Here is a 57,671-nt window from a genome sequence, read left to right as displayed (position 1 = left end):
CGGCGTGTGCCTTCAATAAATTCTACTGCGTAGTTGTCGTGCTCTTCTATACCGGTGGCTACGGCAAATATATTAGGATCGAATATAATATCCTCTGGTGGAAAACCAATGTCTTCTACTAATATTTTGTAGCTGCGGGCACATATTTCATATTTGCGGTCTGCTGTATCAGCTTGTCCGTCAGTATCAAACGCCATTACAACGGCAGCTGCACCAAAGCGTTTTATTATTTTAGCTTGGCGAATAAACGGCTCTTCGCCCTCTTTTAGCGATATAGAGTTAACAATGGCCTTACCTTGAATACACTTTAAGCCTGCTTCTATTACTTCCCATTTAGAGGAGTCGACCATAATGGGTACGCGTGAAATATCAGGCTCTGAGGCTATTAAGTTTAAAAACTTAACCATCGCGGCTTTTGAGTCCAACATGGCTTCGTCCATGTTTATATCAATAACCTGTGCGCCATTTTCTACTTGTTCGCGGGCCACTGTTAGCGCAGCTTCAAAGTCTTCTTCCATGATTAAACGTTTAAACATGGCAGAACCGGTTACATTGGTACGTTCGCCGACATTAGTAAATACTGCTATTTGTTGGGTCATGTTGGCTCCTTAATTTAAGTTACAGGCTTCAAGGCCTGATAAACGCATGCGTACTTCAAGCTCTGGCAGTTGGCGTGGTTTAACGCCTGCTAAACCTTTTGCAAAAGCACGAATATGCGCAGGCGTGGTGCCACAACATCCACCTACTATATTAATAAAGCCCGATTTACCCCAATCGATAATTTCGGCTGCCATTTCAGGCGCTTCTAAGTCGTATTCACCAAACTCATTAGGCAAGCCCGCATTAGGGTGTACCGATGTAAAGGTTTCGCACACGCGCGAAAGCTCTTCTACATATTGGCGCAGTAAATCAGGGCCAAGCGCGCAGTTTAAACCAATCGAAATAGGCTTAATATGGCGAATAGAGTTATAAAATGCTTCGGTTGTTTGCCCAGAAAGCGTACGGCCAGAAGCGTCAGTAATAGTGCCCGAGATCATAACTGGTAATGTGCGCCCTGCTTGCTCAAAGGCTTCTTCTACACCAAACGAGGCGGCTTTTGCATTAAGCGTGTCGAATATAGTTTCGATTAGTATTAAATCGGCGCCGCCTTCCATTAATGCAAGGGTAGACTCTACATACGCAGTAACTAGCTTATCAAAGGTGACATTTCGGTAACCCGGGTCGTTTACGTCTGGCGAAATTGAACACGTTTTAGATGTCGGCCCTAAAACACCGGCTACATAGCGCGGCTTTTCTGGCGTTTTAGCCGTAAATTCATCGCAAATTGCGCGTGCTAATTTAGCCGACTCTACGTTTATTTCACGGCTTAGGTTTGCCATGTCGTAATCTTCCATCGAAATAGTGGTCGAGTTAAACGTGTTGGTTTCGATAATATCGGCGCCCGCTGATAAAAAGCCACGATGAATATCAGTGATTAAGTCGGGCTTGGTTAGGCTTAATAAATCGTTATTGCCTTTAATCAATACATGCCAGTCTTTAAAACGCTCTCCGCGATAGTCTTCTTCTTCTAGCTTATGATCTTGGATCATGGTGCCCATAGCGCCATCTAAAATTAAAATGCGTTCTTTTAATGCGGCACTTATTTCGGCTTGCTTATTATTTGTAGGCGCGTTATTCGGCATAGTTGTTAGTCCTCACGTCTTGGCTAACTAAATTAATATCATACGGTGTGGTTTGGTACACGTAGTAATTTAACCAGTTCGAAAAAAGTAAAAAAGCATGGCTTTGCCACGTTTTTGAAGGTTGTTTGGTTGCATCGTCATCCGGAAAGTAATTTTCGGGCTTTGGTGCATTAGGGCTTTTTTTACAATCGCGCTCGTATTCTGCTTTTAGCGAGTCGGCGTCGTACTCTGGGTGGCCGGTTATAAACACTTGGCTACCCGATTTGTTTTTAAGTAAGTAAGCCCCTACTCGCTCAGAACCTGCCAGTACAACGAGTTCTTCACAGGCGTTTATTTTATTTATATCAATATGGCCGTAGCGTGAGTGCGGTACTAAAAAGGTATCGTCGAATCCGCGAGTCAGTGCACCGTGATCAAAATAACACTGGTGAGTAAATACGCCACACAGTTTATCGTCTTTTAAATCACGCTTTAAATTGTAACGATGATATAACGCTGCATGCGCTGCCCAACACGAAAACAACGTAGAGGTAACGTGTTGCTCAGCCCAATCAATAATGACCTTTAGCTCATCCCAATACGCTACATCATCGTATTCTAAATGTGCAAGTGGCGCACCGGTTACTATTAATGCATCGTAATTGTTGTCTTTAACCTCAGAAAAATAACGGTAAAAGGTATCAAGGTGCTCTTCTGAATTGCTGCTACTGCGGTGAGTGTCGAGGCGCAGTAGTTCTACGTTTACTTGCAAAGGCGAATTGGCAAGTAAGCGAATAAACTGAACTTCGGTTTCTACTTTATTAGGCATTAAGTTTAAAATAGCCAAACGCATTGGGCGTATTTCTTGCGTTTTTGCACGACTTTTTGGCATTACAAATACGTTTTCTTGACGTAAACGTGCAATTGCCGGCAACTCGTCTTTTACTGTAATTGGCATACTTTACTCCTGCTCATAAAAACCGAAGCTTAATTATGAACTGAAAGTAAAAAATATCAACCTCTAGATGTATAGATGTCCAAATGAAATTTATTCATGGTTTTTTTAAGACTTACTAAAAGCTATAGATGAGGGGCAGTGCATTTATATTGAAGTACTTTGTTTTAGTGAATTGAAACAGCGCTACTAAAATCAGTAGCGCTATTATAATTAAAAACGATAATTTACAGATAAATTAAGAGCGTAAATATCGCCTTCATTTGTATCAAAATATTGGTATTCAGCACTTACTTGCCAGCGTTGAGCTAGCCTAAAGTCAACGCCAGTTCCGTACGTTACGCCGCCTTCGTCGTAGTTTTGCTCAGTAATTAGCGTAGAATTTGTATCTGTACCAGTTATTGATTCTGCAAGGTTTTTTAAGTCACCTTCATTGTAACTTAATTTATTTCTACCATAGCCACCAAATAAAAACACATCAGCTCGAGATGAAATTGGATAATTAGCTTTTACAAATATACTTGTTTGCAAATCAAGGCTTGAATCGATTTCGCTCTTAATGAATTCTGAACTAAGCGAGCCGTCCTGTGGGTTCTGAGTGTAAACAATTCCGTTTAGAGGTGTTGACTCATCATTTAACCCAAACCCTATACGCCCTTCTAATGCAAAGTAACGCGAAAACTGATATCCAAACCGGCCATAAAGCGTTGTAAACTGTATGCTATCACTCTCGTATACATCAATTTGCGTAGACCCTATCCCTATTCCTTGGTAATAACCATTTACGTGGAGTATGTCTGCTTGGCTCGAAAATGAGTATAAACCTAAAAGTAATGCCCCTAACTTTGTGACTATTTTCATGTTCATTCCTTTAAACCTTTGTAATATTTAATAATGTGATGTTGAACAACAAACTAAGTGTGGCCTGCCTATATAACTTGCTTATACTTTACAGTTTGTAAATATACTGTACCACTTTTGTTAAAAATGGAATGTATTTGAACAATATAAAACAATAGATTACAGAATTTTACACAATAGAAATCCTGTAATAGTAGTGTTTTTAACGAGCAATCAAAACAAAGTACCGCTTAGGTAAGTGTATTGTTCTATACAGCATTCGTTGACTGTTTCACCCGTCAGCCACTACAATACAACATTGAAATTTTTATTATTATTTGAAGGCTTTCCTCCATGGTTTTACCTGATAAATTTATATTCTCGATGAGTCGAGTATCTAAGGTTGTGCCACCTAAGCGCACTATCTTAAAAGATATTTCGTTGCACTTTTTTCCTGGCGCTAAAATTGGTGTGCTTGGTTTAAACGGTTCTGGTAAATCTACGTTACTGCGTATTATGGCCGGTGTTGACCAAGATTTTGAAGGTGATGCACATCCTCAGCCTGGTACTAAAATTGGTTATTTACCGCAAGAACCTATTTTAGACGAAAGTAAAACAGTACGTGAAACTGTTGAAGAAGCTGTTGGCGAAGTTAAACACGCACTTAAACGTCTTGACGAAGTGTATAACGAATACGCCATGGAAGACGCTGACTTTGACGCACTTGCAAAAGAGCAAGGCGAGCTTGAAGCTGTTATTCAGGCGCACGATGGTCATAACATCGACAACGTTTTAGAACGTGCAGCTGATGCACTTCGCCTGCCAGAGTGGGATGCTAAAATTGAGCACCTTTCAGGTGGTGAGCGCCGCCGTGTTGCTATTTGTCGTTTGTTACTAGAAAAGCCAGATATGCTTATTCTTGATGAGCCAACTAACCACTTAGATGCTGAGTCGGTTGCATGGCTAGAGCGCTTCTTACATGACTACGAAGGCACTGTAGTGGCAGTAACGCATGACCGCTACTTCCTTGATAATGTAGCTGGCTGGATACTAGAGCTTGACCGTGGTGAAGGTATTCCATGGGAAGGTAACTACTCTTCTTGGCTTGAACAAAAAGATGCGCGCTTACAGCAAGAACAAAAATCTGAAAAAGCTCGTCAAAAATCAATTGCGCAAGAACTTGAATGGGTTCGTTCAAACCCTAAAGGTCGTCAAGCTAAGTCAAAAGCACGTATGGCTCAGTTTACTGAAATGCAGCAGTCTGATTACCAAAAACGTAACGAAACTAACGAGATGTTTATTCCACCTGGCCCGCGTTTAGGTGACCAAGTACTTGAAGTAACTAATCTTCGTAAGAGTTTTGGCGATCGAGTTTTAATTGATGACTTAAGCTTTAGCATGCCAAAAGGTGCCATTGTGGGCATTATTGGCGCGAATGGCGCGGGTAAATCAACGCTGTTTAAAATGATAAGCGGTGAGCAAACGCAAGACAGCGGTAGCATCAGCGTTGGCGAAACAGTACACCTAGCTACTGTTGATCAGTTCCGCGACGGTATGGACGAAAGCAAAACTGTTTTCCAAGAAATATCAGACGGACAAGACGTACTGAAAATTGGTAACTTTGAGTTCCCAAGCCGAGCATATGTAAGTCGCTTTAACTTTAAAGGTAACGATCAGCAAAAGTTTGTTAAAGACCTATCAGGTGGTGAGCGTAACCGCTTACACCTTGCTAAGTTATTAAAAGCTGGCGGCAATGTGTTACTACTCGATGAGCCAACCAATGACTTGGACGTTGAAACACTACGTGCACTGGAGAACGCTATTTTAGAGTTCCCAGGTTGTGTAATGTGTATCTCGCATGACCGTTGGTTCCTTGACCGTATTGCTACACATATTTTAGATTACCGGGATGAAGGTCAAATTAACTTCTTTGATGGTAACTACACTGAATATGAAGAGTGGCTTAAAAAGACCCTAGGCGCTGAGGCAACTCAACCTAAACGTATTAAATACAAAAAAATTGGCTAAAAATATTGGTTAATTTTATGTTTGTATAACTTAAGCCCTGCACTTTGCAGGGCTTTTTTATGCCACCAGCATTACAAGAGCACATCCTGCTAGCATGTAGAGAATTACCCGCTATGCTTAATTTATTATAAAAAACAGTAAGGCTAAATTAGGTTATGCAAAATCGTCGACAGTTTTCTCGTGTGCTATTTTCAACTAACGCTCTGTTATGTTTTGATAGCCAACAGTATCCGTGTAAATTACTCGATCTATCGTTACATGGCGCGTTGGTTACTAATTGTGATGCATTTATTGGCAGCCACAATACGCAAGCAATACTGCGTTTTACATTGCCTCAAAGCGATATAGAAATAAAAATGGAAGTAGTGATTTGCCATATTGAAGCCGATCATATTGGTTTAAAATGCCATCACATTGATATAGACAGTATTACTTATTTAAAGCGTTTAATAGAGCTAAACTTAGCCGATGATGAGCTACTGCATCGCGAATTAGCGTCACTTATTAATGACTCACAATAGACTCATTCTCTTAAGTTGATTACCATAGCGCAAACTTTATAAAGCTTGTAAATATGCGCTTAAATCCTCATTTACCTTTGGTATACCATCCTAACTACTCATTTAGCTTTGATCCTAGGCATCGCTTTGTAATGAGTAAATTTGCACATTTATATCAACATGTTGCAGAGCTTGGTTTAATCGGCAGTAACCTAGTTGAGCCAATATTAGGCACGCCAGAGCCCCTTGAGCTTGTGCATTGCGATAATTATATCCAAGATTTATGGCACAACCGCTTAGATGAAAAAGCAATGCGTCGCATTGGTCTACCTTGGTCACAAGAGCTTATGGCACGTACATTTACAGCCCCTCAAGGAACGCTACAGACAGCCCGCTTAGCACTTGAACACGGTATAGCGTGTCATCTTGCCGGTGGTACACATCACGCACATAATGACTTTGGTTCAGGTTTTTGTATGGTTAACGATTTGGCCTTTACCACGCAAACTTTAATTGAATCGGGTGAGGTAACTAACGTACTTATTTTTGATTTAGACGTGCACCAAGGTGATGGCACAGCCGCAATGTTACAGCATCAACCCTATGCGTATACCTGCTCTATCCATTGCGAAAAAAACTTCCCCTTTAGAAAGTCCGCTAGCGATTTAGACATTGGCCTGGCAAATAATATGAAGGACGACGAATACCTTGCCATAGTTGACGAAACACTAAGTTATTTACTTAAAGAGCTAAACCCAAGTTTAGTACTTTACGATGCTGGCGTTGATATTTGGCAAGGTGATGGCTTGGGTAAGTTAGATATTAGCTGGGATGGCATAGCTAAACGTGACCATTTAGTGCTAAAACGCTGCCTTGAACACAATACACCTGTAGCTACTGTGATAGGCGGAGGTTACGATAGAGATCACCTACGCCTCGCTAAACGCCACGCTATTGTTGTTGAACAAGCTGCTGGCTTTTAGTTTGAAAGAAAAATGTTAAATTATCGTTCTTGTTTAATATGTAAAATAAAAAAGAGCATATTATGAAACAGCTATTTATTAACATCACGCTAATTTTATTAAGCTTTACAGCTTACGCACAAGATACAAGCTCAGAAGCAACATATCCTAAATTGCCTACATTAAATTTACAAATGGCTGATGGGTCGCCGCTCAACACTCAAGATTTATTAGGTCAACCTTACGTTTTACACTTTTGGGCAACGTGGTGTCCGTACTGTAAAAAGCTACAGCCAGCACTTCAAAAAATTGATGATATGGGCTTAAAAGTTATTGCCGTGAGCTTTAAAGAAGATGACGATGCTACTCCCGCTAAAGCGCTTAGCGATAGAGGTTATACTTTTAAAACAGCCGTAAAAGCCGATGCAATAGCACAGCAATTAGGTATACGAGGCACTCCTACTACATTGTTTGTAAATAAAAAAGGCAATGTAATTTGGCTAACTAATACGTCAAACCCAGAAGATCCAAATCTTCATTTATATGCACGAACATTGTTGCACTCCATAGACATGGCAACTGAGTAACTTATTGCGCTTTTAACTGATTAGGTGTTAAGCCTGTCCAGCGCTTAAAGGCGCGCCGAAAGTTAGGTATATCGTAAAAAGCTAAATGCTCAGCGACTTGTTCGTTATGTTTAGCGCACAGAGTAAGTAGGTAAATAGCTTTGTGCTTATTTTGCTCATCTATTAACGCTGAAAAGCGTACCCCATTGAGTTTGAGTCTGCGCTTAAATGTAGCTGAGCTCATAGCAAAGTGCTTTGCGGTACACTCTAAATTAGCACTTGGATAAGAGTATAAGTATCTGCAGACGGCTTCAATAAAAGTCATGCTAACTACGCTTTTATTATGTAGCTGCGACTGCGCTTGCATAAATCGTAATTGACTCGCATGCGGGTTTTTAGCCCTTAACATGGTTTTATTTAATACCCAGCGAGTACATGGCTTATCAAAACTTACCTTTAGCCCTAAATTTTGCTCGTATTCTTGAATATGCCGAGGGCGTTTAAAAGCAAAGTCGAACTGACAATGCGGGTAACTTTCGCTCACTCGTTTAAGTAAACTATAAAATGCAGTGCTGTATATCTCTAGCACATAGTGGTAAAGGCTTTCATCAAGCCCATGTGCTGGCTGAATGTAAATATAAACATTATCGTTTTTAATATACGTTTGGCTAAACAGCAAAGGCGCTAATTGCATTCTTAAAAGTGATAATTGCTTTAATACTTGAGCTAAATTATCGCTATATATCAATGCCTGAGCTTCGGCTCGAGTGTCGTTAATAAGTTGGCTACCGAGTAAAAAACTACTGTCAGTACTTTTCATCAACAACTTAAATTGAGCTAATAAACGCACCTGCTGAGACACACTAAATGTATGCTGAAAATTAAGTAAGTCTTGTTCAAAAATACCGGTACCGCGTAGCAACTTATGTAAATTTATGTTTCGGCTTTGAGCAAGCTCTACAGCTGACGTAATAAGCCCTTGAGCGCTTAAATATTTATCGTCTTGGCTAACAAACGTGTGCACGGTGCGCTACTTTTTGTTGATGCTTTTTTTGTTGTAATTGACTATGCAGTTGGCTTGTTAGTTTATCTGTACTGCTATGCTTATTACCTTGTATTAAGGCGGTAGTGACATATTGAAACTTTGCTTTTTTAGATGCTTCAACTTTAAATGCACAATGCTTTAGAGCTCCTTTAATTTGTGCCATTAGCTCTTTAGCTTGCTGCTCTGTAGTAGCTGGCATTAGTACCATAAAGCAATCTCCTGCGTAGCGGCACACTACATCACTTAGTCGGCAATTCATTAACAATAGCTCGCTAATTTCACGCAGTAACCGGTCGCCCTCACTAAAGCCAAACTCACTATTAAAATGCGAAAAATCACGAATATCAATCGCGCCAAGCCAGAGTGGTTGTTTGCTCGTAAGTTGCTCTTTAATTGCAGAATCTAGGTACTGCGCCTTATAAAGACCTGTAACTGAGCACACCTTATCGTGCTCACGTAAATGCGCTTCACGGCGGCGTAGCTGACGATTTAATACGTACTGCTCTTGATGCCAATAATACAAACCCACACTCGTTAACAACATGCCTAAAGGGGCTGGCAGAGATTCAATCCAACTGAGCCATTGATGGGCGGGATGCATTAGCCATTCATCAAGTAAATCTAGGGTTGCCGAGAACATAAATAGCCCAACACCTATCACTAAGTAAGTGGTTACTTTACTCGGTGGTCTTGAAATTAATAACGCGGCAATCCATACAAGGGTCATTAATACAATACCGCCCTCCCCCATAATATCGAGCCACTGAATACTGGCGTAAGTTTTTAATACACCTAAATAACTACTTAAAAACACAGCACTAAAAAACATCGCAATAATAGCGTTTATTAATAATCGGTGGCTGATAAAGGGGTTAAATCGCATGTGCGGTATCTCGTTTATAAATGAGTTTTAAAGTTAGTTCATACAAGTTTGTGTTAGCAGGGTCATATTAGCTCAGCTATATGACAACGAGATGATACCTACTTTTAAAATAGCCCTGCACGGTACATAACACCTGACTTTTCAAGGAGTGATAAAAGCTCAATACGTTCTACATATTGCTCAAATACCTCTAAATACATGTATTAAACCTAAACCCTGTCACATTTACGTAATCAAATATCTTTAGCTTGCTCGCCATACCAAGAAGCAACCCAGCAATAACCAAGAGCAAATACAATGAAAGACTTTAAAATAAAAGCACTGGTAGCCGCATTAGCCTTATGTAATTTGACGGCTTATGCAGAAGATGATGCAAAAGAAACCACAAAAAAAGATATCGAAGTTTCTGACAAAATTGTTGTATATGGTGAAATTGGCTACAGAAACCGTTCAGACGAACTCGCACCAACCTTGGAGTATTCACAAGAGTACTTTCAACGTTTTGAACCTTTAACCGCAGGCGATGCATTAAAACGAGTACCCAGTGTTACATTTTTATCGGATGTACTTGAATCGGATGGTGCACGTATGCGGGGGTTAAGCCCTGCCTATACAAAGGTGCTTATAAACGGTGAAGAAGTACCTGGCGCAGGTGCCGACCGTTCATTTTTTGTTGACCGAATTCCGGCTGAGTTAATTGAACGCGTTGAAATTATTCGCTCATCAAGTGCTAACCGCTCAGCCGATGCTATTGCGGGCACATTAAATATTGTATTGCGCGATGGTTACAGTTTAGATGGCGGTTACTTGCGTGCTGGTGGCTTGCTTTATGACGATGGTGAATTTAAAGAAAGCTTGGCTGCTGTGTACGGTACTGAATTTGCGGGTGGACGTTTATTACTTGGTGCAAATTTACAAGGCAGATATAACCCAAAACAAAAAAGCAGCCTGCGCTACGGTGATAGCCCAGAAAACAATATAAATTTTCAAACAGAAGAATTTGATAACCGCGAAGACCAATCTGACACTCGCGATGGCGACGACACGTCACTTAACTCCAGCTACGAAATTGTTTTTGACGACGATAGTCAGTTTAATATTAGCGCTATGTGGGTTGATACAGAGCGTACTGAGGATGAACGTTCATTTGAATACAACGACCCAACTGCAACCAATAACGATATTGTAAATGGCGGTAACTTAGAAACAGATAATGCGAATGTTAAATATATTGACCAAACTAATTACAACATCAATACCGCTTATGAATTTCCACTACTAAGCGGCACAAGTAAGTTTAAATTTGGCTTTGCTCGGTTTGAAGAGTCTGTTTATGAGGAAGAAGTCGAATTAGATACGTCTGAGCTACCAATGGTATTTGAAGAAGAGCAAACTAAAAGTGAAATAGATGATAAAGAATGGACTCTACAATGGCAACACAGCCAACCTTGGGGTGACAGCAAAGAAATTCAGTTTGGTGCATTTTTACAAAATAAAAAACGCGACAGTGAAATTTTAGAATCGCAAAACGAATTAGAACTTGCACTTACCAGTTGGGATCAATACGCAGCAACACCTTTAACGCTTGCTGCATTTAATAGCGAGTACGAAGCGGTTACTGGTGGTGTAAATACTTTAGAAGAAGATCGCTTTGACTTATTTGCTCTTATTAAGCACAAAGACGATTTATTTGCTTGGGAGCTGGGCGTTCGCTGGGAGTCTACCGATTCTAAAATTAATGATAAAACAATTGGTGTAACCGAAGATAATAATTACGACTTTATCCTCCCCTCAGCACATTTTCGTTTTAACGTGAGTGAAAATGGACGCGTTAGCGCCTCTGTTGCGCGTAGTTTACGACGCCCCGAGTTTGATTTTTTAACACCGGCACTTATCGAAAAAGAACTTGGCGATAACGACCAACTAGGTAACCCTGAATTAAAACCAGAATCTGCTTGGGGTATGGACTTAGGCTACGAGTATCGTTTAGGGAAAAGCGGTGTTGTCGGTATTAATTTATTTTATCGCAAAGTAAATGACTTAATAGAAATTGCCAACACAGAACAAGAAGGCTCTGAAGGCGACGGTACGTTTGTACTGCAACCACGCAACACAGGCGATGGTAATGTAAAAGGAGTTGAACTTGATTTATCGACACCACTTGGCGCATTTAGCATGCCTAATACGGGTGTATTTTTAAATTACTCATGGCTCGATAGTGAAGTAACCGACTTTTTTGGAACTCGCAAATTTAACGACCAATCAGACTACGTTTATAACGTTGGGTTTATTCAAGACTTACCCGAACTTAAAGCTGCATTTGGCGCAACTTACCGCAAGCAAGGTGATGCCTATGGACGCATTGTAGGTGAAGAAATAACTACATCTTACAGTGCCGATTTTGAAGTATTTATAGAAAAACGTTGGGAAGATGTAACACTGCGCTTGGTAGGTTCAAACCTACTTGATGCAAGTAAAGACGAAACCTTTAATAAATTTGATACCGTTGATGATCAATTTAGTAGAAGCTTTGATGAGTACGAAATTGAATCTGAAGAAGCGGGTCCGGTTTATCAACTTATGCTGCGTTACGCGTTTTAAATAAGTTTATGAGGTAGCGCTAATCACTTTATTTAGCGCTACCAACATGGGAGAACAATAATGATAAAAAAAACATTACTGCTAATAACACTTGGTCTATGCAGTATACAAAGCGTATTGGCAAACGTAACGTACACCGACGCATTATACGAGCAACAAAAAATTGCAAACTTGACTGCGCTGCCTAAGAGCTTAAATTTTACGGTTATTGGTGATTGGGGTCATAACGGGCACTTTTATCAAAAAGACGTATCGCACCAGTTAGAAATAGCGATGTTTCAAACGGATGGTGATTTTACTATTTCAACGGGCGATAACTTTTATCCCAATGGGGTAGCAAGTGTTAACGACCCGCTTTGGCAAAGTGCCTATGAAGATATTTACCATGGTCCACATACATTCGAGCCTTGGTATGTAGTACTGGGTAATCATGATTATTTAGGTAATGCGCAAGCACAACTTGATTACAGTAAAAAAAGTCAGCGCTGGAATTTACCTGCACGCTATTACAGCAAAACCTTTACTTTAAAAGGTGGCGAGCAGATATTAATGGTGTTTTTAGACACTAATACTTTAAACCCTGAATACAAAACACGCGAAAAATACAAAGCAACTCAAGGGCAAAACAGCCAAGCGCAATTAACATGGTTAAATAGCCAACTCTCAAATAGCCAAGCTCGATGGAAGATAGTGGTTGGTCATCACCCACTTTATAGCAGTGGAAAACGTTATGGACTTACTGAAGGTTTACGTAATTTACTCGAGCCCATATTTGAGCAAAATGGTGTGCAAGCATACATAGCAGGACACGAACATGACCTGCAACATAACCAAATAGATGGCAGTAAACTCGACCACTTTGTATCTGGTGGTGGTAGCGAAGCGCGTTACGTAAAACAACGTGAATTTACGCGTTTTGCAGAAGCTACTCCAGGATTTTTGAGCTTTTCGATTAACAATGAAGCACTAAAAGCAACGGCTATTAACTATAAAGGCGAAGTGCGTTACAGCACTCAAAAGCGCTTTGACCAATAAAAGGTTACAACATGAAATTTAAATTAAAAACATCTCTTAGCTTAATTGTAAGTAGCTTAGTGCTTAGCACATTAAGTGCATGTAGCAATAGTAACGTGGCTACAAATACGGCAGTAAAAAACACACCTGATAAAGTAGTCATTAATAGTACTAAATTTGGTCCAACAGATAACATGCAAGGCTCACAAGCGGCATGGTTAAATAATAACAATTGGTTGCTAGCAAGCGAAAGCAAAGGCTTAGTGTTAGTTGAAAGTGAAACGCAACAAAGCCGCATTATAAAAAAAGGTAACTTTGAAGCGCTTGCTGTCACTAAGCTAACAGCACACTCATTTTTGGTTGCAACTATTGATAACAATCAAGATAACGTTGTTATATTTAAGCTTGAGCACACTCAAAGTGGCTGGAATACAATTGAACTAACCCGCATTAACCCACCACAAGCACAACCCGATACGGTGTGTTTATTTGCTAATAAAGCGAGTGAATCAATATCGGTATTTGTACCTGATGTACGCGGGCTAATTACCGAAACTATTATTTTTGATACAGCGAATAATAAAGCGGTTAACGTAAATGTACGTGAATTTTCTGGCGTTAGTGAGGCGTCGGGTTGTGCTGTAAGTACAACAACAAATACCTTATATGTAAGTGAAAGCGAAGTAGGCATTTGGGCAATAAACGCGAACGCGGAATCGCAAGCAGATAAAAAACCGATTGCTTTAGTCGCCCCCTTTGGAAAGTTACACAGTGAACTAGGAGCTATTTCAGCTTCGCAAGATGGTATTATCTGGTTTACTAGTACCAAAAACAATACTGTGTATGCTTATGATCCAATTAGTAAAATGCTTAATAACTGGATGTTAAATGGTGACTTGAGCTTGGAATCGGTAGCGGTAAATTACACAAGTAACAACGCGGCAACGGCAGTGCTGTATAACGACGAAACAGGCGCTTATATTAAAAGTACATTACCTGTAACACCTATCAAAAAACCATTAAAAACCAACACTCAATCAATCACTCAAATAAAGGCAAGTGCACAAACGGCCCCCGTTCAAGCATTTGGTGATGCAGCAGACGATCCGGCAATTTGGGTTAACCCTAAAGATGCAGCAAACAGCTTAATTTTAGGCACCGATAAACGCCGTGGACTAATGGTATACAGCCTAAATGGCAAGCTTGAACAGTCACTTGAAGTTGGTCGTTTAAATAACGTAGACCTGCGACAAAATAGCACGATTAAAAACAGTACCAATACATTAATAACTGCTAGTAACCGAACGCTTAACGGTATTAGTCTATTTACAGTACAAGCTAATAATAGTGTGAAGTACATTGCTGATATTCCTACCAATCTTGATGAAATTTATGGCTTATGTATGTACTCGTCAAATACGGGGAACTATGTATTTGTAAATGATAAATCGGGGCTGTATCAGCAATATAAAATCAGTGAGGATAACGAAAAAATAACAGGCAAACTTGTTCGCGAGTTTAACCTACCAAGCCAACCAGAAGGCTGTAGTGCAGATGATGAACTGGGACAATTATTTGTAGGCGAAGAAGATGCCGGTATTTGGTTTATAGGTGCAGAGCCAACGGCAGGCAGTACACCGGTTATGCTGCAAGGTATAAATGAGCAACTTGTTGATGATGTTGAAGGTATGGAAATTTACCACAGCGACAAAACACGTTATTTAGTTATTTCCAGCCAAGGTGATAACAGCTACGTACTGTATAAAATAAATAATGATACTGCGGGCATTAAAACACCTAGCTTAGAGTTTACGGGTAAGTTTAATGTAATAAGTGATTTGGTTAATGGTATTGATGGCTCATCAGAAACCGACGGGTTAACAGTAACATCTAAGTCCCTACCGGGTTATCCTGAAGGTATTTTAGTTGTACAAGATGGTTATAATCGTATGCCACAGCAACCTCAAAACTTTAAAATAATAGATTGGCGAGAAGTAAAAAAAGCAATTAAATAGTGCTTATTTTAATGTCGCTTTAAGATTACCTGAAATTGTATAAAAGGCTCATTTGAGCCTTTTATACAATGCTTGGCATTTAAGTATTAAGTGTAATTAACTCAATGTAATATATTTTTTATACTACAATTTAAGCTCATAAATTAATTGAGATTATAATGCGCCTACTACTTACTTTATTACTAGTTACTTTAAGTGGCTTTGCCGCAGCTGAAGAAGAAAAAGCAGAACTTCCACCGGTAGACCCCGCTTACAATGCTGAGCATCCTATGGCTTTGGTTAATCAAGGCTCATCTATAATTGCGATTAACTTACCTAGTTATAATTCTCCAGATGATGTGCAAGTTGTTTATAAAATAGGAAACCCCGATGTCGCACTCTTAAACTTTGTTAGAAATGCTGAACTAATCACGGTTAAGCCACAAGCGTTTAATATTCAACATTTAATGCGTGGTGAAGAAATTACGATTATTGCCGACATTTACGAGGGTGATTATCAACAAGGTGGTAGTTTAATTTACTCAAAAAAAGAGCTTGAACTGAGTAAGCAACTGTATGCCAGAGATCTAAAAGATTTAAGTGAATCATCGCAATGGCAATACTACGACATGATTAATCTGGGCGGGAGTGAGCGTATTTATATTCATAAAATTCAACAAGCGCCGAGCTATAACCATCTTATTTTTGTTGATTTAGTTAATGCATGTATGCAAAAGCTTCGTACCTCAAAACGTGTCCCAGCTGAAAATGAGCTTACCTATAAATTTATTAACTGCGGCACCCTTAAACCACTTTATTACAATGCTGATGATTTTAGAAAGTAAAAGGGCGAGAGTACTGATGTTCAATTATTTTAATATTTAGGCATAAAAAAAGGCCCTTTCGAGCCTTTGGATTAACTTTGGAATAGTTAAAAATTTTTAAATTAGGTAAGCGTTAATAGCTGTGGAGCAACACTATGATAATCAACAGCCATAGCAATACTTAACGCTGTAATATTAATAATTGAAAATGCGAACACTTTACGTGCCCAGCTACTCATATCAATATTACGACGATAACCACGTAGCGCCATTAGCAACCACCAAAAGCTGGTAATACAAGCAACAGCCATAAAAGCAGCACCTGTGTAGCCAGTAATTGGCAGTAACATCACAACTAGGGCATATACAGCAATGTAAAGTACGATATGGCGTTTTGCTTTGTCGATACCTTGCGCTACTGGTAATACAGGAATACCTGCAGCTTGATAATCTTTAAAGCGAAAAATAGCAATAGCGTAAGAGTGCGGCATTTGCCACAAGCTAAACATGACTAGCAGTATTAATGCGCCCATATCGAACTGCCCTGTTACGGCGCAGTAACCTACTACTGGCGGTACAGCGCCAGAAAGGCTGCCTACAAAAGTGCCATATACTGAGTTGCGTTTCATGTAGAGGCTATAAACCCCTACATAAATTACGTAGCCAAAGGCTGCAAAAAATACCGCGGCTTGAGTGGTGTAGGCGATAAGTAAACCAAAGCCCACAACACCCAATAAAATACCGTGACTAAGTGCAGCAAAGGCCGACATTTCGCCCGTTACTGTAACCCGCGTACGAGTACGCGCCATGGCCACATCTATGTCTCTATCTATAACATTATTGATAGCGCAACCTGATGCAACCACTAGCGACAAACCAATTAATGTGGCAATCATTAACCATGGGTCTATATCACCGCGCGAAGCAAGTAAAAACCCGCCCGCTACGCTGATCAAATTGCCCATAATAATACCCGGCTTTGTCACTGATAAATAACGACGAAACATCTTCAACTCCTAGTACATCATCATTGCGTTAGATTCATAAATGATCCAAACAGATAACCCAACAACCATTACGATGATCAGAGCACTGAATAGGAATGTGAAAGTACTTGCACGGCCATCTTCGGTGGTAAAATTAAGGTGTAAAAAGTATTTTAAATGCACCCAAATTTGTACGATTGCTAAAGTAACAATGCTCCAAAGCGTTGTTGCTTTTGAAAAGTCACCTTCCATTACCATGTAAAACGGTATAGCAGTTAAAATTACCGATAGCACAAAGCCAATTAAGTAAGTTTTAACACTGCCATGAGATTCATCATGATGATCACTTTGCGTTTGCTTTAACGCATGCGTTTCGCTGTGGCTCATTACATTGCTCCCATTAAATAAACAACGGTAAATACACAAATCCAAACAATGTCTAAGAAGTGCCAAAATAGGCTTAAGCAGCTTAAACGCGTTACGGTTGCTTTACCTAAGCCGCGTTTAGCAACTTCAATCATCATTATGGTCATCCAAATTAGACCCGCAGTTACATGTAAACCATGTAGGCCAACTAATGAGAAAAACGATGTTAAAAAGGCACTTTGTTGTGGGCCATTGCCATGCACAATTAGGTGATGAAATTCGTATACTTCCATACCAATAAACACAGCACCCAAACAAAACGTAACAAATAACCAAGTCAGTGTTAGTGCTTTTTTTTGCCCTTGAGCGGCAATCATGGCAAAACCAAAGGTAATACTACTAATAAGTAGTGCAGCAGTTTCTACTGCTACAAAGTCGAGCTCAAAAATATCTTTACCCGATACACCGCCGGCAGTGTTCATAAACAGCACTGCGTAGGTGGCAAAAAACGAGGCAAATAATAGGCAATCGGTCATTAGGTATAACCAAAAGCCAAATATCGTGTCACCCGAAGTATCGTGATGATCATGCGCGTGGGCATGATCATCGTGTGATACAGAGTCTAAATTTGCTGATTCTAAATTTGCAGAAAGTGTACTCACGCTTTTAGCTCCTTAATGCCACTTGAATTATATGCAGCTTCAGTGCGTGCAATTTCATCAGGTTGTATATAGTAATCTACATCGCTGGTGTAACAACGTTTGATAAATATGGCAATTCCGCCTACTAGCCCAACAACAGCTAACCACCAAATATGCCAAATCATTGCAAAACAAAATACTGTTAAACTTGCTGCCATTAACACGCCAGCTGATGTGTTTTTAGGCATATGAATAGGGCTGTAGTTTGCTTTATCTTGATATGCTTGACCTTTTTCTTTCATATCGGTCCATGCATCAATATCATCAATATGTGGAATTGTTGCAAAGTTATAAATTTGCGGAGGTGAACTTGTAGCCCACTCAAGTGTGTGGCCGTTCCACGGATCGCCTGTTGTATCGTCAAGCGCTTCACGGTCTCTAAAGCTCACATATAATTGAATTACCTGGCTGATAATACCAAACATAATAATTACAGCACCGCCTGCGGCAATGTATAACCATATGTTCCAATCTGGGTTGTTAGTGTGGTTTAAGCGACGTGTCATACCTAAGAAACCAAGTACGTACAGCGGCATAAATGCTACGAAGAAACCAATAATCCAACACCAAAATGATGCTTTGCCCCATTTTTCATTAAGTTTAAAGCCCATTGCTTTAGGGAACCAAAATACAAAACCGGCCAGGTAACCAAACACAGCACCACCAATAATTGTGTTATGAAAATGTGCAATTAAGAATAAGCTGTTATGCAGTACATAATCGGCGCCAGGAATAGCAAGTAATACACCGGTCATACCGCCTACGGTAAAGGTAACCATAAAGCCAAGTGTCCAAAGTACCGGTACGCTAATACGTAAACGACCTCGGTAAATGGTAAATAACCAGTTAAATAACTTAACCCCAGTTGGTACGGCAATAACCATGGTCATTACCCCAAAAAACGCATTAACGTTAGCACTCGAGCCCATCGTAAAGAAGTGATGTAGCCAAACAATAAAGCCTAAAATTGAGATTGCACCGCTGGCGTAAACCATCGACTTGTAACCAAATAAACGTTTACCGGCAAAGGTCGAAATAATTTCAGAAAAAATACCAAACGCTGGTAATACTAATATGTATACCTCAGGATGACCCCATGCCCAAAACAGGTTGATGTACATCATGGCGTTACCGCCCAATTCATTGGTAAAGAAGTGGAAGTCGAGATAACGGTCAAGCGTTAGCATTGCAAGTACAGCAGTTAAAATTGGGAATGATGCTGCAATTAATATGTTTGCCCATGTACATGCCCATGTGAAAATTGGCATTTTCATTAGGGTCATACCTGGTGCACGCATTTTAAACACGGTTGCTAAAAAGTTTACGGCTGTTAGCAGTGTACCGAGCCCGGATATTTGCAAGGCCCAAATATAATAATCGACCCCCACCCCAGGGCTAAAGGTCAGCTCCGAAAGCGGCGGATATGCCACCCAACCTGTTTTTGCAAACTCACCAAACACAAGTGATAAGTTAATTAAAATTGCACCACTGGCTGTAAACCAAAAACTTAAATTATTTAAGAATGGAAAAGCAACATCGCGAGCACCAATTTGAAGTGGTAATACAATGTTCATTAGACCAATCATAAATGGCATTGCCATAAATATGATCATGATTACGCCGTGGGCAGTAAATATTTGGTCGTAGTGTTCTGGTGGTAAATAACCTGGCGCACCACTGGTAGCAAGTGCCAACTGCGCACGCATCATTATTGCATCAGAAAAACCACGAAACAGCATTATTAATGCTAAAAGAATATACATTACGCCTAAGCGTTTGTGATCAACAGACGTGATCCAGTCGCGCCAAAGCACGCCCCATTTTTTATACTTTGTAATAAGCCCGGCAATAATAAGCCCAGCTATCGCAATAACCGACATCGTGAACACAAGAATTGGCTCATGAAACGGAATTGCGTCGAGTGAAAGATTACCTAATAACGACATTATTATTCCTCGCCTTGGCTGTGAGATGAAGGCATTGAGTGCTCACTCATTTCATGATGCTTTTTACTCATTTGCCCATGTTCGCCCATTGCATGGTGTTTTTTGTTCATATCGCCATGCGCCTGCATATACTTCATAACAATGGTATGAAATAAGCCGTCATCAACTTTTCCGTAATATGCTACTGGGTTATTTTCACTTGCTTTTGCAAGCTCAACATAATTTGCATGAGTCAGGTTATTAGCGCTTGAATTCGCTTTCACATCACTCACCCACTTATCAAAACCAGCTTGGGTAGGTGTAGCAATGGCATTAAATTTCATGCCAGTGAAACCTGCGCCGCTGTAATTTGCTGAAAAGCCTTTAAACGTACCTGGCTCATTTGCAATTAAGTGAAGCTTGGTTTCCATCCCAGCCATTGAGTATATTTGACTACCCAATTGCGGAATAAAAAATGAATTCATTGTGCTCTCTGATGTGATTTTATATTCAACAGGTACATTTGCTGGGAACACTAATTCATTAACCGTAGCAATACCTTGCTCAGGATATATAAATAGCCATTTCCAATTTAATGAAACCACTTCAACAGTAAGGTGTTCACCTTTACCTTCAATGGGTTTATAGGGGTCTAAGTCTTGGGTAGACTGCCAGGTAATAACACCTAAAATGATTACAATAACAATAGGAACAGCCCAAACAACGGCTTCAATTTTATTTGAATGAGCCCATTTTGGAGCATAAATTTCTTGGTTTTGAGTGTCTCTATATTTCCAAGCGAAATACAAAGTCATCACAATAACGGGAACGACTACAAGCAACATAAGCACAGTTGCGATGATGATTAAATTTTTCTCATCAATGCCTATCTGCCCTTTTGGATCGAGTATCCCGCCTTTACAGCCTGACAACGCCAGCACTGTACTAGCTAAAGCAATATTACAAAGGTTACGAATTAACAAGGGAGTATCCTACAAACCTAGAGTTTCAATTTGCTGCTTAAAATAAAAACCAAAGCAACGATTTTTCAATAAAAACCCAAGTTAACTAGAATTAAATTATAAAAATAAGGGGGGTATTCAAAACCTAAAGCTCATGCCATTAATGACCTAGCAACAAACCCAGCTTTCTAAACGCATTTATATAACGTAATAAAAGTTAACTTGGGTGAGTGGTGGTTGGCTGAAATGTGTTTAAAAAACACGGAGCTACTTTGTTGTAGCTAACCTTAATTATTTACAGCAAGAACAAATAATTAAAACCAGCAACAAGATGCAGCGTTACAGGCAACCTGTAAAGCTAGGTGGAGCACGACAACCGTGTGAAGAGATCACAGGCTGAAGAACTTTAGCCTCGCTAAAAGCAAAGGCTGCTTTACGGAGGATTATGCCAGCACGACGCGCTGGACAAATATGGAACAATAACCAACAAAGGCCAATAAGTAACTGACTTGATATGATCGGATGAGCTAAAAATTGCGCAAGATTAAGTAACAGTGGCTCTACAATAAACCCATCACTTAATAGCGCTTCAAGCTTGAAGGCATCCTCTAATGCACCGCTTAGCAACATTACAGTATTAAACACTAATAAAGTTATAGCTACACACACGCCCTTGCCTGCTTTATTCAAGCGCTCACACGTCTGCGGCTCGCCAGAGGCAAGTTCCGTAGCTGTATGATGCAAAGAAAGTGTGTTCAAAGACATTAACCTACTAAAATGACTATAACAAAATTAGAGTAATACAGTTCGCAATGGAAAAATTTAAAAAACATTGCTGTTGTAAGCCCTAAAACCAGGTGCTAAATACAATCAAATCCAGCTAGCACATATTTATCTAGCGAAAATTGATCCGTATCAACCAAACTTTCAAAACTTACTGAAAGTTCGAACTTGAGTATAACAAAGAGAATTTTCTGTTCAACTAAAAATCAATTAATTTGAGTTAAGCTTTCGAAGCTATTTTGTTAATAAAAAATAACACGATAAAAAACATTCGGTTAGTTCAAATAAAAAACGATTTAAAGAGAAATATTTAATAGGATTATAGGTTTTTAGGAGGGGGTAATAATTGTGTCGCACAAATAAAAACAGCCCAAATTCAGTCACCACCGAACTTGAGCCGCCTTTCACACTGACAACATCTTCACACACAATATAAAGATTCTTGGTTTACATTGCATGGCAATTGTAGGGAATAAAAACAACTCAAACTCGTTCTTTATGGAAGTGAATCCACCGAATTTGAGTTGCCTTTCACACTGACAACATCTTCACACACAATATAAAGATTCTTGGTTTACACTACGTGGCAATTGTAGGGAAATAAAAACAACTCAAATGCAGTCACCACCGAATTTGAGTTGCCTTTCACACTGACAACATCTTCACACACAATATAAAGATTTTTGGTTTACACTACGTGGCAATTGTAGGGAATAAAAACAACTCAAACTCGTTCTTTATGGAAGTAAATCCACCGAACTTGAGCTGCCTTTCACACTGACAACATCTTCACACACAATATAAAGATTTTTGGTTTACGCTGCGTGGCAATTGTAGGGAATAAAAACAACTCAAACTCGTTCTTTATGGAAGTGAATCCACCGAACTTGAGTTGCCTTTCACACTGACAACATCTTCACACACAATATAAAGATTCTTTTAAGCGAGGCTAACTTATGCCTCAAGCTTATGACGAGAGCCTTGCTCTTTGTCTATGGTTAAACTTTAGAGTGTTAGCTCCAATTTGACAAACGAGAAAAATAAACCTAATAGGTGAAAAAAACTAAACTATATACCTTTGTCTAATACATTTAGATTGGATTGCTTTGGAAGCTATGATGCGAAGGCGTTTTACAGGCACAAAAAAAGCGCTATAAAGCGCTTTTTAATATTTAAGACAGGCTTAAATAATTTGGTTTTCTTTCCAGGCTTGCTCTTTTGCTAAACGGTTTTTGCGTTTATCACATGGATCATCGCAATCACAGGCTTTATCAATACCAACCGAACCTAAACCACCACAGCTGCTTGCCATAGATTTTTTTTGCACGATCATACCAACGGCCATAGCCGAAACTATCAAAATTAGTAAGCCAAAAGTAAGAAGAAAAAGTGACATTGCTTAGCCCCTATTGATCAGCAATAAATTAAACTCAAATATTTTTGAGCGACTGCTATTATATACCCAAATAACACGGAAATAAACAAGTCAGCACCATACTATAAATAAGACTTAAATGCTGGGCTTGAGTAGGTAATTAAACCCTCTTTTGATTTACCTATTAAATAAACCGGTAAATCATGTTGCTCAGCATAAGCTTGCGCTTTTTGCATCCCCATTACAGTAAGTGCCGTCGCTAAACCATCTGCCGTCATAGCGCTTGGATGAAGCACAGTTACCGACACTAAGTCGTGCTTAATAGGCATACCTGTTGCTGGATCAATTAAGTGGGTATAGATCTCGCCATCCATTTTATAAAAAATACGGTAATCACCCGATGTCGCTATACCACTTGTACCTGGCGATAAAACACGGTGTACCTTACGCTCTCCAGGTTGCGCATCTGGTTGCTCAATCGCGATTTTCCAATCCTGATTATTTGGCTTTTCACCTGCTATACGCAGCTCACCACCAATCTCAACCATGTAATTAGTAATGTCGTGGCTTTCTAATAACTGGGCAACTTTATCAATACCATAGCCCTTAGCTGTTGCCGAAAAAGAAAGCTCCAGTCCATTAACTGTTTTAGCCAGTCCTTGCTCATTTAAGATAAGTTTATCAATGCCTATTTTTTCAACCATACTTGCAAGCTCTTCATCACTTGGGCGATTAGTTGGTTTTTTATCAGGCCCAAAGCCCCATAAATCAATTAAAGGCCCCATTGTTACGTCGAGTGTTTTAGTTGATTCACCCAAGCGAATAGACTCGCTTATAACAGCCCTAAAATCTTCGCTAATTGGCATGACTTGATTTGCAGGTAATCTGTTAAATGTATTTATTTCAGAGTCTTCTATGTAAGTAGACATAGATTGGTTCACATCTTTTAAAACAGCGTCTATTTGCAGCTGTAGTTGTGAAGCCGATAGCTGGGCTTGCTCATCATAATATTTAATATGATAAGTGGTACCCATAGTCTTACCTTCTAAAAAGGTTTCTTTTAACTCTGGCTTTTCACCACACCCAGACAATAATAAAGTCAGTGTAATTAGTAAAAAGGCCATTATGCCCTGTGAAGTACTTACTCGATTCATAACAGCTCTACTTAATAGATTGATAAAATTAAAGAATAAAAAAAGCCTCGTAACACAAGTGCTACGAGGCTGGTATTTTAACCAAAACTAAACTGTTTTGGTATTAGTGTTAGCCACCGAAGTCATCTAGTAAGATATTTTCGTCTTCAACACCTAAATCTTTAAGCATAGTAATAACTGCCGCATTCATCATTGGAGGACCACACATGTAGTACTCACAATCTTCAGGCGCTTCGTGATCTTTAAGATAGTTCTCAAATAACACGTTATGGATAAAGCCAGTATAGCCTTCCCAGTTATCTTCAGGCTGTGGATCTGAAAGTGCTGTATGCCATACGAAGTTAGGATTTTCAGCGGCTAGGCCGTCAAAATCTTCTACGTAGAACATTTCACGCTCAGAACGTGCACCATACCAAAAGCTCATCTTACGTTTAGAGTTCAAACGTTTAAGTTGGTCAAAGATATGAGAACGCATTGGCGCCATACCAGCACCACCACCAACAAATACCATTTCTGCGTCAGTGTCTTTAGCAAAGAACTCACCAAATGGACCCGAAATAGTTACCTTGTCGCCTTCTTTAAGTGACCAAATGTACGAAGACATTTTACCACATGGCAAGCTAAGGTTTCTTGGAGGTGGAGCAGCAATACGCACGTTAAGCATAATGATGCCTTCTTCTTCTGGGTAGTTAGCCATTGAGTAAGCACGAATTGTTTCTTCGTCTACTTTTGACTCCAGATCGAAGAAACCAAAATGGTTCCAGTCGCCACGATACTCTTCAGGAACATCGAAATCTGCATATTTAACATGGTGAGGTGGAGCTTCGATTTGGATGTAACCACCCGCACGAAACGGCACTGACTCGCCATCTGGAATTTGCAGCTTAAGTTCTTTGATGAACGTTGCTTTGTTATCATTAGAGATAACTTCACAATCCCACTTCTTAACACCGAAAATTGACTCTTCAAGTTCAATTTCCATGTCATTTTTAACATTTACCTGACACGCTAAACGACAGCCTTCACGGGCTTCACCTTTAGATATGTGATCAAGCTCAGTTGGCAGAATATCACCACCCCCTTCTTTAATGTGTACACGACACTGACCACAAGAGCCACCGCCACCACAAGCAGATGATACAAATATACCTGACTCAGATAGTGCGCCTAAAAGCTTACTACCTGCTGATGTTTTAATGGCTTTATCTGGGTCGCCATTAATGCCGATGATAATATCGCCACTTGCAACTAACTGAGATTTAGCACCAATGATGACTAAAACCAGTAGTACAACGATAGCGATAAAAACACCAACGCCTAAGAAAATCTGATAATCCATGATTTATCCTCGCTACCTTTACAGTGAAATACCAGAGAATGACATAAAGCCAAGTCCCATTAAACCAACAGTGATGAAGGTAATACCTAAACCACGTAAGCCGTCAGGTACGTCTGAGTATTTCAGTTTCTCACGGATACCTGCAAGTAATGTAATTGCAAGTGCCCAACCAACACCAGCGCCAATACCATAAACAACAGACTCGCCGAAGTTATAGTTACGCTCAACCATGAATGATACCGCACCAAATATTGCACAGTTAACTGTGATAAGTGGTAAGAAGATACCTAACGCGTTGTATAGTGCAGGGAAAAACTTATCTAATGCCATTTCAAGAATTTGCACAAGTGCTGCAATAACACCAATGAAAGTTAAGAAACGTAAAAAGCTAAGATCTGCATCTGGGTAACCTAACCAAGTTAGTGAACCAGGTGCAAGTACCGCATGATAAACCAAGTTGTTTACAGGTACAGAAATACCCAATACAACTATAACCGCTATGCCTAGGCCAATTGATGTGGTTACTTTTTTAGATACCGCTAAAAAAGTACACATGCCTAAGAAGAATGACAACGCTAAGTTCTCAATAAAAACGGCTTTTACAAATAAACTAATATAATGTTCCACTATTTGCCCCTTACGCTTTAGCTTCTACTTGGTCTTTCTTATAAGTACGCAGTACCCATATGAACAAACCAATGATGAAGAATGCACTCGGTGGTAAGATCAATAGACCCATAGGCTGATACCAACCGCCATCTTGTACTAATGGGATAATATCAACACCGAATAGTGAACCCTTACCAAATAGCTCACGAATGAAACCAACAGTAAGTAGTACTACAGAGTAACCTAAGCCGTTACCAATACCGTCAAGGAATGACATAAGTGGTGGCGACTTCATCGCGTATGCTTCAGCACGACCCATTACGATACAGTTAGTAATGATTAGACCAACGAATACAGAAAGCTCTTTTGCAGTAGCATAAGAAAATGCCTGTAATACTTGGTCAACAACGATTACCAATGATGCGATAATGGTCATTTGTACGATGATACGTACAGATGATGGGATCTGGTTACGAATAAGCGAGATAAAGAAGCTCGAAAACGCAGTTACAAGTGTCAATGCAATTGACATAATTAACGCATTTTTTAAGCTAGACGTTACCGCTAGCGCAGAACAAATACCAAGTACTTGTAGTGCGATTGGGTTGTTAGCTAAAACCGGACCAAATAGGACCGCCTTCATTTCTTTAGTATCAGCCATTATTTCAATGCTCCTTTACGTACTTTCGCAAGGAAAGGGCCAAAGCCATTTTCGCCAGTCCAAAAGTCAACTGCATGATCAACACCGTTAGACGTTAATGTAGCACCTGAAAGACCATCGATCTTATGCTCATCATTGCCCGCAGTACCTTTAACAATTTGAATTGGAAGTTCTTTACCTTCCCATGTAGCAGTCCACTGTGGATTTTGGATTTCGCCACCAAGACCTGGGGTTTCATTATGCTTGTAAAAGATAATGCCCTTAACTGTTTCACCATCGCTTTCAAGCGAGATAAAACCGTACATTAAGCCCCATAAGCCGTAGCCTTGGATAGGAAGAATGATTGCATCAACTGAGCCATCTTCTTTTTTAGAGATATACACCGGTGACTCTTTAGTCACACGTTGAATACCAGCAATATCTTTAACGCCTTTCTCTTGAAGAGAAACACTTAGCGCTGCATCATATTTGCTTTTTTCAAAGTCAAAGATTGTTGGGTCTGTATCTACAAACTCACCTGTAGTCATGTTTACAACGCGCGCTTCGATTTTTGCATCAAATGTTTCAAGAACATTTTCAACTTTGTCGATGCCCGCAGCAGCTAAGATATTGCTTTGAATATCTTTGTTTTTATTAGCTTGCTGTAAAGGACGAAGCTGTACAGAAGCAAACGATACAATGATTGCACACACTAAACATAGTGCTACAACAACTGATAACGTTTTGCCGATTGATTCGTTATTACTAGACATTACGTGCCAACCTCCGCTTAATATTAGCCTGCACTACAAAGTGATCGAACAGTGGAGCGAACAAGTTAGCAAATAAGATTGCTAGCATCATGCCTTCTGGGAAAGCAGGATTCACAACACGTATCATAACCACCATAAAGCCAATTAATAGACCATATGCTAATTTACCTTTGTCAGTAAATGCAGCTGATACAGGGTCAGTAGCCATAAAGAACATACCAAACGCAAAGCCACCAAGTACAAAATGCCAATACCAAGGCATTGCAAATACAGGGTTAGTTTCTGAGCCAACAGCATTTAATAAAAATGCAGTTGCTACCATACCTAGGAATACACCTAGTACGATGCGCCAAGAAGCGATACGAACGTAAATTAAGAACAAACCACCTACTAATAATGCAAGTGTAGATGTTTCACCTACAGAACCTTGAATGAAACCATAAAACGCATTCCACCATAATTCCATGTTTGCAAAGTCAAGTGTGCCAGCAAATGCTTGGCCTAGCATAGTTGCACCAGAGAAAGAATCTACTGCTGTCCATACTGTGTCACCTGAGATTTGAGCTGGGTATGCAAAGAATAAAAATGCACGACCGGCTAAAGCAGGGTTTAAGAAGTTACGGCCAGTACCACCAAAGATTTCTTTAGCGATTACTACATCAAACGTAATACCTAACGCAACTTGCCATAAAGGAATAGTTGCTGGCAAAATAAGTGCAAATAATACAGAAGTAACGAAGAAACCTTCGTTAATTTCATGCTTACGCACTGAAGCAAATATAACTTCCCAGAAACCACCTACTGCAAATGTTACAGCGTAGATAGGTAAGAAGAAACATGCTCCATAGAACATCTTAGCGCCCCAGCCTGCATCAGCGGTTAACTCACCACCGAATAACTGGAACAAACCAACTTGCCACGTGTTTGCTAGTTCAAAACCTTGTGCTAAAGCACCAGCGGCCTGATGACCAATATTGAACATACCAAAAAACATAGCTGGGAACGTCGCCATCCACACTAAAATCATCATACGTTTTAGGTCGATGTTATCGCGTACGTGTGTCGCGCCTTTATTTACGTAGCCTGGTGTATAAAAAATAGTTGCAGCTGCTTCATACAGTGCATAAAACTTTTCATATTTACCACCGGCTTCAAAATTCGGCTCGATATCTTCTAGATATTTTTTTAAACCCATCTCTCTAGCCTTCCTTCTCGATCGTAGTTAAGCAATCGCGTAGGATAGAACCATACTCGTATTTGCCTGGACAAACGAAGGTACATAACGCTAAATCTTCTTCATCAAGTTCAAGCGCGCCCAATGAAATTGCACTGTCTAAATCACGTGCAATTAAGTCACGTAATAATAGAGTAGGCAAAATATCTAACGGCATTACGCGCTCGTAGCTACCAATTGGTACCATGGCACGTTTTGAACCACCTGTTGACGTTGTCATTTTAAATAAACGACTTGGTGCAAGGTGAGAAAGGAATGTACGCGTTACAGAGAATTTATCACTACCTGGTGCAATCCAGCCAAACAATTCTTTTTCGCGACCTTCAAGTAAAACAGATACTTGAATGTGGTAACGACCTAAGAATGCATGAACACCGTTTGAAATAGAACCCGATAGAACAGAACCAGAAATAACGCGGTTATCTCCGTCTTCTAACTCACCAGCCACTAAATCATCCAATGAAGCACCTAATTGTGTTTTCACTAAACGTGGGTTTTTAACGCGAGGACCTGCAAGCGAAATAACACGATTTGTGTAAATTTCACCAGTAAGGAATAAGTGACCATACGCAATAACGTCTTGGTAACCAATATGCCAAACTTGTTTGCTAACAGAAACTGCATCAAGATGGTGGATATGAGTGCCAACGAGGCCAGCCGGATGCACACCACCAAACTCATGTACTTCTACTTGAGCTATAGATGAGCTAGGAACTTGGCTGCCTGCTTTTTTACACACAAATACTTTGCCATCGGTCAAACGCGAAACAACTGCAAGACCCGCTTCAAATGCTTGCGCATTTTCTGCAATAATTACTGCAGGATCTGCAGCTAATGGGTTTGTGTCGATTGCGGTCACAAAAATAGAACTAGGATTTGCATCCACAGCCGCTACTTTGCTGAATGGGCGAACACGAAGTGCTGTCCATTGACCAGACTGGATAAGTACTTCTTTGGCTTTTTCGCGCTCTAAGCTCGGAAGCTCGTCTGCTTTGAAAGAGTCAAAGGTGATTTGCTCACTGCCTGCTACTTCAATAACAACAGATTGCAGCACACGTTTAGCACCACGATTTATTTCTTTTACTGTACCAGAAGCTGGAGCAGTAAATAGGACGCCTGGGTTCTTTTTATCTTCAAAAAGTACCTGGCCTTTTTTGACTTGGTCATCCACACGAACATGCATGGTTGGACGCATACCGATAAACTCTTCACCAAGCACAGCTACACGTTTGACAGCAGAACCGTCATGTATAACTTGCTGTGGCGCGCCCTCTAAGGGTAAATCCAGACCTTTTTTTATGTTGATCATACGCACTTGCATTACATTAAAGGAAAGAAACTGAAAAATCGTATCAACCACGTCGCCATTTGAGTTATTCCAAGTTATATCAAGGTACAAAAGAGTAGCTTGCTGGAGATATCAAACAAGCAACGTAGTAAAACTCATCACATATTGTCGAGATTTTAACATCATTTTAGATGACTATGCGAGTGTATTTATGAAAATTATACGACAGAAACACTTATTTAGTTTTGTTAAGTGAATTAAATAAAAATCAAGCTAGACCAAAGTGGTAGCCTAAGCAATTATCATTCCTAATTTCATCGTAAATTCAACAAATCGCATAATACAAAAAAAGCCGCGATAGCGGCTTTTTATAACTAAGTTCTGTTAGTCAATCATATTGGCAATTGGCTTAACTGAATCTACATCTTGATCGTAGTCAACACTATCTATACCAAAACCAAATAAGCGTAAAAACTCATTATGGTAACCAACATAATCTGTTAGCTCATCAATGCTGCTCGTATCTACTTTATCCCAAACAGCTTGCACGCGAGCTTGCACGTCGTCTTCTAGCTCTTTGTAGTTTTGGAATAAATGTCCACCGTCGTCAAAGCGAGGAGATTCACCATACAAGTTTTCACTAAATAAAGCGTGAATTTGCTCAATAGTGCCTTCGTATGTGCCATCTGCTTTCATAACTTTAAATAAAGCAGAGATATATAACGGCATAATAGGAATAGCAGAACTTGCTTGCGTTACCACAGCATTAAGTGATGAAACATATGCCTCACCATTTAAATCTTTTGTTGATTCTTTAATAGCAGCGGTTGCACGGTCTAAGTCTTCTTTAGCCTTACCAATAGTAGCGTGTCCGTATATTGGCCATGTTAGCTCTTTACCAATATAAGTGTACGCAGTCGTTTTAAAGTTATCGGCTAATACATCCGCTTCTTTTAATGCGTCAATCCACATTTCCCAATCTTCACCGCCCATTACTTTAATGGTGTTGTCGATATCGTCTTGGTTTGCAGCTTCAACAGTAATTTCATCAATTTCACGCTTTGATGTATTTAAGTTTTTAGTAGTAACGGCATTTCCAATTGGCTTAAGCGTAGATGAGTAAACTTCGCCCGTATTTGGGTCTGTACGACGAGGAGACGCTAAGCTGTAAATAATACAATCTACTTTGCCCAAATCTGCCTTAATAGTGTCGATTGCTTTTTGTTTAATTTCGTTAGAAAACGCATCGCCATTAATATTTTTAGACCAAAGGCCTGCTTCGTCTGCTGCATCTTGAAAAGCAGCGGTATTGTACCAACCAGCAGAACCTGTTTTGCGATCTGTACCTTCTTTTTCAAAGAAAATACCTAATGTTTTAGCACCACCACCAAACGCAGCTGTAATGCGCGAAGCCAAGCCGTAGCCTGTTGATGCGCCAATAACTAATACATTTTTTGGTGCATTTTTTAATGCGCCTTGTTGTTTTACATAGTTAATTTGTTCTTGAACATGCTCTGCACAACCAGCTGGATGTGCGTTTGTGCAGATAAATCCACGAATTTTAGGCTTAATGACCATTGATCATCCTATATCTTTTACAATAAAAATTAGCGCTAGTTTAAAGGCTAATACTAAAAACACTGATCTGATCAGTTAACCACAAGTGTAACAATCAAATCGCTATTAATTATTTAAGCTAATTTAGAGCCGCCCATACAATTAGGTGAATCAGGTGCCTCGCCGCCCTGCTCTGTATACTCATCGGGTGTATATGTATGAATTGCGAGTGCATGAATATGATTTGCTAATTCATCTTTTAGAATTTCATTAATTTCACGATGGCGCTGCAATAAACGTTTACCTGTAAAACCTTCGCTAACCACTATTACTTTAAAGTGTGATTCAGTGCCCGCACTGTGCATATGGCTTTCGTTAATTACGTTTAAATGTTTACACGCAATAGCGTTGCTTATTTTTTCTTGGATCTGTTGCTGCATTGACATAAAAGACCGTTTTAATTAGCTAATTTATACACTTACTATAACAATTTAACGCAGCGCTTGGCTAACTAAATTGCTTTTGTTTAATGTGCTTAATAAATCGGTAAGTTAAACTTATTCGAGGATGTGCAAGCGTTGTTTGCTTAGGTATTGCATGTTGATAATCTCGCTGGCTATGTCCGCTCATTATTAAACAGCTGCCACTTTGTAATTTCAAGTCGGTTACTTTATTGCTCGTCTTGTGCTTTAACTTTAGAACCCGATCAGCTCCTAGAGAGACACACACAATTGTTGGTTTATCACCAAGCTCTATTTCATCATCACTGTGCCAGCCCATCGTATCATTACCATCTCGGTAATAATTAACGAGTAATGAGTTTAGAGGCTGATTTAAGTGCGCCTCTAAACGCCTTCTCATATTAAGTAACAATTCATCCCATGGCTCTACTATTTGCTTACTACTTGAATAGCCGTATTCAATATTTAAATCGCTCATGAAGCATTGTAGCCGTGGAATAGGCCCCGTTTTACCATAAACAGTTACATCGGGTTGCTGCCAACGTAGGTTTTTTTGCAAATAATAAAATAGATCGAGGCTTTTTTGTGCACTAAGTGCCCTACTTTGATAAGAAAAGCCATTTGGTAACTGTTGGGGGTTGGCGTTTTGCCGTTGCATGTTAGAATTTACCTACATTAGATTACTGATCAACGAACCATTATGACGACGCAAGCCCAGCTAGGCGATAAAACCTTTACTCTTGAACGCTTTCCTTTGGATCAAAAAAACCGCAGCTTACAAGCGTGGGATTCGGCAGATGAGTACCTTATCAATTATGTTAACGAACATCACCCTGATTGTCGCTCATTGCTTATTTTAAACGATAGCTTTGGTGCACTTGCTTGTTATTTTAATAAGTTAACGGTTTGTTCAGTTAACGATTCTTATATTAGCCACCAAGCTGCGGCTTATAACTTACAAGAAAACAAACTGCCTACAGCAGATTTTACACAATTAGATAGTTTGTCTGCATTACCACAGGATGTTGATTTAGTACTTATTAAAATCCCTCGTAATGTAGGTTTTTTACAGTTTCAGTTAAGTGAACTCAGTGAAGTCCTTGCACCTGGTACGCCAGTAATTGCCGCAGGTAAAACAAAAGAAATTCACAACTCAACAATAAAATCATTTGAGCAATTTATTGGTGAAACAAAAACTAGCCTAGCAGTTAAAAAATCCCGTCTTATATTAAGTACAGCTAAAGGCGGATATAAAGCAGCAGATTTCCCTGTAACGTGGGAGCTTGAAGGTACTGAGTTTAATATAACAAACCATGCAAATGTGTTTTCGCGTGATTCGTTAGATATTGGTGCACGCTTCTTTTTTAACTACTTACCAGAAACACCAAAAGCTAAAAGCATTATTGATTTAGGCTGTGGTAACGGAGTTGTTGGATTAATGACGCTTGCTCGTTGCCCTAATGCATCAGTTACTTTTGTTGATGAGTCTTACATGGCAGTAGAGTCGGCTCGGTTAAATGTAGAAATTAACCTAGGCGATAAGTTTGATAACTGCGAGTTCATCGAAAACGACTGTTTAACAGGCTTTGAAAGAGACAGTGTAGATATGGTGCTTTGTAACCCTCCATTTCACCAAGCTCAGGCCGTTACCGACCATATTGCTTGGCAAATGTTTAAACAAGCAAAAGATACTTTAAAAGAAGGCGGCGAGCTGCGTATTATTGGTAATCGTCATTTAGATTATCATGATAAATTAAACCGTATGTTCGGCAACTGTAAGTTGTTAGGTTCAAACAAAAAGTTTGTCGTTTTAAGTGCAACAAAAAATAGTGGAATGCTATAAATGAAATTAACAAACATTATAATTGGGTGTTGTGTCTTACTGATACTTGGTGGCTGCGCGAATCAGCCTAGCCAAGTAATACTTAACCCTGTTTATAAAAATGGTCAAATAAGCACTATAAATAGTAGCTTAAGTACTAGTGTAATTGATTTACGTGGCGATACATCAACACTTAAACTTATTGAGTCAGACAAAACTAAAACCTTTGCAAGCCAAGGCATTACCAGCTCTATTAAAAGTGTGTTAGACAGCGCCCTTAGCCGCAATGGAGCCAGTATTTCTAACTTAGCAACGGTTCGCTTTGAAGTAGATATTCATGCATTGCAAGCTATTGTAACTGAAAAGCTAGTGAGCCATACCAGCGAAGCCCACATAGAACTTGGCGTGCGTGTTATTCGCGCCTCAAGTAACTTTAGTAAAGTGTATAGAGGTAGTGCTAATTTAGAAGGCCCATTTAGTCATGAGCGAGCAAAAATAGAAGGTCAGCTCAATAAGTTGACTGAGCAAGTTATTACCCGCATTGTATCTGACCCTGAATTAATAGAATTTTTAGAAGGTTAACTATGAAACGACTTTTTTTAATCTGCTTAGGCCTATTCTTTAGTGTAAGTAGCTTAGCAGCCCAAGAAGGCCGCTTTGTGCAAAAGGACAACATTTTTCCACGCGTAGAAATTGTAACCTCAATGGGTAGCATCGTGGTTGAGCTAGATCGCTCTAAAGCGCCCATCACAGTCAATAATTTTTTAACTTACGTGTCAGACAAAAGTTATCAAGGCAGCGTTTTTCATCGCATTGAGCGCGATGTAGAAAATGATCGCGACTTTGTTATTCAAGGTGGCGGTTACGATAAAGACTATGATGGTCTACATGAAAATGACCCTATTTTTAATGAAAGCGGTAACGGTTTAAAAAACGATATGTATAGCATTGCTATGGCCTATCAAGATAGACAACCGCACTCAGGAACTCGCCAATTCTTTTTTAATATGGATAATAACGATCACTTAAATCCAGGGAAAGATTGGGGCTTTGCAGTATTTGGTAGCGTAATGGATGGTTACGACACGCTTGATAAAATTATGACTGTTGAAACTGGTTTTAATGAAAAAATTGGCTACGATTTCGTACCTAAAAAACCTGTTGTCATCTTAAATATTAAAGTGCTTGAACAAGTCCCACTATAATTTTTTAAGAGCAGCTTAGCTGCTCTGCATCAAAGCCAATGAAGGCCCTATGAGCAAATCTCTCTCTATTAGCGAATATTTTTCTTACTTTAAAGACAAACGCTTAATCCACATTTTCATATTTGGTATGAGTAGCGGTTTTCCGTGGGTTTTAATTGGCTCTGTTATGTCTGCTTGGCTAAAAGATGAAGGGCTAAGTCGCAGTATGATAGGCCTATTTGGCATTGTATTTGGCGCTTACAGCATAAACTTTTTGTGGTCGCCACTCATTGACCGTACAAAACTTCCTATTTTATATAAATGGCTAGGCCAACGTCGCAGTTGGATACTATTTTGCCAAAGTTTTATTTTTATTGGCACCTTGCTATTAGCAGGGCTTGATTTAAAAGCTAATTTGGCAATTGTTGCTGCGATTTGTTTATTAATCGCCATTGCTTCGGCTACTCAAGACATTGCTATTGATGCCTTTAGAATAGACACCCTAAACGAAAGCGAATCACACAAAGCAACCGCTGCAGCCGCCATGGCAACTTCTGGTTGGTGGACAGGTTATGCACTTTTAGGCGCCATTCCATTTTACATGGCCGATATCCCCTCACTCGACTGGCCACAAATTTATTACTTTTTAGCTGCCGTAATGCTGCTGTTAATGAGTGGAGCACTGTTTGCAAAAGAGCCCGAAACTAACCGCGAAGCAGTACATGCTGAACTTGAGCGTGTGTACCTTGAAAAACTGTCCTCTACAAAACAAACTCCTTTAACAAAAACTGTTGCGTGGCTTGCGGTAACCGTTATTGATCCCTTTAGAGCTTTTTTTACTAAAAATGGCGTTAAAACAGCACTAGCATTACTTGCGTTTATTTTCTTATTTAAAATAGGCGAAGCGTTTTTAGGGCGCATGTCGATTGTGTTTTATAAAGAAATTGGTTTTAGTAATAGCGATATAGCTACATTTTCGAAGGTAGGTACAGCGGTACTTACAATCATATTTACCTTTGTTGGCAGTTTATTTAATCAAAAATATGGCATTGTTAAGGGTTTATTTGTAAGTGGTATTGCGATGGCTGCTTCAAACTTAGCCTTCTCATGGATTGCTTTAGTTGGCCCTGACCTAAGGCTGTATGCCTTTGCTATTGTTATTGATGGCTTTACGCAAGCGTGGTCGTTGGTCGCTATGGTGGCCTTTATATCGATGTTATGCGATAGAGCATTTAGTGCAACGCACTATGCATTACTGGCGTCATTAGGGAATTTAGGACGAACATTGCTTTCAAGCTACAGTGGTGTAGTAATTGATGATTGGTTAATGGGAAATTGGTCGCTGTTCTTTATTTTAACAGCCTTAATGGTTTTACCTTCGTTGATATTTTTATATCTGATTAGGCATAAGTTGTATGAGCTTGAGAAGAATTACCATAAAAATATTTAATGCATCCCTGCATTAACATATTGCTTAGCACTATCAAGTGCCCCTTAAAGTGTACTAAGCAATTATTGAGTTAATCTACTTTTAGCAAGCTAAGTGCTTCATGTGGATCAACTTCTAGAGCTGTACAATAGCGAACAAACTCAATGACATCTAAACGGCGTTCTTGATTTTCAATCTTGCCGATAAATGAATGAGGCGTTCCAAGCACTTGTGCTAGGCTTCGCATTGTATGACCCTTTTCATGGCGCTTAGTTTTAAGCCACTTTGTTAGCTTTGCATTTTCTTCAGAAGAAACTGTTTTGCCCATCATTTTACATCTCCTACTAGATGATTTGACGTACCCATTAAAGCAGTAGTTTCCATCAATAGCCGTAGGCAGGTAAGCAGTCATACTTTCAATAGCAAGCTATTGCTTAATAAAGCATGTGTTGCTACTCACTCCACCAACACAGCTAAAAACTACGCTAATAATATGGTAAAGATTTGTTTTTATTGAGAATGAAATTTTGCCCGTCTCATTCTTGGATACATTATATACTATTAACACTTTGGTTAAATAATTAATTACATACTCGGTACAAAATCAACCTGAACGAACATTTATAAACACTGAATATTTGACCTAAGTTATCAGAAAATATTAAAAAATAATATTACCTTCATAAAACAGCTTAAAAATATTTATAACATATTTGTTCCTTTTTAATGTTACACGTTTATTATTAAGCAATAATTTGCACTAAAAAGGCCAAGTAATGTTCAGACTTCTTTTTTTATTACCTATCGTGTTGTGTTTAGGTTGGTACTTTTTTTTGCGCCACAACGGCGTACCAATTAAACAAGGTAAAAAAGGCTTTATGTATATTTTAGCGTTTTCAGCCTTTGTGCTCGGCTTTTTTGTATTGATAATGCAAATTACCGAATACGCACCAACCGATTTGTAGGCATTAAAAAAGCCGCAAAAGCGGCTTTATTCTATTTAGCGTTTAGCTGTTAAACGCTAAAGCTTGCACCACAACCACAAGTTGTTGTTGCATTTGGATTAGATACAAAAAAGCGTGCGCCTTCTAATCCTTCAGTGTAATCAACCTCACCATCAACCAAATATTGAATGCTCATTGGATCAATAACGAGTGTTACACCATTTTTTACAATTTCTAAATCGCCAGGATTCGCTTTTTCATCAAAAGTAAAACCATATTGAAAACCAGAACAACCACCGCCTGTTACATAAACACGCAGTTTTAAGTCTGGGTTTTCTTCTTCGTCGATTAACTGTTTAACACGAACAGCAGCTGCATCGCTGAACTTAATTGGTAATTCTTCAGACATTTTAAAACCCTCAATATCGCAATGGCGTGATTATCTAATACCCGAGTGTTTTAATCAAGTATAGTAAAACAACTCTTTCCTCTAAGTTATATCTATAAATTAGTAAAAAAGTGGCCAAACATTAACTAGCTAAAATAATACTTAAGCAAACTAAAAGCGACCTTTATACGCTATAAACTCATTAAATATTTTAGTTATAGGCAATAGGTCTTAATCTTCACTGCAAATTGTTAATATAAGTTACGAAAATTTCAAAATCACAAGGACTTAGCTAAACTCTTTTGCTAAAATGCTGCTGAAAAATACAGCGAGGAATTATGCATGTGGCTTGAGCAACTCAGGCGTCGGCTGGCAAAACCTAAAACATCTGTACAATTATGCTTATTAGGCGTAGTTGCCGGATTAATTGCTGCATTTCTTATTATTTTATTTCGCTTAACCATTCTGTTTTTCCAAAGCTTATTTTTAGAAACACCTGACGACTTTACTACCCTACCAACACTTGAACGTGTACTAATGCCTTTAGTTGCTGCATTACTAATAGCCACGTTTGCTGCCTTTACTGGGTTTAAACATTACCGCTTGGGTATCCCCTTCGTTATACACAGAATTAAACGTCACTACGGGCAAATGCCTTTATACAATACGGTTAATCAATTTGTTGGTGGCGCACTTGCTCTCATTAGCGGTTTTTCAGTTGGCCGAGAAGGGCCTTCCGTGCATATGGGCGCAACGGGGGCGAGTATTTTGGCAGATAAGCTACATTTACCGCATAATGCCATGCGTACTCTAAGTGGTTGTGGAGTAGCGGCAGGCATAGCCGCGTCGTTTAATACTCCACTTGCAGCCGTTATTTTTGTAATGGAAGTGGTACTTCGTGAATATAAAGTACATATATTTGTACCTATCATGCTTGCCGCTGTTACTGGCGCACTGGCAACACAGTTTGTTTTTGGTGAAGGTTCAGAGCTTGCACTCATTACCATAGCGCCATTGAGTGGTTGGCATTACCCTTATTTAATATTATGCGGTATGGCGCTGGGTGCTATTGCATTTAGCTTTAATCAAAACTTAATGCTAATTATTAAAACATTTAAACCTTTAAGTATGTTCCCTCGTTTATTAATTGCAGGATGCATTGCCAGCTTAATAGCTTACGCAGTGCCTCATGCTATGGGCTCTGGTATGAGCGCAATAACTATCGCGGTTGAATCTCCTGATGACGTGAAGCTACTCACAACTATTTTAATCGCTAAACTACTTGCTACATTGTTTGCTATCGGTTTGGGTATACCAGGTGGTTTAATTGGTCCGGTAATTGGGCTTGGCGTATTAATTGGCACTCTAATGGCTTTTTTTGCTCAGTTTATTAGTCCTGGCACTGATATAGCGGGTACTTATGGCGTGTTAGGTATGGCCGGATTAATGGCCGCCACGTTGCATGCGCCACTAGCTGCTTTAACAACGGTCATGGAGCTTACATCGTCACCTGAAATAATTGTTCCAGCTATGCTTGTGATCACCACGGCCTATGTAACAGCATTACAGTTTTTTGGAAATCGCTCCATATTTTTGCAGCAACTAGATTTTCAGGGATTACCGTACCATGTATCTCCCGCTACCGAAGCATTACAAAAAGTGGGGATAATGGATGATATGGATGAAGACTTTAAATTGCTTTATTCTGACGACAAAGTGCAAATAAAAAGCACATTAGATGCCATGGATAGCCAAACTCCGTTAATTGTTTTTGACGAAGAAAATGGCTATCGTCTCGCTGAATACGATTTAACGCTAATGTCTAATGAAACAATAAATATAAATTATATTAGTTTGCAGGGCATCAGTAGTCAGGCCACCCTAGCCGATGCTTTCGATATCCTAAAAGATAAAAGAAGTGGCGCGCTTTACGTTTATAACCTTTTAGATAATCAACAAATTATGGGGCTATTACGCTGGGATCAAATTCATCATATTTTAACCATTCGTAACAGCTTACTTTAAACAATAAGGACTATTATGAGCGCATTATTGATTTATAAAACACTCCACATATTTTTTATGATTGCGTGGTTTGCCGGTATTTTTTACTTGCCTCGATTATTTGTATATCACGCTATGAGCGAGGAAAGATCATGCAACTCTATGTTAAAAGTTATGGAGCGCAGACTACTTTATTTCGTTACCCCATTTGCTGTATTAACCGCTGTATTTGGTGTATTGACCATTGTTGAATATGGTCGTGATTGGTTTAGATACAGTATGTGGTTACACTATAAACTAGTGCTGGTGATCATATTATATATATACCACGGCTACTGTTTTAAGTTATTAAATGACTTTAAACATGACCGCAACACTAAGACAGATCGCTTTTACCGTATTTTTAACGAGCTCCCAGTTATTGCGTTGCTCATCATAGTGGCGCTTGCGGTAATAAAACCTAATTTATAATACCAATCGGCTTATATGGGGTCTATTTAACGTTTAGAAAATTACGCTAGAGCTTGGCAAAATTTTTTATCTAGTTGTTCTAGGTTAAAAATTTTTAACAACGTTATAGTGAAATTTAATGCGCTAAATTGCTCAAATATCTATGCCGGTTGGTACAAGCTTTGCGGCGCATGTTAAACTTCGCTGCAATTTACAATACTTGCTTTAACACGCGCGATTGCGTGCTCCATTTATGGATTATCGCGCCCATTTGATTGATTAGGAATAACCCCATGTTAAGTTTCCAAGGTGAGCATATACTGTCTGTAAATCAGCTAGACAGAGACTGCATTGAACGTATTTTTGCAGTAGCAAAAAAAATGGAGCCTTATGCTAAAAAGCAAAAGCAAACTACGGTGCTAGAAGGCGCTATTTTAGCTAATTTGTTTTTTGAACCAAGCACTCGTACACGAGTTAGCTTTGGCACCGCCTTTAATTTACTTGGCGGTGGCGTACGTGAAACTACAGGTATGCAAAGTTCAGCCCTTGCTAAGGGTGAGTCTCTTTACGATACCGCCCGCGTTATTTCAGCTTATGCTGACGCTGTTGCTATGCGCCATCCTGATGCAGGCTCAGTAAGTGAATTTGCTGATGGCTGTACTGTGCCGGTTATTAATGGCGGCGACGGCCCAAATGAGCACCCTACTCAAGCATTGCTTGACTTATTAACCATTGAGCGCGAATTACATCGTTTTGGTCAAAATATTGATGGTATGCATATAGCGCTTGTGGGCGATTTAAAGTATGGCCGCACAGTGCATTCTTTATCTAAACTATTGTGCCATTATAAAAACGTAAAGTTTTCGATGGTCGCGCCTGATGGCTTACAAATGCCAACAAGCATTTTAGATGCAGTAGAAAATGCTGGCCATAAAATTGAGCTAGTAAATAAGATGGAAGGCAATTTAGCAGCCGATATTGTTTACCAAACACGTATTCAAGAAGAGCGTTTTCCATCGCAAGAAGAAGCAAATAAATACCGTGGCGGCTTTAGGATTAGCCAATCTATTTACAGCGCTCACTGTAAGCCTAACTCTGTATTAATGCATCCTCTTCCACGTGACAGTCGCTTAGAAGCCAACGAGCTTGATAACGACTTAAACAGTAACGACAATTTAGCAATATTTCGCCAGGTACAAAACGGCGTATTAATTCGTATGGCACTGTTTGCTTTAACACTCGGCGTAGAAAACAAAGTCGATAAGTATGAAGTAGACGTACCTTGGTTTAGCCGCAAACGCGACAGCTAACCCCCTTTTAAGTGACAATTTATAGGATTTTTCATGACAATTAGCCAAGACTTATTTGAACGCGCCCAAGCTTCTATTCCTGGTGGCGTAAACTCACCAGTTCGTGCTTTTAATGGTGTAGGCGGTACGCCACTATTCATTACAAAAGCAGAAGGCGCGTTTACATTTGATGCCGACGGTAATCGTTACATTGATTATGTTGGCTCTTGGGGGCCTATGATCATGGGCCATAATCACCCTGCAATTAAACAAGCTGTACACGAAGCTGTAGAAAATGGCCTTAGCTATGGCGCACCAACTGAAGCCGAAATATTAATGGCTGAAAAAGTAAAAGAGCTAGTTCCATCAATCGAAAAAGTACGCATGGTTAGCTCAGGCACTGAAGCAACAATGAGTGCAATTCGTTTAGCACGTGGCTTTACCGGTCGCGATAAAATATTAAAATTTGAAGGTTGTTACCACGGTCACGCTGACTCGTTATTAGTTAAGGCAGGCTCTGGTGCGCTAACAATGGGTGTGCCTAATTCTCCAGGTATTCCTGAAGACTTTGCTAAGCATACACTTACAGTTTCGTTTAATAACCTAGATGAAGTAAAAGCTATTTTTGCAAAATACGCAGACGAAATTGCCTGTATTATTGTAGAGCCAGTAGCCGGTAACATGAACTGTATTCCACCAGTGCCTGGCTTTTTAGAAGGTTTGCGTGATGTGTGTGACGAATATAAATCAGTACTTATTTTTGATGAAGTAATGACAGGCTTTCGTGTTGCACTTGGCGGTGCACAAGCTTATTACAACATTAAACCAGATCTTACGTGTTTAGGTAAAGTAATTGGCGGCGGCATGCCAGTTGGCGCGTTTGGTGGTAAAACTGAAATAATGGATTACATTGCGCCTGTAGGACCAGTTTACCAAGCAGGTACTCTTTCTGGTAACCCTATTGCAATGGCTGCAGGTTTAAAATCACTTGAGCTATTAAGTGAGCCTGGCCTTCACGATAAGTTAGAAGCTATTTCAAAAGCAATTTGTGAAGGCTTTGAAGCTGGTGCTAAAAAAGCCGGTGTTGCGCTAACAACTAACTATGCGGGCGGCATGTATGGATTCTTTTTTACTGATGCTGAAAAAGTAACAACCTACAAGCAAGCAACTGAGTGTGACCTAGAGCGCTTCAAACGTTTTTTCCACCTTATGCTTGAAGAAGGCGTTTACCTTGCCCCATCAGCATTTGAGGCTGGTTTTGTATGTGCTGCGCATACTGAGCAAGAAGTAAAAAACACAATAGCGGCAGCGGAACGCTCGTTTGCTAAACTTTAAGCTAAAAATTACTATTTATACATTTGTAACCACTTGTTTTTAAGTATGTAATTAAGACTAAAGATTGAAAAAAGCCCGAAAGGGCTTTTTTATTTGTATGTCTATAAATGAATGATAATTAAGCATAACAAGGTCTATTCACCTTTACTCTATTACAAAAAATACAAGAGAGCCTTATGTCAGGATTACGCCAATTTTCTTTTCCCGCTATCCAGCTAATGGCAAACTTAAAATACAAAACTAAAATCAGCTTAATGTTTGGAATTTTACTCGTTCCTCTAGCACTTAGTTTGTTTTTTTTATTCTCGTTATTAAGTGAAAGTATTACTGTTTCAAAAATGCAGCAGCAAGGCTTAAAAGGCTACAGAGCTATACTTTCAAATCAAATGCAGGGAGATACGAATCAAAATATAAAAATAGCTCGCTCACTCGGCTTTGATATAAAAGACACACAAGCAAATGAAGTACTTGAACTTGTTTCTATTCAATCAAATCTAGCCTTAGACAGTCAATTAGCAAGCGCTTATGTAAACCGCTCTTTAGTCACGCCAATTCCTGCACTTATAATGCAAATAAACTCAACAGCGCAAAGCGCTAATACTGTTTTAGCTAGTAACCGTTTTACGCCTGATACGTTTATAGCACTTTCAAATTTTAGTAAGTCACTTCCTTTATACGAAAAACAACTCGATAAAATACTCAACGTAGCCACCAATGCAGATAAAGCAGTAAACAAAGCGCTCATGCCTCCTTTAACTAATTTACACAGTGCTGTGGGAGCATTTAAAAAAGCGATAGATGAAAAACTACTTGAACCAGACGATATTCTATTAACTCAAGCAGAGTTCACTAAGCTAACAAACAACGTTCACAGTAGTATTAATCAACTTGTTAGTAAGAGCATTCCAACACATGAGAGCCTTATAGAGGCAAAACTGCAAACTCAACAGTGGACACGAAATCTTGTTTTAGCTGCTTCATTGATCAGTTTGCTATTTGCATTTTATTTGATGATTGGTTTTTATTTTGCAGTTGTTGATACCATTAATCGCTTTGCTGATGCCGCGAATAGAGCCGCGAATGGCGACTTAAATGCCACTATCGATTCGAGCACTAATGATGAAATGGGAATTATTGCATCGCGCTACAATGCATTACTTAATGCATTTTCACATTTATTATTTGATGTTAAAACAAGTACAGAAGAGCTATGCGATGCAACTAAATCGCTATCACATGCGAGTAGCGAAACAAGCAATGATGTTTCAAAACAGCAAATTCGAGTCAATGCCATTTATAATGCACTAAGCGATATGGCTCAAAACGCACTTGCAGTTGAAGAGTCAGCGCATCAAGCTACGCTTACCGCACAAAATGCTGCAGCTCATGTGAAACAAGGTTCAGATAATACAATGGAGCTTGCTAAATATATGCAAGACCTCCAAATTGAATTTGCAGAGAGCCAACAAGCGCTCGATAAACTAGCACAAGATAGCCAAGAAATTAGCAAAGTAAGTAAAGGGATCAGTGAAATAGCCGATCAAACAAACTTGCTTGCACTCAATGCCGCTATTGAAGCTGCACGAGCTGGCGAGCATGGCCGAGGCTTTGCCGTTGTAGCTGATGAAGTAAGAACTCTTGCTCAGCGTACCCAAACACAAACTCAAGAAATTCACCAAATTATTAGCTCCTTACAACAAGCATCTGACGACACTCAGCAAAAAATGCGCTCAAGTGTTGAAAAAATGGAGCAATCAGTAAAAACAGCCAATCAAACTAATGATGTATTGCAAAGCGCAGAGCAAAGTATGGGCGATATTAAACATCAGGGCGAAGTTATTGCAGAGCGTGTTAAACAGCAGTCAAATGCGACAACACAAGCATTAAATGATTCGCAAGAGGTGAGTAATTTAGCAGATCAAACGCTAACATCAGCACAATCAACACTGCAAGATGCGCAGCAGTTAAGTCGCTTATCCGATGATTTAACTAAATCGATGCAGTTTTTTAAATCTTAAGAGTTAATAAATAAATTCAAATAAAAAAACCCTCCTAATCAGAAGGGTTTTTAGTAAAGATAATTAGACTTATTAGAAGCGAGCTTCAAAACCTAAGCGTACATACCTAGGAGTCTGCCAAGAATAAGCAGCATCATGATATGCATTAACAACACCCTCACTTTGCTCATAGTGCTCATTCATTGAGTACTCAGATTGCGTATTCAATATATTGAAAATATTTACCGATGCACGCATGTCAATATCTGATACCGTAAAGTCATACGCAGCAGATAAATCTAAATTAAATACCCAAGGTGTACGACCATTTGTACCACGATCGTGTTTTTCATAGATTTTTTCATCTTGCTCACACTCGCCATTGCCACTAGTGTCAGGGCAATCGTTAGTGTAAATGTAGAATTTATCACCCCAGCCACCATTTAGATTTGGATCTGTAGATGGGTAACCTTGACCAAATAAGCTTTTTGGACGACCGCTTTGCAAAGTTGCGTTCCAACCAACTGTAAGATCTTCCATAGGCTCCCAGCTACCAAAGAACTTAAATGTATGGCGTCTATCATTAGGTTGATAACCTTGTGAGCCATCCATAACTGCAGGGAAGTCAAAATCTTGTGTAATACCGGCATCAGCTTGACCAATATCTGATTTAACCGCACCTTCAAAGTTACCTACACTCCTTGCCCACGTATAGCCGAACTGGTAACGAATTGTATCGGCCTTGTAATCAAGGCTAAATTCAACCGCTGTATATTCATTATTAGCTTTCGGTAAACCGATTGTCTCTGCTGAGTAAGTAGTTAATGAATTTGCATCTGGGATGCCATCGTTTATTTCTGTTGTAGGATCATTACTTGTACCATTCCAATACACACCGTCTTTATACCAACTTGCTGAAGAACCTGGATTAATCATTACACAAAATGGATATGCATAACGACCACAGTAATCATCAAGCGCTGTAGCTACCTCACGGTATACACCTTTTACACCAACAGTATATTCATCATTAAGTGCCTGTTGAAAGCCTATGATATATTCGTCTTTAGAGAATGGGTCTGCCTCTTGCGCTTGAAAGATATCTTTTTCAGGAATAATTGGTACACCACTCACTTGCTGAGAATTAGCAAGGCCACCAGAGCCTAATGTATCTGCAAGTGGCGATAAACCTGTAGGAGCACCAGTTTGGCCATCAACACCAGAGTAAGTATAAGCTGTCGTTATATCACTCACACCAGATGCAGCTCTAAAAATAGTATTATTAGCAACTGGTAAGTAATAGCGTCCATATGTACCATAAATTTTAGTATCGCCAGTACCTGTTGGATCCCATGTAAAACCCAATCTAGGAGCAATATCTGTTTCAAAACTAGTTAGGAGCTTACCGGTCGTACCCCAGCTATCAAATTCATCAATACGTAAGCCAACTTTTACTGAGAAATCCTCTGTTACTTGCCATTGATCTTCAATGTAGTAAGCGGTTAATTCTGACTCAAAGCTACCACCTCCATCGAAAACACGATCTTCAACGTATTGTAAAACATTACCTGTATTATTCGTTAAAGCTCCATTATCTGCTTGAAAAGTTCCGTTTGCAGCAAGTGTTTTATAATCATAGCTATGGCCTCCAATTGGGCGATCGATACGCACCGACTCACGTTCTTGGTAATCAATACCAAATGTTATTTCATGATCATTCCAGACATACTCGACATCTAAGCGGTATTGTGTGTTTTCATCATTATTAGCACCAAAACTACCACCTGCGCCACAACCTGTAATAGGGTTAGCTGTGCCGCGTGAATCTGTAATTGAAGGACAAACTAAGTTCTCAGATTGTGTTTCATACTCTGTCTTAATATTACCAGCCATTGCCGTCACTACTAAGTTTTCAGTTAACACACCTGTGTAGCTTAAACTTTGCGCTTCACCACCACGCTTGAGAAGAGCGCCATCAATACGATCTCCAACTGTCCCATTATCATATTCATAAACAGAGCGCTCAATATCACGACGGTTAGAGTACGCAAAGTAGCTTAATCTGTGGTTTTCATTAATATCCCAATCAAGCTTACCACCCCAGAATAAATTATCACCACCAGAAGCTGATTCGTTGCGGTATTGATCATTTGGCGAGAACTCATCTCCACCCCAAGTATATGTAGATTCTGTATCCCTTGGGTTTATCAAGCCGTAGAAAAACAGTGTATCTTCGATTAGTGGACCACCAGCAGAAAACGTTACATCAGTTTTGCTATCTGAATCCAGGCTTTCATCTCTGAAAATTTGGCCAGCGCCATTATTACCACGAGAGATGCTGCCCTCTTCTTGTAAAGAGTCAGGTTGAAATTGTACGACTGCCGCAAATTCCCACTCATTTGTACCACTTTTAGTAGTTGTATTAATAGTACCACCGGTTGCACGACCAAACTTCGCGGAATAACCGCCTGTTTTAACTTGAAATTGGTCGTAAAATTCGAAAGGTACTTCACCACAACCAAGACCTTGGCGAGTATTAGTAACTTCTAACCCGTTTATATAACATGCATTTTCAGCAACCGATGAACCACCAAAAGAAGCGGTGTTTCCAAATGCACTATCACCTTTAACCGCTCCTGGCGCTAATAGCGCAACAGATGTAAGGTCTCTGTTTATAGGCATACGGTCTATTTCAGCATCAGTAATTACTAACCCCGAATCAGCTGTAGTTAAATCAATTGAAGATATACGAGCACCTAATACTTGGATTACTTCAGGCCCAGAGTCACTAACTTGAGCTAAATCAAAACTGGCTCTTGCATTTGCTCCTAACGAAACTCGAACGTTATCTTCTGCAACAACAGCACCATTTTTTATAATTTGTATTTGATAACTACCAGAAGGTAAAGATGCAAAACGAAAAGATCCATCATCAGAAATACTTAGTGTTCTTTCTAACCCTGTTGCTGGGTTTTTGACTTTTACTGTATACCCTGCAGTAGTAGAAATATTATTAATAGACCCTACAACATCAGATGCAGCTGCTGGGAGAGTAACTCCGAGAGAAGCAAGAACCGCTATTGCTGTAAGATTTTTTTTGAATATATTTTTCATATTCTTATCCCTGTAAAGTTTATAATTATTTTAGCACTTTAGACAAAATGCATACAGAGAGTAACAAAAGAGTACAAATTGTAAATATGTTAATTAATCTAAGATAAAATTAAAATTAAAAACAAATAAAAACAAAAACTTAAAATGATTTAAGCGTGCTTATTTGTATAATATAAAACTTGAAATGTTAATTTAAAGATACAAAAATAGAGTACCAACCAGCAATAATTTAAATAAACGCAACGCCAACAAATTATTTACAAAAGTTTTTTTTAATCTCGAATAATGCTATTTTTATTTTAGTTATACTCACTAATTTTTAAATAATTTCTAAAAAACATGGTAATAAAACCAATTAAAATTTATTTAATTGCTGATTCGAACTGCTAGATAGTTAAGCTAAATATAATAAAACCGCTGAGTTAGCGGTTTTATTATTAAGGGCTCTGTTTTATTAACGTATGCATTGCGGCCTAGGCTCGAACTCACTCGCTCTAAGCGGTAGCTGAATCACCTTGCCACATCCTGGTGGTGCCTGCTTACCCGTTTGCTCATTTACAAATGCCCAGCGTATTGATGGCGGACGAGTATCAGCTATTGCTTGTGGGTTAAGTGGCTTTAAGTAACGAATATATGCTTCTAATGCGCCTACGCTACCTGTTAACCCCGTACTTTTGTTGTCATCTCGACCAAGCCACGCAACAGTCACTGTATTTTGATCAAAGCCTGCAAACCAACTATCACGTAAATCGTTGCTGGTCCCTGTTTTACCAGCGAGCTGGATTGACGGAAAGTGTAAATTTAAGCGTTTAGCAGTGCCATCTTTCGTTACGCGTTTCATCGCGTATTTGGTCATATACATTGCAGATTTATCAAAACGAGGCTCTGCATTTACTTTATGCTTATAAAGTACTTTACCAACAGAGTCAGTTAATGCCGAAATTGCAGTGAGCTTTTTATATTCGCCATCTGCAGCAATTGTTGTATAAAGCTGAGCCACTTCAAAACTCGACATTTCAACAGCCCCTAAAAGCAGCGATGGGTATTCGTCTATCGCCCCTGTTGCGCCTAAACCTTTCAATGTATTTACTACTTTATCAACACCTACATCGAGGCCTAAATTAACCGCTGGGATATTTATACTGTTACTAAATGCTTTATAAAGCGCAATTGCACCACGGTATTGGTGGTCAAAATTTTCTGGTTGCCACACTTTACCTTGCTCATTTGTGACCTGTACTGGCGAGTCATCAAGCAAAGTAGCTAAATTATAATGTGGCAATTGCAGTGCGGTTAAATACACGGCAGGTTTTACAAGCGAGCCTATATTACGTTTTGTGTCTAAAACACGGTTAAATCCTGAATATCGAACATCGCGACCAGCAATAAGTGCAGAAACACCGCCTTTTTCTACATTAACAGAGATCATGGCTGCTTCTAGTTTTTCAGTTCTAGGGCGATTTTCCAAGTACGGTAAACTCTTTTCAATCGACTCTTCCATTGCTGTTTGCTTTTGCAAGTCAAAATAAGTAAATACTCTTACGCCTGCATCAAGTGTTTGCTGATCAGGTAATAATTCATTTAACTCTCTGTTTACTAGCTCTAAATAGCCTGGGTATGATTTTTGTAAACTGGCTTTCATTGGCGCAATATCAATTGGGCGATTAAGCGATGCACGGTACTCTTTTGTGCTAAGTAACTTATTTTCGACCATTAGACGTAGCACTAAGTCCCTGCGCTCCATTGTGCGCTCTTTATAACGACGTGGGTTGTAATAAGATGGGCCTTTAACCATTGCCACCAGCAGAGCAATTTGATCGTACTCAAGCTCGTCTACAGGCTTTGAAAAGTAAAAATCAGAGGCAAGCCCCATACCATGGATGCCTTGGTTGTATGATTGCCCTAGGTATACCTCATTTAAGTAAGCTTCTAATATCTGATCTTTTGAATAGCGATAATCTAAAATAAGGGCAATAAAGGCCTCATTTATTTTTCGTACTAAAGAACGCTCACGCGTGAGGTAAATATTTTTAGCTAATTGCTGAGTAAGCGTACTGCCACCTTGAACGGTGCGTCCCGCTTTAATATTTGAATAAAGCGCACGTAAAATAGAAAACACCGACACACCATGGTGATCATAAAAATCACGGTCTTCAACCACCAGTAGCGTATCTTTAAGCATGGCTGGGAACTTATCTAGCGGTACAAATTCTCTATCTTGTTTAGAGTCGTTGCCAATTCGCGCTATTTGCACAGGTTCTAGGCGAGCAGAGTTTAAACGCCTGCCGAACTTATCTTTAATAGTCGCAACTTTTTGCCCTGCAAAACGAAGTTCAATAATATGTGATTCTTCAAGGCCATCATAAAATTCAAAATCACGGCGATAAATCTTGATGCTATCTGCTGTTTTAACAAACTGCCCTGTTCTGCTTAATCTATTAACAGATGAATAATGTAGACGCTCTAACTCAAACACAACTTCTTGGCTTGATAAAAATTGCCCCGGATAGAACTCCATAGAACGAGCATACACTTGCGCTGGAAGTTGCCATTTATTACCTTCAAATATACGTGTAGTTTTTGAATCTAAATAAATGAAATACATTGCCATTGCAATAAAAACAGCCAAGCTGAATTTCCAAAACACTGACCATGTTTTTCTCATAAAAGAGCGTTTAACAGTGGGCTTCACTGTTTTTTTACTGCCCTTTGATGTGCTTTTTTTTGTCGTGCTTGACGATTTACTAGCACGTTTAGCTGCAGGTTTGCTGGTAGGTGTTTTTTTATTGTCGGCCATTTAGGTGTAATTTATTCCAAGGGTTATTCACGAGTGTGAGCTTAGCATATTGGGCATATCCTAACATCCGAAAAGTTAACCCCCCCTGAAACAAAAAAAGCCCTACCGAAGTAGGGCTTTGTGTAAACACACTATTATTTAAATAAACTATTAGCTATTTCGAACAGAAACAAACTCTGGGTAGGCTTCAATGCCACAATCGTGTTGATCCATACCGTTTAGTTCTTCCTCTTCAGTTACTCGTATACCCATTGTTTTGTTAAGCACTGTCCAAACAATAAATGATGCTACAAATACAAAGGCAAGAATACAAAGTAGGCCAATTAACTGATTAACAAAGCTTGCATCACCATTGGTTAGCGGTACTAACATAATACCTAATGCACCACACACACCGTGTACAGAGATAGCACCTACTGGATCGTCAATCTTAACTTTATCAAGTGCTATAATGCTAAACACAACTAATGAGCCACCAAGTAAACCTAGTAAACATGCCATTAATGGAGAAGGTGAAAGTGGATCAGCAGTAATTACAACTAAACCTGCTAATGCACCGTTTAATACCATGGTTAAATCTGATTTGCCCCAAAGTATCTTACATACAAACAGTGCAGCAATAGCACCCATTGCAGCAGCTGCATTAGTATTAAGTAATATTTGACCTACCGCAGTTGCGTTTTCTTTATCCGAAAGTAGTAATTGAGAACCACCGTTAAAGCCAAACCAACCCATCCATAAAATAAATGTACCTAGTGTAGCAAGTGGTAAGTTTGAACCTGGAATTGGGTATATTTCACCGTTTTTACCATATTTTCCTTTACGAGCACCTAGGATTAGTACACCCGCTAGTGCAGCAGCTGCACCTGCGCCATGTACAATTGCAGAACCTGCAAAATCTACAAAGCCCATTTCAGATAAGAAACCACCACCCCATGTCCAGTAACCTTCAATAGGGTAAATGAAACCAGTTAGTACTACAGCAAAGCCAAGGAAAGCCCATAGCTTCATACGCTCAGCAACAGCACCCGATACAATCGACATAGCCGTTGCAACAAATACTACTTGGAAGAAAAAGTCAGATTCTAAAGAATGGTCAGCATCAGCAGCTTGTGTGCCAATTAAAGCGCCTATTGAAGGAATAAAACCACCTTCGGCATTGTCTACATACATAATGTTGTAGCCAACTAATAAAAACATCGTGCATGCAATTGAATACAGCGCGACATTTTTAGTTAAAATTTCAGCTGTGTTTTTAGAGCGAACTAAGCCCGCTTCTAACATGGCAAAACCTGCTGCCATCCACATTACTAATATACCTGATATTAAAAAATAGAAGGTATCGAGTGAAAACTTTAGTTCTATTATTGTATTTTCCATGAGACCCCCTTAAATTGCTTCTTCGTCAAGTTCGCCAGTACGGATACGAACAATTTGATCTAAGTCGTACACGAAAATTTTCCCGTCACCGATTTTACCTGTTGATGCAATTTTAGTAATAGCTTCAACAACGCGTTGACAATTTTCAGTACGAGTTGCAATTTCAAGTTTGATCTTAGGAATAAAATCTACTTGGTATTCTGCACCACGATATAACTCAGTATGACCTCGTTGACGTCCAAAACCTTTAACATCAACTACTGTCATCCCCTCAATTCCTAAATCAGCGAGTGCTTCACGCACGTCGTCTAATTTAAATGGTTTTATGATTGCACTAATCATTTTCATAGCGGCCCCCTCGGACTCTTTATTGTTATCCTGTTGGGTTAAACAATCCAACCTTTGTGCCACTATTTTTATATTTTTTAAAACAATAAGTTAGTGAAAAACAGAAACTAAATAACAAAAAAAACGCACCAATTAGGTGCGTTAATTTAACAAGTTATCTACATTGGTGCGTGCAATATATTAATTGCATGCTTAGCTTTATATAACAGAGTTATACCACGCAGTTTCTACCTTGGTTTTTAGCTTCGTATAATGCTTTGTCAGCAACACGCATTGCCTGCGTCAAGCTAGTGTCTTGAAAGTCTGCCAAGCCTATACTTGTAGTAATTTTAATTGATTTATCGCTGATAGAAAAATCGTAACTAGCCAGCTTTTTTCTAAATGCTTCAAAGTATTCACGACCACGTGCAAGCTCTATCTCAGGTAATATTATGGCAAACTCTTCTCCACCAACCCGTGCAACTGTAAACTTTGAAAACGTAGTACGGATTAATGAACCAACCTGCTTTAAAGCCTGATCGCCACCCTCATGGCCTAATGTATCGTTAATATTTTTGAAAAAATCGATATCTAACAATGCGAGAGTATTTTTCTGGTTTTTACTTTTAAGGAGCTTTTCTGCATATTGATAAAAATAGCGTCGATTATGAAGCCCTGTTAAATGATCCCTATGCGCGCTTTCTTTAATATCTGAAATTAACGATAGTTGCTCCATTGTTTGAAGTACTCGACAATGAAACTCCTCATTCATAAATGGCTTTGTTAAAAAATCATTGGCGCCATATTTAATAAATCGCGCTGATAGGCCATGTTTCCCCGCGCCCGACAAGCCAATAATTGCTAAGTCGTCTCGGCCTCTAAAGTTACGTACCGCTTTAACAAGTTCAAAGCCATCCATAGAAGGCATAGCGTAGTCGGTCATAAGTAGCTTTATATCAGGATTAGCTTTTAATATTTCGAGTGCTTGTTGTCCATCGTGGGCATCTGTCACATCAAACAATTGCTTTTCAAGCATTTGCTTCATTAACGAGCGGCTCAGTAATGAATCATCTGCTACTAATGCTTTACAACCTTGGTTTCTTAGCAATTGCGCAACGAGTTTAACGGCGTAATGGTAAGAGTCGCGATTATCTTTAATAACATAATCAACGACACCTAATTCAAGCATTTGTTGGCGCTTGTACTCATCTATTTTTGAGGTTAAAACAACCGTAGGAATCTTTTTAGATAAAGTATATTTTGCGACTTCACCGTGAGGAGCATCTGGCAAGGTTAAATCAACTAACGCAAGCGTGTAGTCGTATTTTTCTACGTAAGTGGCACATTCAGCTAAAGACCAAGCAAAATCGATTGCCACATCAAGGTATTGTGCAGTTAAGTGGCGAAGTACCTGCTGCACTACTTTACTGTCTTCAACCACTAATACTCTTTGCATAAAGCTTCTCTTTACCTTTAATTAGTTTTACCACAAAACGACAAATACAACGCTATTACTGCAATAGCATTAGTCATAAACATCCGGTGTAGAGTGCACTTATTGTGCTTGAAAGCGTAATCCGTTAGATTTTTTTTGGTGATAGCCTGTATAAAAAATCAATACAAGTAGGCCGCAATATACCTGAATTTTGCAATTAACTAAATAAAGAAAGTAAATCCAAAATAACTATAAAAGCGATTAATACGCGTCTTTCAATGTATTAATACCTTACTTAACCAGTATTATCGGCCACTAGTCTCAATACTTTTGTTATTTAACTCATTTTTATCTTTAATGATGTATCAACAATAATAAGGACACCTAATGAAGCTTAGTCGTATTATCAGTTTACCGATAACAGTTATTGCATTAATAATTAGTACAAGCACGCTTGCCGATAACCACCGTCGTATTGATGTAGACAGCAAAGTAGTTACCCAACATAAGGCTAAAATTAATGGCCAGCGTTTTAGTTATACCGTAGCTACAGGCACACAACCTGTATGGGATGATAAAGGCGACGCGGTTGCTACACTACAATACACCTACTACACACGTGACAAAGTTGACGACAGGACAGCTCGCCCATTACTTATTTCATTTAATGGCGGGCCGGGTTCGGCTTCTGTATGGATGCATCTTGCTTATACTGGCCCTCGCGTATTAAAAATTGATGACGAAGGCTATCCAATTCAACCTTATGGCGTAAAAGACAATCCATATTCTGTACTTGATATTGCCGATATTGTTTACGTAAACCCGGTAAATACTGGCTACTCACGCGTACTTGAAAACGAAAAAGGCGAACTGCCTTCTAAAGCAAAACAAAAAGAGCTATTTTTTGGTGTTTATGCCGATATTAAATACCTTGCTGAGTGGTTAAATACTTTTGTAAATAGAGCCCAGCGCTGGCGCTCGCCTAAATTTTTAATTGGTGAAAGCTACGGTACAACACGTGTATCTGGCCTAGCTCATGAGCTTCAAAACAGTCAGTGGATGTACATAAACGGTGTTGTTCTCGTATCACCTACCGATATTGGTATTAAGCGCGACGGTCCGATTAAAGCCGCTAACCGCCTACCTTACTTTGCAGCGACTGCTTGGTATCACAAAGCACTTAACGCCGATTTACAAGCTAAAGATCTTGATGAGTTATTACCTGAAGTTGAAGAGTTTACTGTAAATGAGTTAATCCCTGCGCTTGCTAAAGGTGGCTTTATTAATGCTGATGAAAAGCGACGCATAATTACAAAAATGGCGCACTACGCTGGCTTATCAGAAAAATTTGTTGAGCAAAATAACTTAGATATTCCAACTCAGTTTTTCTGGAAAGAGCTACTACGTGAACGTGGTCAAACTGTGGGTCGCTTAGATTCTCGTTATTTAGGAATAGATAAACGAGGCGCAGGTGAATCCCCAGACTACTGGGCTGAACTTACCTCTTGGTTACACTCTTTCACTCCTGCAATTAATCACTACTTACGTGAAGAGTTAAACTATAAAACTGATGTAAAATATAACTTATTTGGTAATGTCCATCCATGGGATAGAACCGGTAATAATACAGGCGAAAATCTACGTTTAGCAATGGCGCAAAACCCTTACTTAAACGTGATGATCCAATCAGGATACTTTGATGGCGCAACCAATTACTTTGACGCTAAATATACGTTATGGCAATTAGACCCAAGCGGTAAAATGAAAGACCGTTTGAGCTTTAAAGGCTACAGAAGCGGACACATGATGTACCTTCGCCACGCTGATTTAGAAAGCTCTAATAACGATTTACGTGACTTTATACAGCACGCTTTACCCAAAAAAGGGCAAGCGGCTAAATACTAATATACCTAAAACAAAAAATGGCTCTTTAAGAGCCATTTTTTATGTGCGTTTTTCATATCGTAAACAATAGCTTTTAAGTTGTGTGACTACAGCGTTAAAGCGCTCTTCCAGCTGCTGTATATATTCATTTTTAACTGTTTCGTTTTCTGCCTGTGTTTCTATCTGCTGGCATATATTTGCCAACTCAATAGCCCCAACAGACTTTGAAGACGACTTTAATGCATGAGCCTGAAAAGCTAAATCAACATAGTTTTTACTCTTAGCATACGCGTTAGCTAATTTAATTTGCTCCCCTGCTGTTTGTAAAAACGCATTAAATACCATGCAATGTACGCTAGGATCATCACCAAGCATTGCTTTTAGTAGCGTAATATCTAATTGATCAAAACTATCTGAAGCTATATTTTCACCATCTGATTTTTCTGAACGTGTATTGACCATAGTTTGAGAATACTCCATCAATAACGACTTTAATTTAACAAGCTCAATAGGCTTTGTTAAAAAGCCATTCATTCCACAACTATAGCAATTATCTATGTTGTTTTTGGTAATGTTGGCCGTAATTGCAATTATAATCAGTTCATCAAAATGAGTGTTTTCTCGTATTTTTTTGGCTAACCCTAACCCATCGAGTAAGGGCATTTGAATGTCGGTTAGTAAAATATCAAAGCGTTTATTTTGTATGGCCTCCCAAGCTTGCTCACCGTTACTTACAAAAGTAGAGCACACTCCAAGCATAGTTAATTGCTGTTTTAACACTTGCTGATTTGTAACTTGATCTTCTGCCACTAAAACCTCAAGCGTAGGAAGCGTTACCGCATTTAAGCTTTGCTGTGTTATTTGAGGGGCTTGCACTTGTGCTGGCAAGTCAGTTTGATCAAAACTGTTAAAGTTTAGCGTAAAACAAGAACCTTTGTGCTGCTCGCTTTGTGCGCTCAAAGACCCTTGCATACGCTCTACCAGCTGCTTAGTTATCACTAAACCAATACCGGTTCCATTTACTTTACTGGTTTCAGCGCCTAAGCGGTCAAAAGGTTTAAATAGGCGAGAAATGTCATCTGGAGAAAATCCGCATCCGGTATCTATTACATCTATTTCGCATTGTTTATTACTTAACACCCGACAATTAATATTAATGCTGCCATTTAGTTTGTTATATTTAATCGCATTTGAAAGCAAGTTAAGCATCACTTGTTTAAAGCAGCGCTGATCAATATAAATACTCAATCCTTCTAAGGACTCAAAACCGTGAGTTTGCAGTGTTATTGATTGCCCTTTAATTAGCTCAGTGACAAGCTCTACTGACTCTTCTAATATGCTTTTAATAGGCACATAAGAAAAACTAAACTGCATATTACCCGACTCAATAGCTGTTAAATCAAGCACATCGTCTATGAGTAATAGTAAATGCTCTCCAGCTTGATAAATGCTTTTCGCGTTTTCTTTTTGTACTTTATTAGCACTCTCATCATATCCATACAGCTGGGCTAAGCCTAAAATTGCATTTAATGGAGTTCTTAATTCGTGGCTCATACTGGCCATAAAATCTGACTTTGCTTTACTTGCAGACTCAGCTTGAATTCGTAATGCATTTAATTTTTGATGGTTATTCGCAACCTCATCAACCATATTATTAAATGCATTTATTACACTGCCCACTTCATTTTGTTGTTGTTTATCTATATGGCAATCAAAGTCGCCTTTGGCTAAACGTGAAAACCCAAGTTTTAGCGTCCTCAAAGGCGATGTAACCCTGTAATCCACCAGCCAAGCTAAACCTATAAAAACGATAACTAAAATAATAAATTGTATATATATTAAGGTGTAATGAAGTTTTGAAGATTC

General features: G+C 39.2%; 51 protein-coding genes (2 of these 51 cut by a window edge). 20 read left to right on the top strand and 31 right to left on the bottom strand.

Annotated elements, in window-relative coordinates; translation table 11 throughout:
- The 4 genes from metH to RB214_RS04560 form a co-directional block, all read right to left on the bottom strand.
- Positions 1–599, bottom strand: partial view of a methionine synthase gene (gene metH, locus RB214_RS04575; RefSeq protein WP_309168475.1) — the start only. It extends 2,032 nt beyond the left edge of the window; only the first 599 of its 2,631 coding nucleotides appear in the window; its start codon is at positions 597–599; the stop codon falls past the left edge of the window.
- Between the two features lie 9 nt (positions 600–608).
- Positions 609–1,682 (bottom strand): homocysteine S-methyltransferase family protein, encoded by a 1,074-nt coding sequence (locus RB214_RS04570; RefSeq protein ID WP_007376157.1) that lies wholly within the window; start codon positions 1,680–1,682, stop codon positions 609–611.
- Positions 1,672–2,619 (bottom strand): homoserine O-succinyltransferase, encoded by a 948-nt coding sequence (gene metA, locus RB214_RS04565; protein ID WP_002958117.1) that lies wholly within the window; start codon positions 2,617–2,619, stop codon positions 1,672–1,674. Before metA ends, RB214_RS04570 begins: the two co-directional genes overlap by 11 nt.
- A gap of 210 nt (positions 2,620–2,829) precedes the next feature.
- Positions 2,830–3,477 (bottom strand): porin family protein, encoded by a 648-nt coding sequence (locus RB214_RS04560; RefSeq protein WP_309168474.1) that lies wholly within the window; start codon positions 3,475–3,477, stop codon positions 2,830–2,832.
- Positions 3,478–3,810: 333 nt separating this feature from the next.
- Between RB214_RS04560 and ettA the strand changes: the two genes are divergently transcribed.
- The 4 genes from ettA (at position 3,811) to RB214_RS04540 (ending at position 7,533) form a co-directional block, all read left to right on the top strand.
- On the top strand, positions 3,811–5,484 hold the full coding sequence (ettA, locus tag RB214_RS04555) for an energy-dependent translational throttle protein EttA (RefSeq protein ID WP_039486820.1): 1,674 nt from the start codon (positions 3,811–3,813) through the stop codon (positions 5,482–5,484).
- Positions 5,485–5,639: 155 nt separating this feature from the next.
- Complete coding sequence (locus tag RB214_RS04550) at positions 5,640–6,005, top strand: PilZ domain-containing protein (protein ID WP_002958114.1); 366 nt, start codon at positions 5,640–5,642, stop codon at positions 6,003–6,005.
- 53 nt (positions 6,006–6,058) lie between these two features.
- The gene (locus RB214_RS04545) at positions 6,059–6,967 is read left to right on the top strand and encodes a histone deacetylase (RefSeq protein ID WP_309168473.1); all 909 of its coding nucleotides are present in this window, start codon (positions 6,059–6,061) and stop codon (positions 6,965–6,967) included.
- 62 nt (positions 6,968–7,029) lie between these two features.
- On the top strand, positions 7,030–7,533 hold the full coding sequence (locus RB214_RS04540; RefSeq protein ID WP_309168472.1) for a TlpA disulfide reductase family protein: 504 nt from the start codon (positions 7,030–7,032) through the stop codon (positions 7,531–7,533).
- 1 nt (position 7,534) lies between these two features.
- Here RB214_RS04540 and RB214_RS04535 read toward each other — a convergent pair whose 3' ends face one another.
- Both RB214_RS04535 and RB214_RS04530 read right to left on the bottom strand, forming a co-directional pair.
- Positions 7,535–8,536 carry a helix-turn-helix domain-containing protein gene (locus RB214_RS04535; RefSeq protein WP_309168471.1) on the bottom strand — a complete coding sequence of 334 codons (1,002 nt, stop codon included), beginning with the start codon at positions 8,534–8,536 and terminating at the stop codon, positions 7,535–7,537.
- Complete coding sequence (locus tag RB214_RS04530; RefSeq protein WP_024605135.1) at positions 8,520–9,440, bottom strand: GGDEF domain-containing protein; 921 nt, start codon at positions 9,438–9,440, stop codon at positions 8,520–8,522. Before RB214_RS04530 ends, RB214_RS04535 begins: the two co-directional genes overlap by 17 nt.
- Before the next feature lie 297 nt (positions 9,441–9,737).
- Between RB214_RS04530 and RB214_RS04525 the strand changes: the two genes are divergently transcribed.
- The 4 genes from RB214_RS04525 to RB214_RS04510 all read left to right on the top strand — a co-directional run bounded on the left by RB214_RS04525 (position 9,738) and on the right by RB214_RS04510 (position 15,894).
- Positions 9,738–12,041, top strand: coding sequence for a TonB-dependent receptor (locus RB214_RS04525; RefSeq protein WP_309168470.1), 2,304 nt, complete (start codon positions 9,738–9,740; stop codon positions 12,039–12,041).
- Between the two features lie 60 nt (positions 12,042–12,101).
- Entirely contained in the window at positions 12,102–13,076 is a 975-nt protein-coding gene (locus RB214_RS04520; RefSeq protein ID WP_309168469.1) for a metallophosphoesterase, read from the top strand.
- An 11-nt stretch (positions 13,077–13,087) separates the two neighbouring features.
- Positions 13,088–15,070 (top strand): phytase, encoded by a 1,983-nt coding sequence (locus tag RB214_RS04515; RefSeq protein WP_309168468.1) that lies wholly within the window; start codon positions 13,088–13,090, stop codon positions 15,068–15,070.
- A gap of 158 nt (positions 15,071–15,228) precedes the next feature.
- The gene (locus tag RB214_RS04510; RefSeq protein WP_309168467.1) at positions 15,229–15,894 is read left to right on the top strand and encodes a hypothetical protein; all 666 of its coding nucleotides are present in this window, start codon (positions 15,229–15,231) and stop codon (positions 15,892–15,894) included.
- 101 nt (positions 15,895–15,995) lie between these two features.
- Here RB214_RS04510 and cyoE read toward each other — a convergent pair whose 3' ends face one another.
- The 17 genes from cyoE to RB214_RS04425 all read right to left on the bottom strand — a co-directional run bounded on the left by cyoE (position 15,996) and on the right by RB214_RS04425 (position 32,684).
- On the bottom strand, positions 15,996–16,880 hold the full coding sequence (gene cyoE / locus RB214_RS04505; protein WP_002958102.1) for a heme o synthase: 885 nt from the start codon (positions 16,878–16,880) through the stop codon (positions 15,996–15,998).
- A 9-nt stretch (positions 16,881–16,889) separates the two neighbouring features.
- The gene (gene cyoD, locus RB214_RS04500) at positions 16,890–17,246 is read right to left on the bottom strand and encodes a cytochrome o ubiquinol oxidase subunit IV (protein WP_024603769.1); all 357 of its coding nucleotides are present in this window, start codon (positions 17,244–17,246) and stop codon (positions 16,890–16,892) included.
- On the bottom strand, positions 17,246–17,887 hold the full coding sequence (gene cyoC / locus RB214_RS04495; RefSeq protein ID WP_149615280.1) for a cytochrome o ubiquinol oxidase subunit III: 642 nt from the start codon (positions 17,885–17,887) through the stop codon (positions 17,246–17,248). Before cyoC ends, cyoD begins: the two co-directional genes overlap by 1 nt.
- A complete protein-coding gene (gene cyoB, locus RB214_RS04490) occupies positions 17,884–19,872 on the bottom strand; it encodes a cytochrome o ubiquinol oxidase subunit I (RefSeq protein WP_149594194.1) in 1,989 nt (662 codons plus the stop codon). Before cyoB ends, cyoC begins: the two co-directional genes overlap by 4 nt.
- Positions 19,873–19,874: 2 nt before the next feature.
- Positions 19,875–20,834, bottom strand: a complete 960-nt coding sequence (cyoA, locus tag RB214_RS04485) for a ubiquinol oxidase subunit II (RefSeq protein WP_309168466.1) — start codon at positions 20,832–20,834, stop codon at positions 19,875–19,877.
- A gap of 318 nt (positions 20,835–21,152) precedes the next feature.
- Positions 21,153–21,572: a hypothetical protein gene (locus tag RB214_RS04480; protein WP_002958097.1), complete on the bottom strand. Its 420-nt coding sequence runs from the start codon at positions 21,570–21,572 to the stop codon at positions 21,153–21,155.
- 1,207 nt (positions 21,573–22,779) lie between these two features.
- Complete coding sequence (nqrM, locus tag RB214_RS04475) at positions 22,780–22,992, bottom strand: (Na+)-NQR maturation NqrM (RefSeq protein WP_007376137.1); 213 nt, start codon at positions 22,990–22,992, stop codon at positions 22,780–22,782.
- A gap of 101 nt (positions 22,993–23,093) precedes the next feature.
- Positions 23,094–24,125 (bottom strand): FAD:protein FMN transferase, encoded by a 1,032-nt coding sequence (locus RB214_RS04470; RefSeq protein ID WP_024604966.1) that lies wholly within the window; start codon positions 24,123–24,125, stop codon positions 23,094–23,096.
- Positions 24,126–24,234: 109 nt separating this feature from the next.
- A complete protein-coding gene (gene nqrF / locus RB214_RS04465; RefSeq protein WP_002958895.1) occupies positions 24,235–25,464 on the bottom strand; it encodes an NADH:ubiquinone reductase (Na(+)-transporting) subunit F in 1,230 nt (409 codons plus the stop codon).
- 18 nt (positions 25,465–25,482) lie between these two features.
- A complete protein-coding gene (gene nqrE, locus RB214_RS04460; RefSeq protein WP_002958896.1) occupies positions 25,483–26,091 on the bottom strand; it encodes an NADH:ubiquinone reductase (Na(+)-transporting) subunit E in 609 nt (202 codons plus the stop codon).
- Positions 26,092–26,101: 10 nt separating this feature from the next.
- Positions 26,102–26,734, bottom strand: a complete 633-nt coding sequence (locus tag RB214_RS04455) for an NADH:ubiquinone reductase (Na(+)-transporting) subunit D (protein WP_002958897.1) — start codon at positions 26,732–26,734, stop codon at positions 26,102–26,104.
- Positions 26,734–27,486 carry a Na(+)-translocating NADH-quinone reductase subunit C gene (locus RB214_RS04450; protein ID WP_002958898.1) on the bottom strand — a complete coding sequence of 251 codons (753 nt, stop codon included), beginning with the start codon at positions 27,484–27,486 and terminating at the stop codon, positions 26,734–26,736. Before RB214_RS04450 ends, RB214_RS04455 begins: the two co-directional genes overlap by 1 nt.
- Positions 27,479–28,681, bottom strand: a complete 1,203-nt coding sequence (locus RB214_RS04445) for an NADH:ubiquinone reductase (Na(+)-transporting) subunit B (RefSeq protein ID WP_309168465.1) — start codon at positions 28,679–28,681, stop codon at positions 27,479–27,481. Before RB214_RS04445 ends, RB214_RS04450 begins: the two co-directional genes overlap by 8 nt.
- A 4-nt stretch (positions 28,682–28,685) precedes the next feature.
- A complete protein-coding gene (locus tag RB214_RS04440) occupies positions 28,686–30,029 on the bottom strand; it encodes a Na(+)-translocating NADH-quinone reductase subunit A (protein ID WP_309168464.1) in 1,344 nt (447 codons plus the stop codon).
- A gap of 363 nt (positions 30,030–30,392) precedes the next feature.
- Complete coding sequence (gene fabV, locus RB214_RS04435) at positions 30,393–31,586, bottom strand: enoyl-ACP reductase FabV (RefSeq protein ID WP_138489515.1); 1,194 nt, start codon at positions 31,584–31,586, stop codon at positions 30,393–30,395.
- A gap of 113 nt (positions 31,587–31,699) precedes the next feature.
- Complete coding sequence (locus RB214_RS04430) at positions 31,700–32,011, bottom strand: BolA family transcriptional regulator (RefSeq protein WP_024596564.1); 312 nt, start codon at positions 32,009–32,011, stop codon at positions 31,700–31,702.
- 61 nt (positions 32,012–32,072) lie between these two features.
- Positions 32,073–32,684 (bottom strand): alpha-ketoglutarate-dependent dioxygenase AlkB, encoded by a 612-nt coding sequence (locus tag RB214_RS04425; protein ID WP_309168463.1) that lies wholly within the window; start codon positions 32,682–32,684, stop codon positions 32,073–32,075.
- 42 nt (positions 32,685–32,726) lie between these two features.
- On the opposite strand from RB214_RS04425, the gene RB214_RS04420 reads away from it, so the two are divergent.
- Genes RB214_RS04420 through RB214_RS04405 form a run of 4 tightly spaced genes read left to right on the top strand, consistent with a single transcriptional unit; the run spans position 32,727 to position 36,482 of the window.
- The gene (locus RB214_RS04420; RefSeq protein WP_024604970.1) at positions 32,727–33,869 is read left to right on the top strand and encodes a methyltransferase; all 1,143 of its coding nucleotides are present in this window, start codon (positions 32,727–32,729) and stop codon (positions 33,867–33,869) included.
- Entirely contained in the window at positions 33,870–34,430 is a 561-nt protein-coding gene (locus RB214_RS04415) for a YajG family lipoprotein (RefSeq protein ID WP_309168462.1), read from the top strand.
- A gap of 2 nt (positions 34,431–34,432) precedes the next feature.
- Positions 34,433–35,053, top strand: coding sequence for a peptidylprolyl isomerase (locus RB214_RS04410; RefSeq protein WP_002958906.1), 621 nt, complete (start codon positions 34,433–34,435; stop codon positions 35,051–35,053).
- Between the two features lie 49 nt (positions 35,054–35,102).
- Positions 35,103–36,482, top strand: a complete 1,380-nt coding sequence (locus RB214_RS04405) for an MFS transporter (protein ID WP_197098944.1) — start codon at positions 35,103–35,105, stop codon at positions 36,480–36,482.
- Positions 36,483–36,552: 70 nt separating this feature from the next.
- Here the strand turns inward: RB214_RS04405 and RB214_RS04400 are convergent, their stop codons facing one another.
- Positions 36,553–36,792, bottom strand: coding sequence for a helix-turn-helix domain-containing protein (locus tag RB214_RS04400; RefSeq protein ID WP_002958908.1), 240 nt, complete (start codon positions 36,790–36,792; stop codon positions 36,553–36,555).
- Positions 36,793–37,237: 445 nt separating this feature from the next.
- Between RB214_RS04400 and RB214_RS04395 the strand changes: the two genes are divergently transcribed.
- A complete protein-coding gene (locus RB214_RS04395) occupies positions 37,238–37,426 on the top strand; it encodes a hypothetical protein (RefSeq protein ID WP_024596569.1) in 189 nt (62 codons plus the stop codon).
- Between the two features lie 49 nt (positions 37,427–37,475).
- Here the strand turns inward: RB214_RS04395 and erpA are convergent, their stop codons facing one another.
- A complete protein-coding gene (erpA, locus tag RB214_RS04390) occupies positions 37,476–37,814 on the bottom strand; it encodes an iron-sulfur cluster insertion protein ErpA (protein WP_002958911.1) in 339 nt (112 codons plus the stop codon).
- 321 nt (positions 37,815–38,135) lie between these two features.
- Here erpA and RB214_RS04385 point away from each other — a divergent pair, with 321 nt between their 5' ends.
- The 5 genes from RB214_RS04385 (at position 38,136) to RB214_RS04365 (ending at position 44,889) form a co-directional block, all read left to right on the top strand.
- Positions 38,136–39,818: a chloride channel protein gene (locus tag RB214_RS04385; protein WP_309168461.1), complete on the top strand. Its 1,683-nt coding sequence runs from the start codon at positions 38,136–38,138 to the stop codon at positions 39,816–39,818.
- 15 nt (positions 39,819–39,833) lie between these two features.
- Entirely contained in the window at positions 39,834–40,268 is a 435-nt protein-coding gene (locus tag RB214_RS04380; protein ID WP_002958913.1) for a CopD family protein, read from the top strand.
- Between the two features lie 272 nt (positions 40,269–40,540).
- Positions 40,541–41,557 carry an aspartate carbamoyltransferase gene (locus tag RB214_RS04375; RefSeq protein WP_002958914.1) on the top strand — a complete coding sequence of 339 codons (1,017 nt, stop codon included), beginning with the start codon at positions 40,541–40,543 and terminating at the stop codon, positions 41,555–41,557.
- Between the two features lie 33 nt (positions 41,558–41,590).
- A complete protein-coding gene (gene hemL, locus RB214_RS04370; RefSeq protein ID WP_024604975.1) occupies positions 41,591–42,871 on the top strand; it encodes a glutamate-1-semialdehyde 2,1-aminomutase in 1,281 nt (426 codons plus the stop codon).
- Positions 42,872–43,047: 176 nt separating this feature from the next.
- The gene (locus RB214_RS04365) at positions 43,048–44,889 is read left to right on the top strand and encodes a methyl-accepting chemotaxis protein (RefSeq protein WP_309168460.1); all 1,842 of its coding nucleotides are present in this window, start codon (positions 43,048–43,050) and stop codon (positions 44,887–44,889) included.
- Positions 44,890–44,961: 72 nt separating this feature from the next.
- On the opposite strand, the gene RB214_RS04360 is transcribed toward RB214_RS04365, so the two are convergent.
- Complete coding sequence (locus RB214_RS04360) at positions 44,962–47,982, bottom strand: TonB-dependent receptor (protein WP_309168459.1); 3,021 nt, start codon at positions 47,980–47,982, stop codon at positions 44,962–44,964.
- Between the two features lie 454 nt (positions 47,983–48,436).
- Positions 48,437–50,587: a penicillin-binding protein 1B gene (gene mrcB / locus RB214_RS04355; protein ID WP_309168458.1), complete on the bottom strand. Its 2,151-nt coding sequence runs from the start codon at positions 50,585–50,587 to the stop codon at positions 48,437–48,439.
- On the opposite strand from mrcB, the gene RB214_RS04350 reads away from it, so the two are divergent.
- On the top strand, positions 50,577–50,783 hold the full coding sequence (locus tag RB214_RS04350) for a hypothetical protein (protein ID WP_182694293.1): 207 nt from the start codon (positions 50,577–50,579) through the stop codon (positions 50,781–50,783). The genes mrcB and RB214_RS04350 overlap by 11 nt on opposite strands.
- A gap of 146 nt (positions 50,784–50,929) precedes the next feature.
- Here the strand turns inward: RB214_RS04350 and RB214_RS04345 are convergent, their stop codons facing one another.
- The 3 genes from RB214_RS04345 to RB214_RS04335 all read right to left on the bottom strand — a co-directional run bounded on the left by RB214_RS04345 (position 50,930) and on the right by RB214_RS04335 (position 53,942).
- Entirely contained in the window at positions 50,930–52,159 is a 1,230-nt protein-coding gene (locus RB214_RS04345; RefSeq protein WP_182670816.1) for an ammonium transporter, read from the bottom strand.
- A gap of 9 nt (positions 52,160–52,168) precedes the next feature.
- Positions 52,169–52,507, bottom strand: coding sequence for a P-II family nitrogen regulator (locus RB214_RS04340; protein WP_004587162.1), 339 nt, complete (start codon positions 52,505–52,507; stop codon positions 52,169–52,171).
- A 211-nt stretch (positions 52,508–52,718) separates the two neighbouring features.
- Complete coding sequence (locus RB214_RS04335; protein ID WP_309168457.1) at positions 52,719–53,942, bottom strand: diguanylate cyclase domain-containing protein; 1,224 nt, start codon at positions 53,940–53,942, stop codon at positions 52,719–52,721.
- Positions 53,943–54,308: 366 nt separating this feature from the next.
- Between RB214_RS04335 and RB214_RS04330 the strand changes: the two genes are divergently transcribed.
- Positions 54,309–55,826 carry a carboxypeptidase gene (locus tag RB214_RS04330; protein WP_309168456.1) on the top strand — a complete coding sequence of 506 codons (1,518 nt, stop codon included), beginning with the start codon at positions 54,309–54,311 and terminating at the stop codon, positions 55,824–55,826.
- Between the two features lie 39 nt (positions 55,827–55,865).
- Here the strand turns inward: RB214_RS04330 and RB214_RS04325 are convergent, their stop codons facing one another.
- Positions 55,866–57,671: the 3' portion of an ATP-binding protein gene (locus tag RB214_RS04325; RefSeq protein ID WP_309168455.1), read on the bottom strand. It continues 339 nt past the right edge of the window; 1,806 of the gene's 2,145 nt are visible here — the last part of the coding sequence; the start codon falls outside the window, past its right edge; its stop codon occupies positions 55,866–55,868.

Origin of the sequence: Pseudoalteromonas sp. HL-AS1 (assembly GCF_031198785.1) — a bacterium.
Classification (GTDB): Bacteria; Pseudomonadota; Gammaproteobacteria; order Enterobacterales; family Alteromonadaceae; genus Pseudoalteromonas; species Pseudoalteromonas distincta.
Note: the sequence above shows the minus strand (reverse complement) of the source record. Positions and strands in the feature narration are given on the sequence as shown.

Bases quoted from the DNA above. Each gene is read 5' to 3' on its own strand.
- fabV (WP_138489515.1), bottom strand. From the start codon at position 31,586: ATGGTCATTAAGCCTAAAATTCGTGGATTTATCTGCACAAACGCACAT.
- RB214_RS04420 (WP_024604970.1), top strand. From the start codon at position 32,727: ATGACGACGCAAGCCCAGCTAGGCGATAAAACCTTTACTCTTGAACGC.
- RB214_RS04510 (WP_309168467.1), top strand. From the start codon at position 15,229: ATGCGCCTACTACTTACTTTATTACTAGTTACTTTAAGTGGCTTTGCC.
- RB214_RS04405 (WP_197098944.1), top strand. From the start codon at position 35,103: ATGAGCAAATCTCTCTCTATTAGCGAATATTTTTCTTACTTTAAAGAC.
- cyoD (WP_024603769.1), bottom strand. From the start codon at position 17,246: ATGAGCCACAGCGAAACGCATGCGTTAAAGCAAACGCAAAGTGATCAT.
- RB214_RS04560 (WP_309168474.1), bottom strand. From the start codon at position 3,477: ATGAAAATAGTCACAAAGTTAGGGGCATTACTTTTAGGTTTATACTCA.
- hemL (WP_024604975.1), top strand. From the start codon at position 41,591: ATGACAATTAGCCAAGACTTATTTGAACGCGCCCAAGCTTCTATTCCT.
- RB214_RS04365 (WP_309168460.1), top strand. From the start codon at position 43,048: ATGTCAGGATTACGCCAATTTTCTTTTCCCGCTATCCAGCTAATGGCA.
- RB214_RS04400 (WP_002958908.1), bottom strand. From the start codon at position 36,792: ATGATGGGCAAAACAGTTTCTTCTGAAGAAAATGCAAAGCTAACAAAG.
- RB214_RS04530 (WP_024605135.1), bottom strand. From the start codon at position 9,440: ATGCGATTTAACCCCTTTATCAGCCACCGATTATTAATAAACGCTATT.
- RB214_RS04445 (WP_309168465.1), bottom strand. From the start codon at position 28,681: ATGGGTTTAAAAAAATATCTAGAAGATATCGAGCCGAATTTTGAAGCC.
- RB214_RS04430 (WP_024596564.1), bottom strand. From the start codon at position 32,011: ATGTCAATGCAGCAACAGATCCAAGAAAAAATAAGCAACGCTATTGCG.
- nqrF (WP_002958895.1), bottom strand. From the start codon at position 25,464: ATGGATTATCAGATTTTCTTAGGCGTTGGTGTTTTTATCGCTATCGTT.
- RB214_RS04415 (WP_309168462.1), top strand. From the start codon at position 33,870: ATGAAATTAACAAACATTATAATTGGGTGTTGTGTCTTACTGATACTT.
- RB214_RS04525 (WP_309168470.1), top strand. From the start codon at position 9,738: ATGAAAGACTTTAAAATAAAAGCACTGGTAGCCGCATTAGCCTTATGT.
- RB214_RS04450 (WP_002958898.1), bottom strand. From the start codon at position 27,486: ATGTCTAGTAATAACGAATCAATCGGCAAAACGTTATCAGTTGTTGTA.
- erpA (WP_002958911.1), bottom strand. From the start codon at position 37,814: ATGTCTGAAGAATTACCAATTAAGTTCAGCGATGCAGCTGCTGTTCGT.
- RB214_RS04470 (WP_024604966.1), bottom strand. From the start codon at position 24,125: ATGAATCGAGTAAGTACTTCACAGGGCATAATGGCCTTTTTACTAATT.
- RB214_RS04340 (WP_004587162.1), bottom strand. From the start codon at position 52,507: ATGAAAATGATTAGTGCAATCATAAAACCATTTAAATTAGACGACGTG.
- RB214_RS04520 (WP_309168469.1), top strand. From the start codon at position 12,102: ATGATAAAAAAAACATTACTGCTAATAACACTTGGTCTATGCAGTATA.
- RB214_RS04545 (WP_309168473.1), top strand. From the start codon at position 6,059: ATGCGCTTAAATCCTCATTTACCTTTGGTATACCATCCTAACTACTCA.
- RB214_RS04570 (WP_007376157.1), bottom strand. From the start codon at position 1,682: ATGCCGAATAACGCGCCTACAAATAATAAGCAAGCCGAAATAAGTGCC.
- cyoE (WP_002958102.1), bottom strand. From the start codon at position 16,880: ATGTTTCGTCGTTATTTATCAGTGACAAAGCCGGGTATTATTATGGGC.
- RB214_RS04375 (WP_002958914.1), top strand. From the start codon at position 40,541: ATGTTAAGTTTCCAAGGTGAGCATATACTGTCTGTAAATCAGCTAGAC.
- RB214_RS04380 (WP_002958913.1), top strand. From the start codon at position 39,834: ATGAGCGCATTATTGATTTATAAAACACTCCACATATTTTTTATGATT.
- RB214_RS04515 (WP_309168468.1), top strand. From the start codon at position 13,088: ATGAAATTTAAATTAAAAACATCTCTTAGCTTAATTGTAAGTAGCTTA.
- RB214_RS04440 (WP_309168464.1), bottom strand. From the start codon at position 30,029: ATGATCAACATAAAAAAAGGTCTGGATTTACCCTTAGAGGGCGCGCCA.
- RB214_RS04395 (WP_024596569.1), top strand. From the start codon at position 37,238: ATGTTCAGACTTCTTTTTTTATTACCTATCGTGTTGTGTTTAGGTTGG.
- ettA (WP_039486820.1), top strand. From the start codon at position 3,811: ATGGTTTTACCTGATAAATTTATATTCTCGATGAGTCGAGTATCTAAG.
- RB214_RS04345 (WP_182670816.1), bottom strand. From the start codon at position 52,159: ATGGAAAATACAATAATAGAACTAAAGTTTTCACTCGATACCTTCTAT.
- RB214_RS04330 (WP_309168456.1), top strand. From the start codon at position 54,309: ATGAAGCTTAGTCGTATTATCAGTTTACCGATAACAGTTATTGCATTA.
- RB214_RS04360 (WP_309168459.1), bottom strand. From the start codon at position 47,982: ATGAAAAATATATTCAAAAAAAATCTTACAGCAATAGCGGTTCTTGCT.
- RB214_RS04335 (WP_309168457.1), bottom strand. From the start codon at position 53,942: ATGCAAAGAGTATTAGTGGTTGAAGACAGTAAAGTAGTGCAGCAGGTA.
- RB214_RS04550 (WP_002958114.1), top strand. From the start codon at position 5,640: ATGCAAAATCGTCGACAGTTTTCTCGTGTGCTATTTTCAACTAACGCT.
- RB214_RS04540 (WP_309168472.1), top strand. From the start codon at position 7,030: ATGAAACAGCTATTTATTAACATCACGCTAATTTTATTAAGCTTTACA.
- RB214_RS04385 (WP_309168461.1), top strand. From the start codon at position 38,136: ATGTGGCTTGAGCAACTCAGGCGTCGGCTGGCAAAACCTAAAACATCT.
- RB214_RS04425 (WP_309168463.1), bottom strand. From the start codon at position 32,684: ATGCAACGGCAAAACGCCAACCCCCAACAGTTACCAAATGGCTTTTCT.
- nqrM (WP_007376137.1), bottom strand. From the start codon at position 22,992: ATGTCACTTTTTCTTCTTACTTTTGGCTTACTAATTTTGATAGTTTCG.
- cyoB (WP_149594194.1), bottom strand. From the start codon at position 19,872: ATGTCGTTATTAGGTAATCTTTCACTCGACGCAATTCCGTTTCATGAG.
- RB214_RS04410 (WP_002958906.1), top strand. From the start codon at position 34,433: ATGAAACGACTTTTTTTAATCTGCTTAGGCCTATTCTTTAGTGTAAGT.
- metA (WP_002958117.1), bottom strand. From the start codon at position 2,619: ATGCCAATTACAGTAAAAGACGAGTTGCCGGCAATTGCACGTTTACGT.
- RB214_RS04350 (WP_182694293.1), top strand. From the start codon at position 50,577: ATGAAATACATTGCCATTGCAATAAAAACAGCCAAGCTGAATTTCCAA.
- RB214_RS04455 (WP_002958897.1), bottom strand. From the start codon at position 26,734: ATGGCTGATACTAAAGAAATGAAGGCGGTCCTATTTGGTCCGGTTTTA.
- mrcB (WP_309168458.1), bottom strand. From the start codon at position 50,587: ATGTATTTCATTTATTTAGATTCAAAAACTACACGTATATTTGAAGGT.